General features: G+C 53.6%; 55 protein-coding genes (1 of these 55 only partly in view). 25 read left to right on the top strand and 30 right to left on the bottom strand.

The genetic code is table 11. The features are described 5' to 3' along the window. Both mgtE and AYK82_RS08290 read left to right on the top strand, forming a co-directional pair. On the top strand, positions 1–162 hold the final stretch of the coding sequence (mgtE, locus tag AYK82_RS08295) for a magnesium transporter (protein WP_068313976.1). The gene continues 1,251 nt to the left of window position 1, outside the view; 162 of the gene's 1,413 nt are visible here — the last part of the coding sequence; the start codon falls outside the window, past its left edge; it ends in the stop codon at positions 160–162. A 35-nt stretch (positions 163–197) separates the two neighbouring features. Further along, complete coding sequence (locus tag AYK82_RS08290; protein WP_244265739.1) at positions 198–620, top strand: ACT domain-containing protein; 423 nt, start codon at positions 198–200, stop codon at positions 618–620. Here the strand turns inward: AYK82_RS08290 and AYK82_RS08285 are convergent. Then, positions 610–2,730, bottom strand: coding sequence for a putative bifunctional diguanylate cyclase/phosphodiesterase (locus AYK82_RS08285; protein WP_172795219.1), 2,121 nt, complete (start codon positions 2,728–2,730; stop codon positions 610–612). The two genes, AYK82_RS08290 and AYK82_RS08285, sit on opposite strands and share 11 nt — an antisense overlap. A 341-nt stretch (positions 2,731–3,071) precedes the next feature. Between AYK82_RS08285 and AYK82_RS08280 the strand changes: the two genes are divergently transcribed. Next, positions 3,072–3,653 (top strand): ATP-dependent Clp protease proteolytic subunit, encoded by a 582-nt coding sequence (locus AYK82_RS08280; RefSeq protein ID WP_208976466.1) that lies wholly within the window; start codon positions 3,072–3,074, stop codon positions 3,651–3,653. A 64-nt stretch (positions 3,654–3,717) separates the two neighbouring features. Here AYK82_RS08280 and AYK82_RS08275 read toward each other — a convergent pair whose 3' ends face one another. Continuing rightward, positions 3,718–4,416 carry a DUF599 domain-containing protein gene (locus AYK82_RS08275; RefSeq protein WP_172795218.1) on the bottom strand — a complete coding sequence of 233 codons (699 nt, stop codon included), beginning with the start codon at positions 4,414–4,416 and terminating at the stop codon, positions 3,718–3,720. A gap of 483 nt (positions 4,417–4,899) precedes the next feature. Here AYK82_RS08275 and AYK82_RS08270 point away from each other — a divergent pair, with 483 nt between their 5' ends. The 4 genes from AYK82_RS08270 to AYK82_RS08255 all read left to right on the top strand — a co-directional run bounded on the left by AYK82_RS08270 (position 4,900) and on the right by AYK82_RS08255 (position 9,423). Next, positions 4,900–5,343, top strand: a complete 444-nt coding sequence (locus AYK82_RS08270; RefSeq protein WP_068313961.1) for a DUF1489 family protein — start codon at positions 4,900–4,902, stop codon at positions 5,341–5,343. A 123-nt stretch (positions 5,344–5,466) separates the two neighbouring features. Beyond that, entirely contained in the window at positions 5,467–7,806 is a 2,340-nt protein-coding gene (locus AYK82_RS08265) for a cytochrome c3 family protein (RefSeq protein ID WP_068313958.1), read from the top strand. 78 nt (positions 7,807–7,884) lie between these two features. Beyond that, complete coding sequence (locus tag AYK82_RS08260; RefSeq protein ID WP_244265738.1) at positions 7,885–8,631, top strand: VWA domain-containing protein; 747 nt, start codon at positions 7,885–7,887, stop codon at positions 8,629–8,631. Positions 8,632–8,679: 48 nt separating this feature from the next. After that, a complete protein-coding gene (locus AYK82_RS08255) occupies positions 8,680–9,423 on the top strand; it encodes a DnaJ domain-containing protein (RefSeq protein WP_068313955.1) in 744 nt (247 codons plus the stop codon). 19 nt (positions 9,424–9,442) lie between these two features. Here AYK82_RS08255 and AYK82_RS08250 read toward each other — a convergent pair whose 3' ends face one another. Further along, a complete protein-coding gene (locus tag AYK82_RS08250) occupies positions 9,443–10,906 on the bottom strand; it encodes a serine hydrolase (RefSeq protein ID WP_208976441.1) in 1,464 nt (487 codons plus the stop codon). A gap of 457 nt (positions 10,907–11,363) precedes the next feature. Here AYK82_RS08250 and AYK82_RS08240 point away from each other — a divergent pair, with 457 nt between their 5' ends. From AYK82_RS08240 to AYK82_RS08225, 4 genes are all read left to right on the top strand, one after another. Then, entirely contained in the window at positions 11,364–11,693 is a 330-nt protein-coding gene (locus tag AYK82_RS08240) for a phasin family protein (RefSeq protein ID WP_068313947.1), read from the top strand. Positions 11,694–12,279: 586 nt separating this feature from the next. Beyond that, positions 12,280–12,615 carry an ATP-dependent Clp protease adapter ClpS gene (gene clpS / locus AYK82_RS08235; protein WP_156453303.1) on the top strand — a complete coding sequence of 112 codons (336 nt, stop codon included), beginning with the start codon at positions 12,280–12,282 and terminating at the stop codon, positions 12,613–12,615. A 12-nt stretch (positions 12,616–12,627) separates the two neighbouring features. Continuing rightward, the gene (clpA, locus tag AYK82_RS08230) at positions 12,628–15,018 is read left to right on the top strand and encodes an ATP-dependent Clp protease ATP-binding subunit ClpA (RefSeq protein WP_068313945.1); all 2,391 of its coding nucleotides are present in this window, start codon (positions 12,628–12,630) and stop codon (positions 15,016–15,018) included. 122 nt (positions 15,019–15,140) lie between these two features. Next, positions 15,141–15,752, top strand: coding sequence for a pyridoxamine 5'-phosphate oxidase family protein (locus AYK82_RS08225; protein ID WP_068313942.1), 612 nt, complete (start codon positions 15,141–15,143; stop codon positions 15,750–15,752). 60 nt (positions 15,753–15,812) lie between these two features. Here the strand turns inward: AYK82_RS08225 and AYK82_RS08220 are convergent, their stop codons facing one another. The 8 genes from AYK82_RS08220 to AYK82_RS08185 all read right to left on the bottom strand — a co-directional run bounded on the left by AYK82_RS08220 (position 15,813) and on the right by AYK82_RS08185 (position 23,751). Further along, positions 15,813–16,814, bottom strand: coding sequence for a hypothetical protein (locus tag AYK82_RS08220; protein ID WP_068313939.1), 1,002 nt, complete (start codon positions 16,812–16,814; stop codon positions 15,813–15,815). Beyond that, positions 16,804–18,504: an Hsp70 family protein gene (locus AYK82_RS08215; protein WP_068313938.1), complete on the bottom strand. Its 1,701-nt coding sequence runs from the start codon at positions 18,502–18,504 to the stop codon at positions 16,804–16,806. Before AYK82_RS08215 ends, AYK82_RS08220 begins: the two co-directional genes overlap by 11 nt. A 140-nt stretch (positions 18,505–18,644) precedes the next feature. After that, positions 18,645–19,070, bottom strand: a complete 426-nt coding sequence (locus tag AYK82_RS08210; RefSeq protein ID WP_068313935.1) for an HIT family protein — start codon at positions 19,068–19,070, stop codon at positions 18,645–18,647. Continuing rightward, positions 19,051–20,325, bottom strand: a complete 1,275-nt coding sequence (locus AYK82_RS08205) for a GNAT family N-acetyltransferase (protein WP_082733820.1) — start codon at positions 20,323–20,325, stop codon at positions 19,051–19,053. The genes AYK82_RS08210 and AYK82_RS08205 overlap by 20 nt, the downstream gene beginning before the upstream one ends. Before the next feature lie 136 nt (positions 20,326–20,461). Further along, the gene (locus AYK82_RS08200) at positions 20,462–21,232 is read right to left on the bottom strand and encodes a glycerophosphodiester phosphodiesterase family protein (RefSeq protein WP_068313932.1); all 771 of its coding nucleotides are present in this window, start codon (positions 21,230–21,232) and stop codon (positions 20,462–20,464) included. Positions 21,233–21,248: 16 nt separating this feature from the next. After that, a complete protein-coding gene (locus AYK82_RS08195) occupies positions 21,249–21,716 on the bottom strand; it encodes a RidA family protein (RefSeq protein ID WP_068313930.1) in 468 nt (155 codons plus the stop codon). A gap of 247 nt (positions 21,717–21,963) precedes the next feature. Next, on the bottom strand, positions 21,964–23,274 hold the full coding sequence (locus AYK82_RS08190; protein ID WP_068313927.1) for a DNA polymerase IV: 1,311 nt from the start codon (positions 23,272–23,274) through the stop codon (positions 21,964–21,966). A 177-nt stretch (positions 23,275–23,451) separates the two neighbouring features. After that, positions 23,452–23,751, bottom strand: coding sequence for a DUF3572 domain-containing protein (locus AYK82_RS08185; RefSeq protein WP_068313923.1), 300 nt, complete (start codon positions 23,749–23,751; stop codon positions 23,452–23,454). A gap of 130 nt (positions 23,752–23,881) precedes the next feature. Between AYK82_RS08185 and AYK82_RS08180 the strand changes: the two genes are divergently transcribed. Further along, positions 23,882–24,247, top strand: a complete 366-nt coding sequence (locus AYK82_RS08180; protein WP_068313920.1) for a response regulator — start codon at positions 23,882–23,884, stop codon at positions 24,245–24,247. Between the two features lie 923 nt (positions 24,248–25,170). On the opposite strand, the gene rpmG is transcribed toward AYK82_RS08180, so the two are convergent. The 6 genes from rpmG to topA form a co-directional block, all read right to left on the bottom strand. Beyond that, positions 25,171–25,338, bottom strand: a complete 168-nt coding sequence (gene rpmG / locus AYK82_RS08175; protein ID WP_068315571.1) for a 50S ribosomal protein L33 — start codon at positions 25,336–25,338, stop codon at positions 25,171–25,173. Between the two features lie 161 nt (positions 25,339–25,499). After that, positions 25,500–26,666: an MFS transporter gene (locus AYK82_RS08170; RefSeq protein WP_172795217.1), complete on the bottom strand. Its 1,167-nt coding sequence runs from the start codon at positions 26,664–26,666 to the stop codon at positions 25,500–25,502. 276 nt (positions 26,667–26,942) lie between these two features. Further along, positions 26,943–27,689 (bottom strand): NUDIX hydrolase, encoded by a 747-nt coding sequence (locus AYK82_RS08160; protein WP_068313911.1) that lies wholly within the window; start codon positions 27,687–27,689, stop codon positions 26,943–26,945. Beyond that, the gene (locus AYK82_RS08155) at positions 27,686–28,156 is read right to left on the bottom strand and encodes a DUF983 domain-containing protein (protein ID WP_068313908.1); all 471 of its coding nucleotides are present in this window, start codon (positions 28,154–28,156) and stop codon (positions 27,686–27,688) included. Before AYK82_RS08155 ends, AYK82_RS08160 begins: the two co-directional genes overlap by 4 nt. 9 nt (positions 28,157–28,165) lie before the next feature. Continuing rightward, on the bottom strand, positions 28,166–30,424 hold the full coding sequence (rnr, locus tag AYK82_RS08150) for a ribonuclease R (protein ID WP_068313905.1): 2,259 nt from the start codon (positions 30,422–30,424) through the stop codon (positions 28,166–28,168). Positions 30,425–30,558: 134 nt separating this feature from the next. After that, entirely contained in the window at positions 30,559–33,357 is a 2,799-nt protein-coding gene (gene topA, locus AYK82_RS08145; RefSeq protein ID WP_068313903.1) for a type I DNA topoisomerase, read from the bottom strand. 319 nt (positions 33,358–33,676) lie between these two features. Between topA and AYK82_RS08140 the strand changes: the two genes are divergently transcribed. Next, positions 33,677–33,880, top strand: a complete 204-nt coding sequence (locus AYK82_RS08140) for a hypothetical protein (protein WP_068313900.1) — start codon at positions 33,677–33,679, stop codon at positions 33,878–33,880. 130 nt (positions 33,881–34,010) lie between these two features. Here AYK82_RS08140 and dprA read toward each other — a convergent pair whose 3' ends face one another. The 4 genes from dprA to AYK82_RS08120 are packed head-to-tail and all read right to left on the bottom strand — an operon-like array spanning position 34,011 to position 38,180. Further along, a complete protein-coding gene (gene dprA / locus AYK82_RS08135) occupies positions 34,011–35,195 on the bottom strand; it encodes a DNA-processing protein DprA (RefSeq protein ID WP_244265737.1) in 1,185 nt (394 codons plus the stop codon). A 51-nt stretch (positions 35,196–35,246) separates the two neighbouring features. After that, positions 35,247–35,888, bottom strand: a complete 642-nt coding sequence (gene plsY, locus AYK82_RS08130) for a glycerol-3-phosphate 1-O-acyltransferase PlsY (protein ID WP_425272570.1) — start codon at positions 35,886–35,888, stop codon at positions 35,247–35,249. Between the two features lie 22 nt (positions 35,889–35,910). Then, complete coding sequence (locus tag AYK82_RS08125; RefSeq protein WP_068313897.1) at positions 35,911–37,215, bottom strand: dihydroorotase; 1,305 nt, start codon at positions 37,213–37,215, stop codon at positions 35,911–35,913. Continuing rightward, positions 37,212–38,180 carry an aspartate carbamoyltransferase catalytic subunit gene (locus AYK82_RS08120; RefSeq protein ID WP_082733818.1) on the bottom strand — a complete coding sequence of 323 codons (969 nt, stop codon included), beginning with the start codon at positions 38,178–38,180 and terminating at the stop codon, positions 37,212–37,214. The genes AYK82_RS08125 and AYK82_RS08120 overlap by 4 nt, the downstream gene beginning before the upstream one ends. Before the next feature lie 284 nt (positions 38,181–38,464). On the opposite strand from AYK82_RS08120, the gene AYK82_RS08115 reads away from it, so the two are divergent. Next, the gene (locus tag AYK82_RS08115) at positions 38,465–40,126 is read left to right on the top strand and encodes an acyl-CoA dehydrogenase family protein (protein WP_068313892.1); all 1,662 of its coding nucleotides are present in this window, start codon (positions 38,465–38,467) and stop codon (positions 40,124–40,126) included. Positions 40,127–40,230: 104 nt separating this feature from the next. On the opposite strand, the gene ruvX is transcribed toward AYK82_RS08115, so the two are convergent. Next, complete coding sequence (ruvX, locus tag AYK82_RS08110; RefSeq protein WP_068315563.1) at positions 40,231–40,743, bottom strand: Holliday junction resolvase RuvX; 513 nt, start codon at positions 40,741–40,743, stop codon at positions 40,231–40,233. A gap of 160 nt (positions 40,744–40,903) precedes the next feature. Here ruvX and ung point away from each other — a divergent pair, with 160 nt between their 5' ends. Next, entirely contained in the window at positions 40,904–41,593 is a 690-nt protein-coding gene (gene ung, locus AYK82_RS08105; RefSeq protein WP_068313889.1) for a uracil-DNA glycosylase, read from the top strand. Between the two features lie 119 nt (positions 41,594–41,712). On the opposite strand, the gene AYK82_RS17720 is transcribed toward ung, so the two are convergent. Both AYK82_RS17720 and AYK82_RS08095 read right to left on the bottom strand, forming a co-directional pair. Then, entirely contained in the window at positions 41,713–42,180 is a 468-nt protein-coding gene (locus AYK82_RS17720; protein WP_082733817.1) for a tetratricopeptide repeat protein, read from the bottom strand. Between the two features lie 149 nt (positions 42,181–42,329). Beyond that, the gene (locus AYK82_RS08095; protein ID WP_068313882.1) at positions 42,330–42,824 is read right to left on the bottom strand and encodes a TetR/AcrR family transcriptional regulator; all 495 of its coding nucleotides are present in this window, start codon (positions 42,822–42,824) and stop codon (positions 42,330–42,332) included. 175 nt (positions 42,825–42,999) lie between these two features. Here AYK82_RS08095 and gatC point away from each other — a divergent pair, with 175 nt between their 5' ends. Together gatC and gatA are read left to right on the top strand one after the other, a co-directional pair. Further along, positions 43,000–43,287 carry an Asp-tRNA(Asn)/Glu-tRNA(Gln) amidotransferase subunit GatC gene (gatC, locus tag AYK82_RS08090; protein ID WP_068313879.1) on the top strand — a complete coding sequence of 96 codons (288 nt, stop codon included), beginning with the start codon at positions 43,000–43,002 and terminating at the stop codon, positions 43,285–43,287. A gap of 40 nt (positions 43,288–43,327) precedes the next feature. Then, positions 43,328–44,806, top strand: coding sequence for an Asp-tRNA(Asn)/Glu-tRNA(Gln) amidotransferase subunit GatA (gene gatA / locus AYK82_RS08085; protein ID WP_068315559.1), 1,479 nt, complete (start codon positions 43,328–43,330; stop codon positions 44,804–44,806). A 77-nt stretch (positions 44,807–44,883) separates the two neighbouring features. On the opposite strand, the gene AYK82_RS08080 is transcribed toward gatA, so the two are convergent. The 3 genes from AYK82_RS08080 to AYK82_RS08070 all read right to left on the bottom strand — a co-directional run bounded on the left by AYK82_RS08080 (position 44,884) and on the right by AYK82_RS08070 (position 47,171). Next, entirely contained in the window at positions 44,884–45,417 is a 534-nt protein-coding gene (locus AYK82_RS08080; protein WP_068313877.1) for a GNAT family N-acetyltransferase, read from the bottom strand. A gap of 104 nt (positions 45,418–45,521) precedes the next feature. After that, the gene (locus AYK82_RS08075) at positions 45,522–46,286 is read right to left on the bottom strand and encodes a hypothetical protein (protein ID WP_156453302.1); all 765 of its coding nucleotides are present in this window, start codon (positions 46,284–46,286) and stop codon (positions 45,522–45,524) included. Positions 46,287–46,484: 198 nt separating this feature from the next. Further along, entirely contained in the window at positions 46,485–47,171 is a 687-nt protein-coding gene (locus tag AYK82_RS08070; protein ID WP_068313871.1) for a helix-turn-helix transcriptional regulator, read from the bottom strand. A 103-nt stretch (positions 47,172–47,274) separates the two neighbouring features. Between AYK82_RS08070 and AYK82_RS08065 the strand changes: the two genes are divergently transcribed. Continuing rightward, positions 47,275–47,937: a hypothetical protein gene (locus tag AYK82_RS08065; RefSeq protein ID WP_068313868.1), complete on the top strand. Its 663-nt coding sequence runs from the start codon at positions 47,275–47,277 to the stop codon at positions 47,935–47,937. Positions 47,938–48,022: 85 nt separating this feature from the next. On the opposite strand, the gene AYK82_RS08060 is transcribed toward AYK82_RS08065, so the two are convergent. Continuing rightward, a complete protein-coding gene (locus AYK82_RS08060; RefSeq protein WP_068313865.1) occupies positions 48,023–48,280 on the bottom strand; it encodes a YjhX family toxin in 258 nt (85 codons plus the stop codon). A gap of 182 nt (positions 48,281–48,462) precedes the next feature. Here AYK82_RS08060 and AYK82_RS08055 point away from each other — a divergent pair, with 182 nt between their 5' ends. From AYK82_RS08055 to AYK82_RS08035, 5 genes are all read left to right on the top strand, one after another. Further along, a complete protein-coding gene (locus tag AYK82_RS08055) occupies positions 48,463–48,867 on the top strand; it encodes a hypothetical protein (RefSeq protein ID WP_208976440.1) in 405 nt (134 codons plus the stop codon). A 220-nt stretch (positions 48,868–49,087) separates the two neighbouring features. Continuing rightward, positions 49,088–50,572: an Asp-tRNA(Asn)/Glu-tRNA(Gln) amidotransferase subunit GatB gene (gatB, locus tag AYK82_RS08050; RefSeq protein ID WP_068313862.1), complete on the top strand. Its 1,485-nt coding sequence runs from the start codon at positions 49,088–49,090 to the stop codon at positions 50,570–50,572. Between the two features lie 630 nt (positions 50,573–51,202). After that, on the top strand, positions 51,203–52,798 hold the full coding sequence (locus AYK82_RS08045) for a glycosyltransferase family 39 protein (protein ID WP_068313858.1): 1,596 nt from the start codon (positions 51,203–51,205) through the stop codon (positions 52,796–52,798). Between the two features lie 17 nt (positions 52,799–52,815). Continuing rightward, positions 52,816–53,274 (top strand): GNAT family N-acetyltransferase, encoded by a 459-nt coding sequence (locus AYK82_RS08040; protein ID WP_068313855.1) that lies wholly within the window; start codon positions 52,816–52,818, stop codon positions 53,272–53,274. Between the two features lie 123 nt (positions 53,275–53,397). Continuing rightward, positions 53,398–54,102 (top strand): glutathione binding-like protein, encoded by a 705-nt coding sequence (locus tag AYK82_RS08035; protein WP_068313852.1) that lies wholly within the window; start codon positions 53,398–53,400, stop codon positions 54,100–54,102. A 45-nt stretch (positions 54,103–54,147) separates the two neighbouring features. On the opposite strand, the gene AYK82_RS08030 is transcribed toward AYK82_RS08035, so the two are convergent. Continuing rightward, entirely contained in the window at positions 54,148–54,558 is a 411-nt protein-coding gene (locus AYK82_RS08030; protein ID WP_068313849.1) for a DUF2147 domain-containing protein, read from the bottom strand. A 220-nt stretch (positions 54,559–54,778) separates the two neighbouring features. On the opposite strand from AYK82_RS08030, the gene AYK82_RS08025 reads away from it, so the two are divergent. Further along, positions 54,779–55,075, top strand: a complete 297-nt coding sequence (locus tag AYK82_RS08025) for a hypothetical protein (RefSeq protein WP_068313846.1) — start codon at positions 54,779–54,781, stop codon at positions 55,073–55,075. Positions 55,076–55,541: 466 nt separating this feature from the next. Continuing rightward, positions 55,542–55,796, top strand: coding sequence for a hypothetical protein (locus AYK82_RS08020; RefSeq protein WP_156453301.1), 255 nt, complete (start codon positions 55,542–55,544; stop codon positions 55,794–55,796). A gap of 316 nt (positions 55,797–56,112) precedes the next feature. On the opposite strand, the gene AYK82_RS18195 is transcribed toward AYK82_RS08020, so the two are convergent. Then, positions 56,113–56,358: hypothetical protein (locus AYK82_RS18195; RefSeq protein ID WP_208976439.1), on the bottom strand; the 246-nt coding region annotated here is incomplete at its 5' end.

Raw genomic sequence — 56,358 nt, 5'->3', positions numbered from 1 at the left:
CTGTGCGCCGGGCTGTTTGGTCTGCTGATCCCTTTAGGGTTACATCGCGCCGGGGCTGATCCGGCTTTAGCATCCTCGGTATTTGTTACGATGGTCACCGACGTTGTTGGCTTTTTTTCGTTTCTGTTCCTCGCGGCGTGGTGGTTCGGCTTGCCCTACTAGCTTGTTTTAAAGGGTTATTTTAGTGGAGTTGTTGAGTGTCCAAAAATAGAGTTTCTGCGCTTCGGAATATGCTGCGGGGTATGAACCCTGTGCTTAACGAGGGCGTGTTTTGCTTTGTTTCCATTCCTAAAGGAGAGCAGGTGCCCCCTTTGCTTGGGCGGGAGGCTCTTGGGCAATTCCGAGAGGCGGAAGGTGTGAGCCTTATCGTGCCGCGAGAGGCCGCGATCCACTGCGGGTTTAAGGGGGGACCGGCCTTCGCGCAGGTGACGCTTGAGGTTTACTCTGATCTACAGGCTGTGGGTCTTACTGCCGCCGTCGCGAATGCGCTTGCCGAGCGAGGGATAAGCGCAAACGTGGTTGCCGCCTATCATCATGATCACGTATTTGTTGATGTGGAAGATGGACCGCGGGCGGTGGCGGCCTTGCAGCAGCTGCAGCTCAATGCATCTAGCGACTGATTTTAATGCGCTTTTGCGGCTCACCGGGTTTAGCAGGTAAGGTGAAGTGCAGTTGGCTTTGCTGCTGGGCTTCAAGCATTTCGCATATTTTTGCAGCCGGAACTGCGGGGGAGAACAAGAAGCCTTGAAACTGATGGCAGCCCAATTGGCGCAGGTGATTAAGCTGTGCCTCTGTTTCGATGCCTTCGGCGACAAGATTTAGCCCCAGAAATTGGCCCATTTGCGTGATCATGCGGACAATTGGCCAACGCATGCTGTCTGAAATGAAGCTGCGGTCGATTTTGAGTGAAGACACCGGGTAGCGATGCAAGTAGGCAAGGTTTGAGTAGCCGGTGCCGAAGTCATCAATCTCCAATGGAAAACCAAGATCATTCAGCAAGAAGAGATCCCGCAGGCTGTCTTCGCTGTCGTTGATCAGGGTGTTTTCAGTAATCTCAATATGGATCTTTTCCGGGCGAACGCCGGTTTCGCGCAGTAGCTTGGCAAAGCGCTGTGGTAAGCCGCCACGGCGCAATTGAGCCGGGGACAGGTTGAAAGAGACGTCCAGATTAAACCCGCTGGCAGCCCACCTTGCCTGTTGTTGCATTGCGTTCAGTGCAACCCAGTTGCCAATCTCGTCAATCAATCCGTTTTCTTCGGCGATACCGATGAAACCGGCGGGGGAAATGTACCCGCGGCTGGGGTGATGCCAGCGCAGCAACGCTTCAACACCGACGATACGGTGTGTCAAGGCGCAGAGGCGAGGCTGGTAATGCAGTTGCAATTCTGACAGGTCGAGCGCGCTGCGGAGGAGAGTACTGACCGACAAGCGTTCATCCGCCGCGATCTGCATGGCAGGTTCAAATACGACTGTGCGGTTGCGACCTTGCTCTTTGGCGCGGTACATGGCCAAATCGGCTTTGCGCAGCAGTGTTGGAAAATCTCGTCCATGCTCTGGAAACAAGGTGATGCCGATTGAGGGGCTTACATGTAGGCGGTGCTCACCAATTTGGCATGGTTCGGCGATTGCGGTGCATATTTCTTCTGCCAGCAGTATGGCCGTCGCCTGATCGGTGATCGCGTGGCAAAGGATGACGAATTCATCACCGCCGTGGCGGGCTACGAGGCCATGTTCACCTGCGGCTTTTTTCAGGCGGTTGGCGACCAGCACAAGTAGATCGTCGCCGGTTTGGTGGCCAAGCGTATCATTGATTGTTTTAAAGTGATCAAGATCGATAAACAGTAAAGATCCACCAATTTGCTGGCGTGCTTCATCTTGTAGCAGTCGATCAACTTCAGTGGCGAGGACATTGCGGTTGGCAAGGCCGGTTAGTTGATCGTGATGGGCAATATAGCGAATTTCTCGCTCGGCTTCGATACGTGTCGTTACATCGTTTGCACTTAGTAGGTAGACCGGCTTGCCAGTTGCGGTGTCCAAGTCAGGTCTTACCGAGATATCAAACCATCGTGGCCCGTCTTTGGTGTGTAATTGAGCAAGAAGAGATTTTTCTTCATTTTCCGCGGCGGCCATATGCAGTGCATTACAATCTTCATGCCTGCAAAAGATTTTGCTCAGTCGATCGCCATCATAAGGGCGGCTCAGGCGGAAGGCCGGGTTTTCGTAGAGCAACTCGCCACTTTTTGAGAATAGCGCAATGTGTGTTGTGGTGTGAAACAAGGCTTGTGTGCTGCGCATTTGCAGTTCGTTCTTGTTTCCCGTCGATAAGAGCGAGGCAACAACACCCATGCGTCCATCCTCAAATGGCTGGCAGGAAAATGCGACAGAGAGATTCATCATACGCTCGCCGAGTTTGGCGCTTAACATGGTACTGGAAACATCTCGTCCGGTTTGATCTGCGCGAATGACGTGCAAGTGCCTGGTGTAACGCGGCGCATTGAAGGGTTCGGGCAAGGGGAGGGCAGCGGCAAAATCGCGGCCATTATCATCGCGCAGGCGCTTGGACGGCGGTAACTCCATCAGGTTGCAGGCGGCATGGTTTGCCCATGCGATCAGGTGGCAATCGGGATCGAGTATGGCGATGGGATGGCCTATGCGCTGGAAAGCGTGGGCGTCGGCCGCTGGCAGGCTGCCAATTCTAGTATCTGCGCTGCTTAAACGATCGAAAGTCAATGCGGAATCCAATTGTCTGAGGAACGCATGGTCTGGATACAATATGTATTGGTATACGTGCTTTTTAGGGGGGTCACAACCCAAAATGGGCATCTGATTTAAGTTTGGAATAAATTTTAACTATCTTATGGGCAGGGTAAACAAAATACGTCGTCGGCATGCTTTGGGTGTCCCCCGCTAAATTGAGGCTCGGTTATTTTGGTGTTTGCGAGGGGCGAAGCCTTCTTTTACAAAGATGGAGAAATTGTTTTGTTTGAGTTAGGGCTTGCCGACGCGTTGAGCCGATTGCCTAAGGAGCACGTTGCGAAATGACAATGACTGGTTGCACAGCACCTGTTGTGATGGATGGGGACGCTGCCAAAGAAAAAGAAACTAAGAAATCTTCGAGTGTCGAAAGCCACCTGTTCAAATCGCGGACTGTGCTTATTACAGGCACTATCAGTCAGGAGTTGGCAGAGGATGTGTGTTCACGCATGCTGGCGATGGCACAGGTTTCGGATGATCCGATTAATGTGATTGTCTCCTCCCCGGGCGGTCATGTGGAATCAGGTGATATGATTCACGATATGATCCAGTTTATTCGCCCAAAAGTGAATATTATCGGGACCGGATGGGTGGCCAGTGCTGGCGCGCTGATTTACGTGTCTGTGCCAAGAGAGCGTCGTTACTGTACTAAGAATACGCGCTTTTTGCTACATCAACCAAGTGGCGGCGCTGGCGGTATGGCAACCGACATTGAGATTCAGGCTAATGAAATCCTGAAAATGCGTGATCGTTTGAACAAGATTTTTGCAGAGGCAACGGGGCAATCGCTTGAACGTATCGAGAAAGATACGGATCGCGACTACTGGATGACCCCGCAAGAGGGGATCGACTACGGATTGGTCGGAAAGGTTGTCAATCGCGTGGACGAGGTCGGTTAAGGCGTCGGTTCGCCCTTCATGTTTTTACAAATTGCAACGGGGCCATTGGGCCCCGTTGCTGTTCCTAGTCGAGATTGGCTGGTTTTACTTTGATTTTTGCCGCGGCTCTGGCGCGAGAGGCAAATTGACGGCGCAGTAAGACGGCGGTGACGAAAAGCGTGGAAGCAATGAACGCTTCAGCGCCTGCATACCAACCGAGGTAACCGACGGCAAAAAACAAGGCTTGTTGCCCTCTGCTAAAGTGTTTGCCGGCCAAGGTGACGAGCCGAGCGGCCCGGTCAGCAGCAGCGATCGCCTCTTGGTTTTCGGTCGAGACTTCTTCAGGAATTGAGCCGATCACGATGGTTGCGTAGTTAAAAAGGCGATAGGCCCAACCAAACTTGAAAAAAGCGTAGGCAAAGATCAGGATCAAGCCGAAGGCCTTCAACTCCCAAAGAACAGGATCAGTGCTGATTGGCACCGGAAGTCGCTTGGCGAGCATGACTGCGTTTTCGGTTGCGTTGAGGAACGTGAAAGCGCCCCCAATTGCTAGCAGTGATGCAGAAGCGAAGAAGGCAGTGCCTTGCTGAAGGCCAGCTGCGATGTTGGTATCGGCAATACGAACTTGCCTAGTTAGCATTGCACGCATCCAAGCATGGCGATGACTATCCATCATGTAGGACAGCGTTTTGTGTCGCCATTTGCTGTAGGAGGTCAGCCAGCTGTAGCCGCTCCACGCGGTTAAAAAAACAAAAAGACCTAAAAAGTCGAGGGAAGAAAGCACGGTTTTAGCTCCATGGGGGATGGAAAAGTGGCTGGTTTGTGGCGCGTGCGACCACTCACTCAGTTTTCTTGTATTGCATTTGAATATACAGGCATTTTCTAACTTGGCTAAGGTAAATTGGTTTTAGGTGACCTAACGTCGCGCGGCGAGTTCCACAGGAATATTAAAAACAATTGCAAATTTTCTGCTTGTCATTTTTCTGTAACCAGCCTATTGGGTGCGTCTCCACGTGAGAGCGTGAAGTTTGTGTTAACAATGCAAGTGGTGATTTATGGATCACGAGGTCGAAAAGTCTTGTTGGGGTGTCACCGCATGGACACTTGCTGCACTGGGTAGTGCGCTTGCTCTTGTCTATGTGTTCGCTGGCGCCGCTGGCTCTTAACGATCAAGAGTGACAGGCTCTTTTGAACGAATTCTTGAAAGGTGCGGGCGGCGGAAGCTGCCGCACCTTTTCTTTTACCGTGTAACCTGCTAGGAGATTGCATGGTTTTGCATCTGGTTAAGCTATGTGTTGGGGTTGAAAGCGCTGATGACTTGCGCGCGCGCACCGAGCAAAGACAAATTTTAGCCCTTGCTGCTGGTACAAGTGATGTTCAAGTTCACACGACGCGGATGGTTCCAAAGCGTAGGGATGAAATACTTGATGGTGGCTCGCTCTATTGGGTAATCAAAGGAGCTATTCAAGTACGGCAAAGAATTCTCGACATTCGAGAGTACAAAGACGGCGGCGGTCGGAAGGCTTGTGATCTCATTCTCGCTCCTCAGATAGTAAGTGTCGAAATGCAGCCTAAGCGTCCGTTTCAGGGGTGGCGCTACCTTAAAGCGAACGAGGCTCCTGCGGATATTCCTGATGTTGGTCATGTACCTTTGGAAGGTGCTATGCCGGAAGGGATGCAGAGGGAACTCAAGGAGTTATGCCTGATCTAAGGGCTCGCATGAAAGGTAACCACCTATCAACCCTTTAAATAAAGCCCACCTAAATGGGGGGCTCGCTATTTGCCTTTGTACCTGTATTGTTCTGGGGAATGATGTCTCTATGAGGACAGAGCGTTGCCTGGTTCCAAGCCTCCCTTTTCTGACCTTTTTACTGGTAACAGCGTGTTGTTACGCTTGGCGCAGCGCTTTGGTGCTGTGTTGCTTCTCTTAGCTTTTCTAGTGATAAAATGTGCTGCTGCTAGTGCTGAGGTGGTAGACGCGCAAGGTGGTGAGACGATAGGTTTTCCAGAGCGCGGCTGTGCAAGCTGTCATGCAGAGGCGTATCGAAATTGGCAGGCGTCACATCATTTCCGGTCTATGCAGGTTGCCAATACGGCGGCCGTACTGGGAACATTTGACGGGCAGGTGCTGCTATTTGCGCGAGGTACAGAGAAAATTCGCCTCGTTCAGGAGGACGGCGAGTTTTTTGCGGAAATTTGGTCTGTACATGAGCCAAAGAACATTAGCAGATTTAAAGTATTGTACACCTTTGGATATGAGCCTCTCCAACAATACATGGTCGACATTGGGAAAGGTCGTTTGAACCTCCTTCCCGTAGCCTGGGATAGTCGGTCACTTGTAAACGGTGGCCAGCGATGGTTTGTGCTTTATCCCGATACAGCGGAGTTTGATAGGTTCTATTGGCGGAATGTCGGGCAAAACTGGAATCACATGTGCGCTGATTGCCACTCAACAAATGTACGAAAAAACTTCTCTGCTGTTAGTGGCGTGTACTTAACTGAGTTTGATCAGGTTAATGTGAGCTGTGCTGCGTGCCATGGAGAAGACCCCAATCATGGTGGCTTATCCAACACACTACCAGCTAATGCGCTTGAGACCGGATCCTTCGTAAAACCGATTGGGGAGCGGGTTGAAGAGTGGATCGGCACTCTTGGGAATAAAACTCTGCAACCCGCGGCAGTTGGAAAAACAAAACAACTTGAAGTGTGTTCCCCTTGCCATGCCCGGCGGCAGCAAGTGGGTGATGCGGATCGTTTACACCCGCCGACGATGATGCGACTATTCCTACCAAGCCTGATTGAGAATGGGCTCTATTATCCCGATGGACAGATTCTTGATGAAGTCTTTGTATATGGGTCATTTTTGCAATCAGAGATGGCAAAGAAAGGCGTGGTTTGTACAAATTGTCATGAACCACATAGCAACGAACTGGTGCTTCCGATTGAGGAGGTTTGTTTTCAATGCCATAGTAGTGAGGCTTACGGCGGTAAGTTGCATTCAGCGCATGATCCAAGTGTAGCTGGCGCACCGATCTGCGTGGATTGCCACATGCCTGCAAAGACTTACATGCAAGTTGATGATCGCAGGGAACACAGTTTTCATGTCCCAAATTGGCTTTCTGCAGAGCAGGTCAAAACGCCGCTTGCCTGCAAAAACTGTCATGGCGAGTTAAGCAGGGACATGATCGCAGCAAGATTTGGGGACCTCGAGATCTCTGCGCGTTCGTCCTCAAAGCAAAGGCTAGCACTTGCTTTTTATCTAGCTGATCGGGAGGATCCTTCCGCATTGCCTGCGCTCTTGCAGTTGGCGGATGATAGATATCTGGCGGAGATAGACAGGGCTTCGGCCTTGATGCGCTTACGAAGGTTCTCGGACGGGAATGTGGTTGCAGTGTTGGCGCGGGCGATCCGCAGTGGCACTGAAATTGAGCAGCTGGGTGCGGCACGCGGTGCCGCCGGATTGTCCGCAGGTGATCGGTGGCAGGTTCTTGAACCGTTGTTGAAGAGCGAGCTTTTGGTTTTAAGAATCGAAGCGGCCGGGCAGTTGGTGCGAAATTGGCAGGAATTGACAGGGACACAGCAAGAAAAGCTAGAGCCAGCGCTGGCTGATTATTTTAAGGCTCAGTCCTTTAATTTTGATAGAGGATTTGCTTTGACGAATGCTGCAAATGCTCTGGTATTCCAAGGTAAAAATGCTCAGGCGGAGGCATTGCTGCTCAAGGCAATTCAGAGAGAGCCATACTTTGCCGGCAGTTACATAAATCTTGCGCGTGTGTTTCGAGATGAGGAGCGCTTCGACAAAGAAATTTCTACGCTAGAACAGGGTATTGCATCTCAACCAGAAAGTTCCGCATTGCGTTACGCTTATGCATTGGCGCTTATCAGACGGCAGAGATACGAACCGGCTGTCGAGCAACTGGAAAGAGCAACCGACATTAGCCCTAGAGATGCCCAAGGTTGGTTCGTACTTGGCCTCGCTGAGCAGCGTACAGGCAGAGGGACAGGCATTCATGCCTTGCGAAAGGCCGCAGAGCTAAGTGCTGATCCTCAATACCTTTATGCATATTGTGAGAGTTTATTGAAAGCGCGGCATAGTGAAAGCAGGGACTGCGTTGATAAGCTTCGCGAAGTGGTAGGGCGAGAAGTCGTTGATGCTCTATTGCAGCGTCATTAGATAAGTAAGGTGGTGCCCCGCTGTTTGACTAGTGCGCAAAATAGTGTGGTAATACCGAGAAATGATCGAGGTAGCCTTATGAAAACGACAAGGAACTCTCCACTCAAAAATACTGGATATGGTGGTGACAATCGAAATCTTGTTAGTACGGACAAGGTTGCAACTTTTTTAAAAAGGGTCGAGCGACTTGGGGAGCCAAAGGCTAATCAGGCAAACTCTCGTTTGATTGTTGCACTTGATGCAACACTTAGCAGGCAACCGACGTGGGATGCAGCGGTTAACCTGCAGTTTGAAATGTTCAAGGCTGCTAACGAGTTTAATGGTCTTTTATTAGAGCTTGTTTTTTTTAGAGGTTATGATCAATGCAAGGCCTCTGGCTTTGTAGGGAATGGGCGCAGCCTTGGTGAAAAGATGACGCGCATCGTTTGTCAGGGAGGGCAAACACAGATAGAAAAAGTTCTCCGGCACGGATTGAGACGAAGAAAAGAAATGGGTATTGCCGGGCTGATTTACATCGGCGACACGGTTGAAGAGAATCCAGACATGCTGTGCCAATTGGCTGGTGAATTGGGTATTCTGCAGGTGCCACTTTATGTCTTTCAGGAAGGGTACTGCCAAAATGCACAGAGCTGTTTTAAAGAGATGGCGCGGATTAGTGGGGGGATTTATCAGGCGTTTGATCAAGGTGCGGCCAATAGACTAAGGGATATACTAGGTGCTATTGCTGCTTACTCAAGCGGAGGCGAAAGCGCTCTAAAAGTGCTGAGTTCGAATGGGGATCAAGGCGCCCGGATGTTGCTAACGCATTTTAAATCTGAGAAGTAACCACCAGTTGGCGAGCTTCAAGCGCGCACAAATGGTGTTGGAGTTGTTATGGCGTTTTTCGTTGCGGGCCTGTTGGGGTTGGCGTTACTCGTTTTTTTTGCGAAGCTTGCTGCTCGCGGTAGTCCGCAAAAGATGTTGTTGTATTTAAAACAGTTTGCGGGATTGGCTCTTTGCCTGCTTGCTATTGTCTTTATTGCAACAGGGCGCTGGGCTGCGGGATTGCCTTTGTTTATGTTAGCGGCGAGCCTTTTCGGCGTTGCGGTGCCGAGATTTGGCATAGCTGCAATATCTCGCCATCTATTTGGCAATTTGTTTCAAGGCCAGCGTGCGAGTTCGGGTTTAAATAGGAGCACTGTTCGCTCTAATCTATTTGAAATGCAGTTAGATCATGAGAGCGGCCAGCTGGATGGTGAAATCTTATCCGGTCCTTTTATGGGGGCAAAACTCTCGGGGTTGCCGCTCGAGGAACTTCGCAAGGTTTGGCAAAATGCAGCAGGAGATCAAGAAAGCCTGGCTTTGCTAGAGGCTTATCTCGATCGCCGATTCTCCAATTGGCGTGTAAACTTCCAAGCGCACAGCGCATCGGGGCAAAGCAACGCGTCTGGCTCGGGCGGTTTGACCGATCAAGAGGCCTACGAGATTCTTGGACTTCGGCCTGGCGCTGACGCGAGTGAAATCAGAGCTGCGCACAGACGCTTGATTAAGCGGATGCATCCCGATAGTGGTGGTTCTGCTTTCCTCGCTGCCAAGCTCAACGAGGCTAAGGATCGGCTTCTCAATAGACATGAGTAACTAGGCCCCCTCGTTTCGATTATTGATAAATCGCATAGCAGGAGTATTTCACCCGCTTCAGCTTTGCGCAGGCATCCCAAGCTGCTGTTTTTGTTTCAAACCCCGTGAATCTGGCACGGTACAGAGTTTGCTTTTTGGTTTTTACTTCTTGAGTATAGATATCATAGTCTCTCAGAGCGGTGCCTGCAGCCTTACGGGCTTTTTGCAATATAGCTACGGCTTTCTCACGACTGTCTGAAGCGGATATCTGTACTTGCCAACCATTCATTTCTTCGGTTGAAGCTGCCTTTTCAGGTGCTTTTTCGGCCGACGAGGGGTTTGCCATAGGGATCGGTGCTGCCATCGGTACAGATGTCTGGGCTGCGCTAGGTGCTTTTGCTAGGGTGGTCTCGTTGGGTGGCAGCTGCTTTGCTTTGTTGCTGGCAAGCGCCGCTTTGACAGCGTCGTCTATAGACACTTCGCTGACTTTGGGGTTGGCAATTGGTGTCAATGAAGCTTGCGATTGCAGCATTTGTGCGATCGGGTCTTGCTTCACTTTTGTTTGCGACTCCGGCGCGTAGGCCATAACTGTGGTTGTTGCGGGGCGGGCCTTCAAAGTAGGCGTTGCAGGCGCAACTTTTGGGAAGGTAAGTTTTGTTCTTGCCATCAGCAAGGGGGCGGTGCGTTTGCCACGGCTAGCTTTAGGTAAGTACCTGTTGATGAGTTTGACCATTTGCGCGTCGCGGCGTTTTCCTGAACGGCCGCCAAGCACCACGGCGACGATGTGCCGGTTGTCGCGTTCAACATTGGTTACCAGGTTGTAGCCAGAGGCGCGGGTATACCCGGTCTTGATGCCATCAACACCACGGACCCGGCCAAGCAGTTTGTTGTGGTTGCCCATCCGGCGACCAGCATATGTGTAGGAGCGAGTGTTGAAGTATTTATAGTATTTTGGGAAACGATCCTGCATGGCGCGACCAAGCAAGGCGAGGTCTGCCGCCGTGGTGACTTGGCGGGAATTGGGCAAGCCATGCGGATTACGAAATGTGGTGTTGCGCATGCCGATGGCACGAGCTGTGGATGTCATACGCTTGGCGAATGCGGCTTCCGAACCTGAGATGTGTTCGGCGATGACGGTGGACGCATCGTTTGCCGATTTGGTGATAAGAGCGTATATGGCGTCTTTGACACGTAAAGTGCTGCCGGCCTTGAGGTACAGTTTTGTCGGTGGCCGTCCAGCGGCGTATCGCGAGACTTTCATGCGCGTGTTAAGGCTGAGACGCCCGGCCTCCAACTCTTCAAAGAGTACGAAGAGGGTCATAATCTTTGTGGTGGATGCTGGATACCGGCGCGCATTGGCGTTTTCCGCGTAGAGTACTTTTCCGGTTTTAGCGTCGACAACGATGCCTGCGTATTTGGGATTGGCTGCAGCTTTGTGGAGACCAGGGCCGAAGCCGGTCAATAAACCTGTTGCAATCGTGAGGCCCAAGACGGCACGACACATTTGTTTTACTGGCCTAAAACGATACAGACCCATACCTAGCCCCATTGAATACGCAAATGGCAAATTGTTGTTGCAGGGAAGAGACCCTGCCTATGCTTCCCCAAGGTGCGATCTGGATAGATTAGCAATGAGGAGGCATTTTGACTTCTTTGAGACAAATTGCTGCAAACGCGGTTACAAATCCGTAAATGCGCGCGTGCAATTTTGAAAAAAATCACGTTTCCCTTGAGTTATTATGAGGCAATGGGAAAAGCAGTGGGTTTCTTTGCTGCAATTAACCGTTGGCTTGGGGTGTTACCCATCAATTTTCATGGAATTGTGCGATGCAATATGGTGTTGACAAAAATTGTGCGACGCAACATAATGGCCGCGTTGGTTGAAGCGTTGAGCTAAGAAATTCAGCAGATCCTTTGCTGCGCGCAGCGTTTTCCTCCCCCCGGATAGATGGAGACAAGCGATGACCGGATTTGAGCAGTTTCAAAAAGCAGGTAAAGATGGTATGGACGTAGCTATGGAGAGCTTTGGCGCGTTCTCAAAAGGCATGCAGGCAATTTCCGCTGAGGTTGCAGACTATTCAAAAAAATCTTTTGAAGAAGGCTCGGCAGCTCTTGAGAAGATTGCAGCCGCCAAGACCCTTGACAAAGCATTTGAGGCGCAAGCTGACTATGCCAAAACCTCCTATGAGGCGATGGTTGGTGAAGCGAGCAAGCTAGGTGAGATGTACACCGAATTGGCAAAAGAAGCCTACAAGCCCTATGAGGGTGCGTTTGCTAGCGCCGCGAAGTAAGAGCATAAATTGCAACATGCTGTTGCCAAGAATGTGGGGTGGTGCCGAATTGGTGCCACCCTTTTTCGTCTTTATGCCAGTGTTGTGAAGTGGAATTGAACGCCAGTGCCTTGTTTGCGCCCGCTTGTGCTCCTAATTTTTACTTTAGAAATGGCGCGGTGCTTACAGCCTTGTCGCGGTAAATTCGTCTTGCTGGTTCTGCAGTGATGTTGCGGGTTAAACCCATTTATCCAGATTGTTTGCAAGGTGTGGGCCCGTGTTAATTATTTGGTTATTACGAATAATTGAAGGACTGATAAGGTAGGGAGCGAATACGGGGCCGAGAAAACGCGGTGCGCGTACTGCCGCTTTTTACACATGGTGGTGCAGTGTATTAGCTAGGGCGCTGAAAATTTTGGCTATTTTGTTTATAATAATTGCTGACGCGAAAATGACGGGACGTATCGTAACGATGACACAGTACAGCGGCGAGGATGAAAAACAGGTTCTTGCGCGTAAGCAGACGGAATTGCTCCCCTTGATTCAAGGGAAGCGCTGTTTAAATACTATAAAGCTGGCCCACGTAAGCTCGGGGTACTTGCCACCCATGATGAGTGGAGACGATGGCAGGCATGATGAGGATGAAGACGGCGACTTGTCGGTTATCACCCGTGAGAAGCCTAAGGTTAAACGTCCGAGCCTCTATCGTGTGCTGCTGCTGAATGATGACTTTACCCCGATGGAGTTTGTCATCCAGATTCTGGAGCAGTTCTTCCATAAGAGTGTGGAGGATGCCACGGAGATTATGTTGCATGTGCACCACCACGGGGTGGGAGAATGCGGCATTTACACATACGAAGTCGCGGAGACCAAAGTTACGCAAGTTATGGATTTCGCCCGAAAACACCAACATCCATTGCAGTGTGTGATGGAGAAAAAGTAATAGGGGGCGCCTGTGCCGTCATTTTCTCGCAGTCTGGAAAAAGCACTCCACCAAGCCTTGGCATTTGCCAACGAGCGTCATCAGGAGTACGCAACGCTTGAGCATTTGCTGCTCGCGCTGATCGATGATCAGGATGCGGCCTCGGTGATGCGGGCGTGCAATGTAAATCTGGATCAGTTGCGCAAAAGTGTTGTCGAATATATCGACAGTGAACTGGAAAATCTGGTGGTTGAGAATGATGATGATTCCAAGCCAACCGCCGGATTCCAACGGGTTATTCAGCGTGCCGTTATCCATGTTCAGTCCTCTGGGCGGGAAGAGGTGAGCGGCGCTAATGTGCTGGTGGCGATTTTTGCCGAGCGCGAAAGCCACGCTGCCTATTTCTTGCAAGAGCAGGATATGACGCGTTATGACGCGGTTAACTTTATTTCACATGGAATTGCCAAGCGTCCGGGTATGAGCGAGACGCGGCCCGTGCGAGGGCTGGATGATGCAGAAGCGGCTGACTTTGAAAGCGGCTTTGGTGAGCCGCCGAAGAGTGACGGCGGCTCTGGTACCAAGCGCAAGACAGAGGCGCTGGAGGCTTACTGCGTTAATCTCAATGAGAAAGCGTATTCTGGCAAGATTGACCCCTTGATCGGGCGAGACAAAGAAATCTCCCGAACAATCCAGATTCTATGCCGGCGCTCGAAAAATAATCCACTTTATGTTGGGGATCCCGGTGTTGGTAAGACCGCCATTGCCGAAGGGTTAGCGCGGCGGATCGTGACCGGTGATGTGCCGGAAGTGTTGCGTACTGCGACAATTTTCTCGTTGGATATGGGCGCGCTTTTGGCGGGCACGCGCTATCGCGGTGATTTTGAAGAGCGCCTGAAGCAAGTGATGAAGGAAGTTGAGAACTACCCTGGTGCGGTTATGTTCATCGATGAAATTCACACGGTGATTGGGGCAGGTGCCACATCTGGCGGGGCGATGGATGCCTCTAACCTGTTAAAGCCGGCGCTTGCGTCGGGGTCTATCCGTTGTATCGGTTCGACCACTTACAAAGAGTATCGGCAATTTTTCGAGAAAGATCGGGCGCTTGTGCGGCGATTCCAGAAAGTGGATGTCAATGAGCCGTCCATTCCTGATGCGATTGAAATCTTGAAAGGGTTGAAACCCTATTTTGAGGATTTTCACTCAATCAAATACACCAATGACGCTTTGAAATCGGCCGTCGAGCTCTCTGCCAAATATCTGAGTGACCGAAAGCTGCCGGACAAAGCGATCGATGTAATTGACGAGACCGGTGCATCCCAGCAACTGCTGCCCGATGGCAAGCGACGCAAGACCATTGGTGTAAAGGAAGTAGAGGCGACCATTGCAACGATGGCACGGATACCGCCAAAGTCAGTCTCCAAGGATGATGCCAAGGTGCTGTCCAACCTTACAGACAGCTTGAAGCGTGTGGTTTATGGGCAGGATAACGCGATTGACGCGCTGTCTGCTTCGATCAAGCTGGCGCGGGCGGGCTTGCGCGAACCGGACAAACCGATCGGATGCTATCTGTTTTCCGGTCCGACCGGGGTTGGCAAGACCGAGGTCGCGCGGCAACTCGCCTCGACACTGGGCGTGGAACTGACCCGCTTTGACATGTCGGAATACATGGAACGGCACACGGTATCACGCTTGATCGGCGCACCTCCGGGATATGTTGGATTTGATCAAGGTGGCATGTTGACCGATGCGGTTGACCAGCACCCCCATTGCGTTCTGTTGTTGGACGAGATTGAAAAAGCCCATCCGGACCTGTTCAACATTTTGTTGCAGGTGATGGACCACGGCAAGTTGACGGACCACAATGGCAAGAAAATCGACTTCCGGAACGTGATCCTAATTATGACCACCAATGCGGGTGCGGCGGATATGGCCAAGGCCCCGATCGGGTTTAATCGGATTCAGCGCGAAGGCGATGATATGGAGGCGATCAACAAATTGTTCACGCCGGAATTCCGCAACCGTTTGGACGCGGTGATCCCGTTTGCCAATTTGGATACCTTGGTTATTCACCGGGTGGTCGAGAAGTTTGTTATGCAGCTTGAAGCGCAGCTGGCAGAGCGCAATGTGACCTTTGAATTGACACCGGACGCGGTGGCTTGGCTGGCAAACAAAGGCTATGACAGGCAAATGGGAGCACGGCCACTGGGGCGGGTGATTCAGGAACATATCAAGAAGCCACTCGCGGACGAGGTGTTGTTTGGCAAGCTGCAAAAAGGTGGCACGGTGAAGGTTTGTGTCAACGAAGATGGCAAGGGCCTGCTGCTGGAAAGTGTTGAGGACAGGCCAGCGGCAAAGAAGAAGTCCGCACCCAAACGCCGACGTAAAACGGGGGCATCTGTTCCCAAGATCGCTGCTGGCGATTGAGTTGGAGATTTGAAACCGGGCCTTGAAGCCCGGTTTTTTATTGGGTCGCTTTTGAGGGACTGAATTTAGCTGCGCAGAGCGGCGAGCGTTTTTTATGCCGCAGATCATTTGAAAGGCAGAGTATGCAGTATTTAGAGAGCATTGCGGAACTGGAAGAGCTTTACGGGGCGTGTAGCGAGGCTTCGCTTGCAAAGGAAGTTGATTATCTGTTGCCCTCGTACAAGCGCTTTATCGAAGCATCGCCATTCGTTGCCATGGCAACGGTTGGGCCTGAGGGGATGGATTGTAGCCCGCGAGGTGATGCCGGGCAGGTGGTGACAATCGAGAATGACCGGTGTTTGTTATTGCCAGACCGGCGCGGGAACAATCGCATTGATAGTCTGCGCAATATCCTGATGGATGATCGGATTTCGTTGATGTTTATGGTGCCGGGCAGCAATAGCGTGCTGCGGGTGAATGGGCGTGGGCGGATTTGTGCCGAGCCGCAGGTTTTGGAGCGCTTCTGCGTGCAAGGCAAACTGCCGCGCAGTGTTTTGGTTGTGGCGATTGAGGCGGTATATTTTCAGTGCGCGCGCGCGGTCATGCGGGCGCAGCTTTGGGATCCTAAAGGATTTGTCGGCAAAGGGGACTTGCCAAGCGCGGGAGATATGCTGCGCGAGGCGACACAAGGGGCCTTTGACGGTGCCAGCTATGATGCGGCATGGCCTGCAAGAGCTAAAGAGAGCATGTGGTGAGTTGATAACTGTTGTTGCCCAACAGAATGGGAGGGCGGTTTGCCGCCCTCCAGTGCGTTTTTACAGGCGCTTTTTGACCTTGCGGATGAAACGATTTAAGGCGTCGAAGACGATTAGCACGACCAGAACCAGAAGTGTTATGCCGCTTATGGGTTTGACAAAGCTGGAGAAAAAACTTGCCGCACTGTCTAGCCCATACTTACCAAAAATCTGGCCAAGTCCTTCCGAGCCCCACTTCACAACCAATAGGATTAAAAACAGCTTTCCCGGGTTTGCGTGCCGGAACAGACTTTCGTCCTGCTCGGCGCTGGTGCATGGTGAACGACTAAGCGCCTCCAACTGCTCTTGAAAGGTTTGATAGGTGTGCAGGTGCTGTGGGAAGGTTTTGTTGATACGAATGGCATCTTTTGTCCATTGGAACTCTGCCTCCAACTCATTTAAAATGTGAGGCGTAATGGGAGAAGCGAAATAGTCACTGTCGTCCTTCTCTTGTGTCAACAAATCCAAAAGCGTCAGCATACTGGCTTCTATCAATTGCCGCTCTTGCATGGGGGCATCAGCTGAATAGTGAATGAGTTGGCTAATCGTTTCTTCATCGCTGCGCTCATTATCGGCTGCGATAAACTGCGCTGCAAACTCTTGCAGTTCTTCAAGAGGTGTTTCGCTGTAGACTAGGGGGAAGAGAGGCGGGGAGCTGTCATCGGGGGTAGGTGTGTTTTGCGTTTCGCCCGCTTTTGCCTCAAGTTGCCCGCTGTCATTCAGCGGTGTGTTGGTTGCGGTTGCGCAATTATTTCCCGCAACAGTGTGTTCACGCGCTGCCGTGTCTGCCGCCCCTTGCGCCAGTTGTTCGCCATGTTCTTCAGGATAGAACTCCTTGTAGGAGAGCATATCGAGCGCGGCTTCATATGCTTCGCGCAGCTGCTGAAAAGCGTCTGGCTCATTCAGTTGGTCGATGGTTTTCAAACGGCGCGCATAGGCGCGTTTGATCGGTTTTTTGTCCTGCGGAATTTCGGTAAGGCCCAGCAGGTTGTAGGGCCAATCAAGCGCTTCTTTAGTGCACATAATTGGCCTCGAATGCGGCTAGGTTTGACGTGATGCTTTCTCGTGCTGCCTCGATATCCGAGCTGTTTTGCTTTTCCAGAAGCGCGTCAAAATCACGGAGCATTTGCATCAGTATATCGCGGTCTGCGTTTTTAGCCATGGTGTAGCACTGCTCGATATGGGCGCGCAGACGCTGGTTCTCCGCTTGATCTTTGGGGTGGACCTTATACTGAGCCAGCTCTTTCAGGCGGGTTTTGATTTCCTTTTCAGATAATTCGCCTGCCAAGTTTTTGAGCAACAGGCTTTTGCGTTTGCCCGTAGAAAGCACCTTGGTGTCTACCTCTAGCAGGCCCGAAACATCGTAGCTGAAACGGACTGCGATGTTTTCCTGTTCTTTTTTGTTGTAGGGAATGGGGACGTCGATTTCCCCCAAGAAGAGATTGGATTCAATGAGTGGGGCTTCGCCTTGGTAGACACTGATGTTCACCTCGCGTTGGCCGGGCACCATCGCTGTAAAAATGTGTTCTCTGGAGATGGGCAGGACACTGTTGCGTTCGATGATCGGCTGGAAGTAGCCCGCTTTAATGATGCCGTTGACTTCCTGCGCGATTTCGGTGCCGAGGGTGAAGGCGCTGACATCGGTCATCACGACATCATCAAGCGCGCTGTTCTTGCTGATCAGTCCGGCCTGAACGGCGGCCCCCATGACCACCACTTGGTCTGGATCAAGGGTTGCCTCTGGGAACTTACGCAGAATTTTCGAAACCCATGAGCGAACGAGCGGCATACGGGTGGCTCCACCAACGAGAACCACGCGATCAAGATCTTCGGGAGAAAGGCGAGCGTCGTACATAACCCGATCCAGCGGCGCGCGCAGGCGTCGTTTAAGGTTCTCTGTGATCTCCTCCAGCTTTTCACGGGTCAACACGAGGTCAAGTTGCAGTGGCGGCGTGTCCAGTTGCAAGTGGACTTCGTGTTTCTCGCTCAAGGCCAGCTTGGCTTGCTCGGCCAGATGTTGCAGCTGCGGGTAGCCTGCCACTTGTTCTGGCGGGAGGTTGCTTGATACAGCGGCCTGCGCGATGAGGTGGTTGGCAATGGCAGCGGTGAAATCCTCGCCGCCCAAATATGCATCTCCCGCAGTGGCCTTCACCTCCATGACGCCCTCAAATACTTCAAGGATCGAGACATCAAAGGTGCCGCCCCCTAAATCAAAGACGAGGAAAGTGCTTTCCTCTTCTTTGTCTTGCAGGCCATAGGCCAGCGCTGCTGCCGTCGGCTCGTTAATCAGGCGGGCGACCTGTAAATCTGCCATGGCCGCGGCACTTTTAACTGCTTTGCGCTGCATTTCATTGAAATAGGCAGGAACGGAAATGACCGCGTCGGTGATAGGGCCTTGCAGGTAGGTTTCTGCGTCCTGCTTTAACGTTTTGAGGAGTAAGGCCGAGAGTTCAACGGCGGTAAAGCTTTTTTTGCCAAGCGAGTATGGCTTTTCGGCCCCCATGGTGCGTTTGAACAGAGCTGCTGTATCATCAGGATGAGAGACGAGACGCGCCTTGGCGCTCGCACCCACATGCAGCGTGGTGCCAGCGAAGCTGATCACTGATGGCGTGAGGTACTCACCCAATGCGTTCGGGATGAGTTTGGGTCCGTCCTCGGTAAAGTAAGAAAGAAGCGAGTTTGTTGTTCCAAGATCGATGGCAATATGTGTCATATGGCAATGTCTATCTATTATTAATATGAGAAATTTATTCTAGTTAAGCTGGTTGAGCTTTTAAAGCTGCTAGAAGTTATGAATTGGTTATTTAAGACCAGCCAAAGGAAACAGCTTTGGCTGGTGAAGCGGGAAAAGCGCTATAGAGCCGCGCGGATTTTGTCAGCGTGGGCTTTTAGCTCTGTTGCATCAGCCATGGGGCCGCCATGCGGGCCAAGCGGCACATCATCCATGCGCGGGATCACGTGAATATGAGTGTGGAACACCACTTGCCCGCCCGCCGGTTCGGAAAATTGCTGCATGGTGACGCCATCAGCGGCAAAAGCGGCTTTTGTCGCGATGGCCAGCTTACGCGCTGTTTTGATAGCGGCACACAGGGCGTCTTCATCAATGTCTAGCAGGTTACGGGAGGGCGCTTTGGGGATCACCAGCAGGTGACCGGGTGCGCGGGGCATAATGTCCATAATGGCAATGGTATGTTCGTCTTCATAAAGCTTTTCGCAGGGCAGTTCGCCGCGCAGAATTTTGGCAAAGATGTTTTGTGGGTCATAGTTTGTCGATGTCATCATTGTCTCCTGTGAGATGAGGCGCAGAGTTGGCCTCGCTCTGCTTGTGTGGTTTGCTTGCCAGATCAGTTTGCTTGAACGGGCTGTGCTGTTCTAAAATTTGCTTATTGTGCGCCACGACTTGTCGCTCGTGCTGAAGGTAGTGCGCTACGGCATCGCGCAGGCCCTTATGGGATATATGATGGGCGGAGTAGGTGGTGACCGGCTCATATCCGCGTGCGAGTTTGTGTTCGCCCTGTGCTCCGGCTTCGACGCGCTGTAAGCCATGCTGGATCGCATAGTCGATCGCTTGATAATAACAAAGCTCGAAGTGCAAGTGCGGTACGAAAGAGTATGCCCCCCAGTAGCGACCATAGAGCGTTGTTTCGCCAATCATATTTAGCGCGGCGGCCAAAGGGGCTCCATTTTGTTCTGCATAGATGAGCAGGCAGGCATGTGGCATTTGTTCTGCCAGCGCGGCAAAAAACGCTTGATTGAGGTAAGGGCGGCCCCATTTGCGGTTGCCAGTGTGTTGGTAGAGCTCGAAGAAACACTGCCAATGCTTGTCGCTGATATCGCGGCCGCGCAGCCAAGAGATTTTTACCCCGGCCTCGATGATGGACTGGCGTTCCTTGCGAATGGCTTTGCGTTTGCGAGATGCGAGCGCGGCGAGGAAACTGTCGAAATGTGTGTAGCCGCTGTTGCACCAGTGGAATTGCTGATCGTTTCGCTGAAGCAAGCCGTGTGCCGCGAGGCTGTGTCGCTGGGGCTCCGGTAGGAATGTCAGGTGTAGGGAGGACGCGTCATTAGCGTGCGCCAGTTCTTTTAATGCTGCAAGTAATAGCGCTTCAATTTCCTGATGGTTTTCAGTATGGGCTACGAGCAGGCGCGGTGCGCTGACCGGCGTAAACGGCGTGGCGCATTGTAGCTTTGGGTAGTATTCGCCTCCAGCGCGCTCAAAGGCGTCGGCCCAAGCATGATCAAATACATACTCGCCTTGTGAGTTGGTTTTCAGATAGGCTGGGGCGGCGCCGACCAATTGCTCGCCGCGGTGCATGAGAATATGGGCTGGATACCAGCCTGCGGCAGGTGCGGCGCAACCGGTTCGCTCTAAAGCACTGAGGAACTCGTGGGAAATAAAAGGGTTTTGTGGATCGCAGCCCAGATCCTGAGGAGAGCCAAGGCGCGTGGCCGTATCTAAAACAAGTGTTTGCCATGCGGTAGCGCTCACTTCTTGCAGTGAATTGACGACAGAGAGGGAGAGCTGCGAAGTCAAAGGGGCCTCTCATGTTCATGCGTTTTGTTGCGTGTTGCGCGTTTTGTTGCGCGCATTGTTGCGGCGTTGGCATGGCAAGCAAAGCATAGGCGTTGCCCTTCTGCAAGTATGGGCAAGTGGTGCAACCTCCCTTCACCTATGGAGTGAAGCCTTCGAACACCATCTGATCGGCAAATCGCTCAGCACGTATACGATCATCTGCTGTGCGTACTGTCCATGTCATAATGGGTAAGCCAAACAGATACTTGTAGATTTGCGGCCCAAGTGCGGGGAGGTCATGGACGCGGTAGGAAACAAAGCTTGGTTTTGTGCCAACCATATGCAGCATTGTCGGTGCGAGTAGCTTTAAGGCAAGGCTAAAGTTACGCTTTTCATCTTCGCCAAGGCGGCTCATGGACAAGGCCCCCCTTGGAATATGCGGGGCGAGGCGTCGCATGGCGCGGAGCATGGCAGGGTCGAAAGATTTTACTGCCACATGGCCCTGATACGCGCTTAAAAGCTCGGCGACGTGTGCTAAGAAACGCGGTTGGCCATCGGGTTGATAGAGTGACTTTAACTCGATGATTAGTGGTGTCCGGCCTGCGGTCAGCTCCAGTAACTGCGCTAGAGACCAGATTTTATCGGTCGCTCTTGCGGTGTTCTCGCCAAAATCAAGCTGGATTTCCTGAAGCTCCGCGAGAGGCTTGGCCACGGTTGCACCAGAGGCACCGGTAAGCCGCTCCAGAGTTTCATCATGAAAGACGACAGCTTGGCCATCTGCAGTCTCTTGCAGATCAACCTCGATAGCGTATTCATCGGCGATTGCTGCTTTTACTGCGCTGCGGCTGTTTTCAATCACGCCTTTGGTTTTGTCATGTAGGCCACGATGTGCGATTGGCCGGGCAGTGAGCCATGGCAAAGCTGTCATTCTCTGTTCTTTCAGATTAGTCGGCAATTTCAAAAATTGCTTCAATTTCTACCGCGGCGGAGAATGGCAGGCTGGCGGCGCTTACGGCGGAACGGGCGTGACGACCACTTTCGCCCATTACCTCAACGAGCAGATCGGATGCGCCATTGATAACCGCCGGTTGCTGCTCGAAGCTTGCGGTTGAATTGACAAAGCCGACGATCTTGACGAGGCGGGCAACCTTTGCAAGGTCGCTTGTTGCCGCTTTGGCTTGAGCCAGCAGATTTATGGCACAAAGGCGAGCGGCTTGGCGACCTTCTTCCAACGTAACATCGGCGCCAAGCTTACCTTTAATTGCGAGTTCGCCGTCTTGCATGGGGAGCTGGCCGGAAACAAACAGCTGATTGCCGCTGCGAACAAATGGCACGTAATTGGCAGCGGGTGCTGCAGCTTCTGGAAGGGTGATATCGAGTGAGGCGAGGCGCTGCTCGATTATGCTGGTCATTGTTATACCTTTGATAAAATCGGCGCACGCAGAGTGCGGCGTCCCTTGGCGGGATACAGGGAAAACTAAGCGCCAAGGTTGTAATAGAATCAAGCGCCTGACAAGTGGTTGCCGGTTTTGGCTTGGGGAAAGCTGCTGAACTATCAAACGTATAACGGCTGGGCAAAAACTTCGTGCCTCCGAAGTTCGTTATTAAGCTGAATTTGGCGGGTAGCGCGCAATGCTGCGTAGGTAGGCTGGAAAGGCCTTATTTGGTTTTCAACCCGCGGCCCATGGTGACGCTTTTATCACCAAACCGGTTTCGTAAATCATCCATCGCGCGTTCGGCACTTGCACGCTTTGACGCTTGATTATCAAGCAAGTCTTGCGGATCGCTGCCATCTGTTGGCTCCAAGTCGGCAATGCCAACACCAATTAACCGGTAGCGGCGCCCATTCTGTGTTTCGGGTTGCAGCAGGGCATCGGCAACACGGAAGATGATGTCGGCCAGTTGAGTTGGTTCGCCGAGGTGGCGCGATCTACTAATGGTCTTAAAATTTTCGTCCTTTAGTTTTAATGCGACTGTGCGACCTGCGGTGGCCGAACCCTTGGCGCGGTCTGAGACTTTTTGAGCGAGGAGCCAGAGTGTTGCGCTCAACTCTTTATAGGATGAGATGTCGTAGTTGAATGTGACTTCGTTGCTGATGCTCTTTGCTTTTTCAGGTTGGGTGACTGATCTATCGTCCTCGCCTTGACACAACTTAGCGAGGCGAAGGCCCATGGCACCGTAGGTTCTTGCCAACATGCTTGGGTCGGCCTGCTGTAGTTGACCGACAGTTTGCAGGCCGTTTTCCGCTAGTTTGCGCTGCAGAACTTTGCCAACTCCCCAGATGATGGAGGTGGGCTTATCTGCGAGGAACTCTTTTGCCTCGGAAGATCCGATAATCGAAAAGCCGCGGGGCTTTTCCAAATCGGAGGCAATTTTTGCCAAGAACTTGTTCGGGGCCAGGCCGACGGACATGGTTATGCCTATGTTTGTTTCGACCTCGCGTACAAATCGTGCCAATGACTGCGCTGCGCTGGCTTTATGCAGCCGCTGTGTTCCTGATAGGTCCAAGAACGCCTCATCGATAGAGAGCGGCTGAACCATGGGTGTTAGTTCCATCATGGCTTGCCGAATTTGCTTGCCGACCGCGCTATACACGCTCATTCGCGGCTTTACCACTACCGCGTGCGGGCAGGCTTTGAGGGCTTTGAACATGGGCATAGCCGAGCGAACGCCATACATTCGGGCAATGTAGCAGCACGTTGAAACAACGCCTCTTTTTCCTCCACCGACAATGACGGGCTGGTCGATGAGGCCTGGGTTGTCACGCTTTTCAACTGATGCGAAAAAGGCATCACAGTCAATATGTGCAATCTCAAGGCTATCCAATTCCGGATGTGAGATTACGCGGGGACTGCCGCAGCGAGCGCACCTGTGCGAGCGGGTCACTTCGCGGTGTCCACAATCCCGGCAGAGCGGAACCCCTTGAGCGCCTTGGTGGCTGTTTGACCGGCCCTTTTTATCTGACGACATAGTAATACCCCGTCTGATTTGGAGGTCTTCTCTTAGAATCTGTCCCTAACAATTCATCCCTGCCAACCTGCCCTTTAACTCAAGGGAGTTTTAGTGTTCTTTTTTCGTTCCTACACTAAATCGGTGAGTCGGGCTATGGGGGTGTTATTCGCGCTGAGTGGCCACAGGGAAGTGTGGCTAGTTCAAAATTCCATCTGGGTTGGCTAATGCAAGATGGGCCCGAGCGATATTGGTGGGGCGGATATTTGCGTTTTGTGTGTAGGCGAGAAGAAGTTGTTCGTCTTCCATAAAAAACTCAAGCACACCGGCAAGGAATTCCGGTTCCTGAGCGGCTTCGCGAATTTCAGCAGGGCCAATTCCAGCGAGGGAGAGGAAGCGCCCGAGGTGCTCCGGGTTTCGGGCAAGGAATGCGAGGGCACCAACAGCAATTTCTTGTGCAGTTTCAACCGATAGTGATGCTTTTTTTTCAAGTGCCACTTGGTGTTTGCCTTTCTGAAACGAATCCTGATTTACTAAGGAACAGCGCCTTAGAATGGATTGCTATACTGCTATCTGCGTTGCTTGAAAAGGTAAGAGGCCTTTTCTATGCGCAAACGGGAATAATGTAATGCCGAAGACTGTGCTGATTGTTGAAGATAATGAACTCAACATGAAGCTGTTTAATGACCTATTGGAAGCGCACGGTTATGCCACCTTGCAATCGCGCAATGGCATGGCTGCGTTAGAGCTTGCAAAAACACATCTTCCAGACTTGATTCTTATGGATATCCAATTGCCAGAAGTATCAGGATTGGAAGTGACAAAGTGGTTGAAAGAAGACGAAAGCTTGAAGGGGATTCCGGTCATAGCTGTCACTGCCTTTGCTATGAAGGGGGATGAAGAGCGCATTCGCCAAGGTGGGTGCGAGGCCTATATCTCCAAGCCGATATCAGTTGCCAGTTTTATTGGTACAGTAAAGTCTTTCCTCGGCTAGCCATCGTGCTTATCTCGCGCCTTTTTGCAGCAGGAGCCTAGACCCATCGGGCTTTCCATGCGGCAACGCGCGTAGCCAAAACTATGCTGGGTGCAGTAGTAAGATTGACTTGTCGAGAGCGGAGATAGAAGTATTGCAGTTGCTGTCTGTTGACAGGTTGACTGGTTTGGCGTGGCTGCCTTTTGTACGGCGCCTGATGCAAAGGTTTTGGCTTTGCGAATGTCTATGAAATCAGGCGAGGCAGCGGAAATGATATTGAATGGTCTGCGTGGCGGTAAAGAATCTCACTGCGCCCTTTGATATCTACCCCCTTTGAATTCACCACAGCATTTAGCTAGTGAAAGAGGCCTATAGAAAACTTCTGGTATGTAAGGTGCGATTTGACGGTTGTTAACTGTTGAAATTGTCTAGTAATCTTTAACTAAAGCGGGATTTGTTGTGCATAGACACTGAATCTTTTCGGTTTTGCGCAGTTGTCAAGCTTTGTTGCTTTACTACCAGCCTAATTATTGCAATTCTTGGCTTGCAAGTTTGGTGGTTTACCGTTTCACAGTCAAATTGGTGGCGAGAATTGGTTTCCACTGTGTGCTGACATATACATTACCCTACGGAGCACTCGGGTCCGCCGCATTTCCTGAGACCGTGGGGTTGGCCGGCGAGTTATCGGGTTCTGAGTGGCCTCCTCGTGTCATCCGCTTCTCGTCGGCCACCTTTATTTGCAAATCCAAGATCCGTAGGAATTTAAATTATGCGCTGCGCAACTGGTGCGGAGCTGGCTTTGTGCCTGCCGGGCCGCTTTGCGCATTTTGCGTATGAAGCCAGTGGGGCCTCGTGGAGGGCTTGCCTAAGCGCGTAGGAGAAAAATCTCCATATAAAAAAGGCGCCACGCGGCGCCTTTTTAAAAGATCAAGCTAAGCAGATGCTTATTTGATTTTTGCTTCTTTAAATTCGACATGCTTTTTCGCTACTGGGTCGTATTTACGCTTCACCATTTTCTCGGTCATGGTGCGAGAGTTTTTCTTGGTGACGTAGAAGTAGCCGGTGTCTGCGGTAGACTTCAGCTTGATTTTAACGGTTGCCGCCTTTGCCATCGCTAAGGATCCTGTTTGTTGTCGGCCCATGCATGGCCGGATTGTTCGCTCGGGTCTTGTTGGCTTTGCGGCTGCCATCGCGGCGCGCAAAGACTCGAAGAACCCAATAGGGAATTCAGCGCGCACACTACTCAACATGCGGCCAAAGTCAAGATCAGTTCTTAATTCTGCGTGTAGTTTCTGGCACTAAAGAGCAGGACACACAGGAGAATTGCCGCAAATCCGCTAAAGCCCAAAGGCAGTGCCGGCGTTCCGGCAGTGCTCATAATGCCGCCAGCGATGACAGGTCCGGCGACCATGCCCAATGTGTTCCACAGGACAAAAGCAGCGTTGAGATCCGGCAACTCGTCCGGAGTAGCGTTTTGGGCAAGTAGGGCAAGGGCAACTGTGTAAAGACCACCCAATAGACCGCCCCAGAGCATGATTAAGGCGAGGAAAGCACTTAAACTCAAGGGGAGGGCGTACATGAGGATGGGCAAGAGCACACCACCGACCGCGCAGAATTGCAGCACGTAAATGCGGGGAATGCGATCTGCCACGTAGCCAAGCGGGATTTGCAGGAGAATGCTGCCCAGTGGAAACATGGCAAGGACAAGGGCGGCGTTTTCCGGTGAGAAACCGCGGTGCAGGCCGTAGATTGGCATGAGAGCGGTGAAGGCGAGATCAACGGCGGCGAAAACAAAGCTGCAAAGCAGGACTGCGGGCATGGTGAGAGGCGGCAACAAACGGCTTTTCGCAGGTTGTGTCAGTTTAGGCGCTGCCCTCCTGCCAAGCAGAACCGGGAGAACTGCGAGCAGCAGGCAGGCGGCTATGGCATAAAAGGGTGCGCCTCCGACGGTGCCAAAGGCTTTTAAGATTAAGGGGCCAGTTGCTAAGCCCACGGAAAGGGCAGTGCCATAGATGCCCAGAACGATGCCGCGGTGCTTGTCTTCGACCTCTAGGGTGATCCAGATTTCTGCAAGGATGAACACGCCGGTGACAAGCACGTGAAAGGTGAAGCGCAGTGGAATCCAAGCCCAGAAAGAGGGTATTAGGTGAAAGAGCGGCAGACTTAGCGCACACAGGATAAGCGCGCCGAGCAAGGTGGTGAGAAAGCCAAAACGCCGAGCAATTGGCAGGGTTAGAAAGGACGAGGCGAGGGCACCTGCGCCAGCGAGACCTGCACTGAGGCCGATGGCGTCGGTTGAATGGCCACGCGCGGCAAGAACGAGCGAGAGCAGCGGCCAGACGGCAGACATGGCAAAGCCAAAGGCGGTGATGGCAGAAATAGCGGCGGCAATGCCGAGCGTGCGCTTGGATTGGCGCATCTTTATCGAGACAGCAAACATTGAGAATACCAAGTGTGCGCGACATCTGCTTTTGGGCAAAAGCAGCGTCGGTGATGAAACAAATAAAGAGTATGGACTAGCCATGAAAACACATAGGCTGTCTGAGAGCTATCAATTTGTTTATCACAATGGCAATTTGGCGCGGCTTACATGAGAGGAGCGCCGAAGCGCTGTTCTATTGTGTTTGTGTGCCAGCTGGTTGGCACGCATGAAAAAGTGGCAGGCCTGAAGCTGTGACAGGCCGGTTCGCGTGGCAGGTGTGCGTTTGTGCCGGTGCTAGAGCAGCTTGCGTTGAAAACCGTCCTGCCAGAAATAGAAGGGAATTGGGGTTGCGGGATCCAGCTGCGGGTCTTGTTGCAGCCGCTGTTGCAGTTCCTCGATGATGACGAGGGTGATTGGCGGCAGGTCCAGCTGCTTACATTCTTCAAGTGTTGGCCACTGCAATTCTTCCAGTTCGCCGGTTGGGCCGGTGCCCTCGGCAAGACGGTCGGCGATTTGTGCCGCGTCCACAACGAAAAAGCGGGTGTCAAAGCAGCGAGGTTGCCCGGGCGGAGTAACGGCACGGGCCAGCAGGCGGTAGCAGGAGAGATCCAGAGCCAAACCGCGCTGTGTAAATGCCTGTAGTGCTGGCGGCAGCGGCTGCGCTATGTTGCCTTCTTGCTGCTTGCCAATAAACAGCCCTGCTTCTTCATAGGTTTCGCGGCAGGCGGCGACGGCCAGAGCCTCCAGCTGAGCGATAGAGCGATCAGTTGTTTGGGCCGCAAGTTTGGCGGTGATCTGCGGATGATAGGAGGCGAGCAACGGGGTTTGTGCATCGCTTTCATCGACGCGGCCACCGGGAAACACAAATTTGCCGGGCATAAAGGTGTGGCGCATGTGGCGGCGGCCCATGAGGACCACAGGTTCCCCGCTGGCATTGGTATCAAGAATGAGCAATGTGGCGGCGTCCACTGCGGGGCGCTCAGGCTGGCTTGGGTCGGCGATACGGCGGGCGAAGGCCGTGAGCTCGTCGGCGCGGCTCATGTGTTGTCCGCCGCGCTGCCAGTACCTTTGCTAAGCTGCTCGCGGTCGCGCTTGTCCAGTTCTGCACCTTCGAAACCGTGCATGCGCAGGGCCCATTGCAGGCCAACAATGGCACCTTTCAGTGGCCGTAGCAGGCCAAGCGACATTGCGATTGTCAATGGAATCCACATGGCCATATGCAGCCACATGGCCGGTCGATAGGCGATCTCCACCCACATGGCCAATGCGACCACGACATGCCCAACGATAAAGATGGTGAAGTAGGGCGGGGCATCATCGGCGCGGGCGTGCGACAGCTCTTCGCCGCAGGCTGTGCATTCATTTTGCAGCTTCAGATAGCCGTCAAATACTTTGCCTTGGCCGCAGGAGGGGCAGCGGCACAGGCTGCCCTTGAGCATGGCATCGGCGACATTGCGCTCTGGTTTGGACACTGGAGTGTCTTCCAAAGTGGCTTGTTGTGCTGTCATATTCGCCTTTTACCTCCGCTTCGGCTTTGTCCTTTTCAAGCCATGTGGCTTGGAGGGGCGACGGCGACGCTCTGGCTTGCGATTGCCGCGCAGATGGGCATGAACATCCTTGCGGATTTGCCCTTTGCTTAGCAACTCAAAACGCAGTGAACCGGCAAACGGGGCAGCTTCCACCAAGCGAACTTCGACAGAGTCGCCCAGCTGGAAGGTTTCGCCTGAATGCACGGCGGTGAGCGCATGGGCCGTCTCTACGTATTCGTAGAAATCCGTACCAATGGTTGAGGCGGGCACAAAACCATCTGCGCCGCTTTCTGACAAGCGCACAAATAGTCCAGCTTTTGTTACCCCAGCGATACGCCCTTTGAAGGTTGCGCCCAATTTATCGCAGAGCCACAAGGCTATGAGGCGATCAATGGTCTCGCGCTCGGCAAGCATGGCGCGACGTTCTGCCGCAGATATTTCACCGCCAATTACATCAAGCTTGTCTTCAAAGCCGTCCGGCAGGCCATCTTTGCCCAAGCCCAGAGAGCGAATAAGCGACCGGTGGATCAACAAATCCGCATAGCGGCGAATTGGGGAGGTGAAGTGGGCGTAGCGGCGCAGATTAAGGCCAAAGTGGCCAATATTTTGCGGCGTGTACTCTGCTTGCGCTTGGGAGCGGAGCACCACTTCATTCACCAGCTGCGCGCTTGGGGTCTCGGCCACCTTTGCCAGAATGTGGTTGAACACAGAGGGGCGCAGGCCGCCAATTGTGGGCAACTTGATTGACATGGTGGAGAGGAAATCGCGCAGGCTGGCAAGCTTCTCCGGTGTGGAGGCGTCATGAACGCGGTAGAGCACTGGCGCGCGCTTGGCCTCCAGCTGTTCGGCGGCGGCGACGTTGGCTTGAATCATAAACTCCTCGATGAGTTTATGGGCGTCAAGGCGCTCGGGCACGAACACACTGTCGACCGTGCCATCGTCTTTTAGCTTGATTTTGCGCTCTGGCAGATCAAGCTCAAGCGGTGCGCGTTTGTCGCGGCCACGTTTTAGCGCGTCATAGGCTTGCCATAGCGGTTTGAGGACCGGCTCCAGCAGCGGGCCGGTTTTGTCATCCACCACGCCGTCAATGGCCTTTTGGGCTTGCTGATAGGAGAGCTTGGCGGCGCTGCGCATAATGACACGATGGAAACTATGGGAGAGCTTTTGCCCTTCAGCGGTAAAGATCATGCGTACCGCCATGGAGGGGCGGTCTTCCAACTCGCGCAGGGAGCACAGATTGTTGGAAATGCGCTCGGGCAACATGGGGATGACGCGGTCGGGGAAGTAGACCGAATTGCCCCGCTTCAACGCTTCTTTGTCCAGCGGCGAGCCGGGGGTGACGTAGGCCGCTACATCGGCAATGGCCACGTAGATGATATGGCCGCCGGGGTTGTCCTCGGCCGTATCCGCCTCGGCGTAGACGGCGTCGTCGTGGTCTTTGGCGTCTGCCGGGTCGATGGTGAGCAGCGGCAGATGGCGCCAGTCTTCGCGCTTGCCTTGGCTGACAGGGGCGGCGGCTTCGGCCTGTGCCAAGGCGGCCTCTGGAAACTCGGTCGGGATATTTTGCGTGTAAAGGGCGATCTCGGAAACGGCTTTTTCCGACTTCATCGAACCGATGACTTTTGTCACCCGCGCTTGCGGGTAGCGCATGCGCCCGGCTTTGACCACTTCAACGGCGACCAGATCGCTGTCCTTTGCGCCTTCCAAATAGCGTGGATCCACATTCAGCTCACGCTGCTTGCGGTCTACCGGGGATAGGATAGCTTCTTTGGACAGCGGGTCTATGGAGAGCACGCCAAGGACTTCATCTTGCTGGCGTTGCAGTTTTTTAATCGGGCGGGCGCAGAACTGCGCCTCTGCGCCGGGGTCCACATCTGCAAGGCGCAGGAGAACGCGGTCACCTATGGCAAGGGCCGGAACGCCCTGCGATTTGTTGCGCTTTTCAGGTAGAATGAGCACCTTGGGCGGTGTGCCTAGCGCATCGTCCCAGTTTTGTGGCTCGGCCAGCAACTCGCCCTCGCTTGAGGCGGCGCGGATGGTGGCGACAAAAACAGGGGGTAGCTCGCCGGGGAGCAACATTTGCTTTTGCCGCTTTTCGACGAGGCCATCGGCCATCAGATCTTTCAGAATGCGCTTTAGCTCGATGCGCGCCGCGCCGGTTATTTTAAAGTGGCGGGCGACATCGCGTTTGTTGGCTTTGCTCGGATTTTTCTTGATAAAGGCGAGGATCTCCTCGCGCGAGGGCATATTGGCGGGGCCCTTTGCCCGCTTGTTAGCCTGTGTTTTTCGGCTCAATGTGTCATCCTGTGCAGCTGTGGCTGCGCGGTTTGGTGCGGCCTTGCAGCTTATTGATAGCGCAAGGCCGTTAAGGTTTCAGTTGTTTATTCGCCAGCTTTTTCTGCAATCAGTTTAAAAGCCAGCTCTTTGGTCACGTCTTTTGCCTGCAGGTCTTTGGGCAGTGAAATGAACTTGCTGCCCCATTTGATACGCAGGCCAAGGCGGCCGCTGTCGCGCAGGGAAACATCAGCGCCGTCGCTATAACTGCCAAATTCTGCAAGCGGGCCACTTGCGGCCTTTTTGGCAGGGGCTTTTTTCGCTGCCGGTTTTTTCTTTGGTGCGGCTTTCTTCTTGCCCTTGCTGCCTGCCTTGGCATTCACCAGTTCGACGGCTTGCTCCAGTGTTACATCTTCAGGGGTGACATCTTTTGGCAAGGTGGCGTTGGTTTTTTCCCATTTTACATAGGGACCATAGCGGCCGGAATAGACATTGATGGCGCCGCCGTCTGGGTGGTCACCCAATTCGCGTAGCGGTTTGGCCGCGGCACGGCGCCCGCCGCCTTTGGCGCGTTTTTCGGCCAAAAGGGTAACAGCGCGGTTGATGCCAACGGAGAAGACTTCTTCCGGGCTATCCAGATTGGCATAGGTGCCATCGTGCAGCACAAACGGGCCAAAGCGGCCAAGACCGGCGGAGATTGTCTTGCCATCTTCCGGGTGGGTGCCAACTTCGCGCGGCAGCGACAGCAGCTGCAGCGCTTTTTCCAGATCTATTTCAGAGGCCTGCCAGCCGCGGGGCAAGGAGGAGCGCTTTGGTTTGGCCTCTTCTCCTAGCTGGACGTAAGGGCCAAAGCGGCCGATGCGCAAGGAGACGTCGAGGCCGGTTTGCGGGTCTTGTCCCAGTATTTGCGGGCCATCAACAGCGGCGGCGCTGTCACCATCTGCGCCCTGCACGATCTGGCGGGTGTAATCGCAGTGTGGCGGATCCTCGTTGGGAACCTTGCCGTCTTTTTTGTCTTTGTTGTAGTTGGAGCAACCGACAAAGGCGCCAAAGCGGCTGGTTTTAAGCGAGAGGCGGCCGGTGGCGCATTTTGGGCACTGGCGCGGGTCGGTGCCATCTTCTTTATCGGGGAAGACGTGGGCACGCAGGATTTCATTGAGCGCGTCCAGAACTTCGGTGTTGGACCGCTTAATCACTTCATCGCAGATTTCGTGGAAGGGGTTCCAGAACTCTTTCAAGACGGCCTTCCATTCCAGTTCGCCTGCCGAGATTTTGTCCAGCTGTTCTTCCAGTGCGGCGGTGAAATCGTATTCCACGTAGCGCTTGAAGAAGCCCTCAAGGAAGGCGGTGACAAGGCGGCCTTTATCCTGCGGCAGCAGGCGCTTTTTATCCAGCTCGATATAGCCGCGATCGCGCAGGGTTTGCAGCGTGGCGGCATAGGTGGACGGGCGGCCGATGCCGAGTTCTTCCATCTTTTTCACGAGGGTGGCCTCGGTGAAACGTGGGGGGGGCTCGGTAAAGTGCTGGTTGGCCTCTATGCCGGTGCGGCCCAGCATTTCGCCGGTGCTTACAGCGGGGAGGCGGCGGCTTTCCTCGTCTTCCTCATCGTCCTTGCCCTCTTGGTAGAGGGTGAGGAAGCCATCAAAGCGGACAACTGAGCCGGTGGCGCGCAGCGCGGCGGTGCGGCTGCCTTCACGGGCGGTGATGTCGATTGTGGTGCGTTCCAGCACAGCGGAGGCCATTTGCGAGGCAATGGTTCGTTTCCAGATCAGCTCGTATAAGCGGGCGGCATCTGGATCAAGGAATTTGGCCACATCGCGCGGATGGCGGGAGAGGTCGGTTGGGCGGATCGCCTCGTGTGCCTCCTGCGCGTTTTTCGCTTTGGATGAGTAGTGGCGCGGTTTTTCCGGCACATAATTATCGCCATAGAGGCGGCCAATGACGGAGCGGGCACTGTGCACCGCCTCTGGTGCGATTTGCACACCGTCAGTACGCATATAGGTGATGAGGCCGGTGGTTTCGCCGCCGATGTTGATGCCCTCGTAAAGCTTCTGCGCGATTTGCATGGTGTGCGCGGCGGCAAAACCGCATTTGCGCGAGGCTTCCTGTTGCAGTGTCGAGGTGGTGAATGGCGCGTAGGGATTGCGCTTGGTCGGCTTGGATTCAACGGAGGAGACTGAGAGCTGCGCCTTTTCCAGCATGGTTTTGATGGTGGTGGCGCTGGCCTCGTCTTTAATATCCAGACGGCCCAGTTTTTTGCCCTCAAAGCCGGTGACTTTGGCTTGCAGAGCGGCGTTTTCCCCGTTGGTCAGGTTGGCGAGGATTGACCAGTATTCTTGCGAGTTAAAATCTTCGATCTCTTGTTCGCGCTCACAAACAAGGCGCAGGGCCACCGACTGTACACGGCCAGCGGAGCGGGAGCCGGGTAATTTGCGCCACAGAACCGGCGAAAGGGTGAAGCCTACGAGATAGTCCAGTGCGCGGCGGGCGAGGTAGGCATCCACGAGCGGCTCGTCCAGCTCACGCGGGTTTTTCATTGCCTCAAGAATGGCGTTTTTGGTGATGGCGTTAAAAACGACGCGCTCGATTTGCTTGCCTTTCAGCAAGCGGCGCTTTTTCAATACTTCCAGCACGTGCCAGGAAATGGCCTCGCCTTCGCGGTCGGGGTCAGTTGCGAGAATCAGTTTGTCAGCGCTTTTCACAGCGTTGGCGATATCGGAGAGGCGCTTTTGGGATTTGCTGTCTGTTGTCCAGCTCATGGCGAAGTCGTCATCTGGCAGCACAGAGCCGTCCTTGGGCGGCAGGTCGCGCACATGGCCGTAGCTTGCCAAAACCGTGTAGTCCTTGCCCAGGTACTTATTGATGGTTTTGGCCTTGGCCGGTGATTCCACAATGACAACGTTCATAAACTTAAAAACTCTCGCGATATGGCCGGAGCTGCTCTTGTCGGTTTTGGCTGCTCTGGCACGGATAACGGGCGTTGCTTCGACGATTCGAGACAATCACGAAACATTTGCTGCCTGTCAAATGGCTTTTTGAGGGGCGGGGGTCAAGAGTGCAAATGATAACAACCGTGGTTTCTCACCCTAGGGAAAGCGATATTGCCTCCGAAAAATACAACTAATAAGATAAAATTCAGTTGTGCACCCTGATTGGTTGTGATCATTATGTGTGCTAAAGGTTGAGCAAAATTAACTTGAAACCATCCAAAAGGCGCAAATCAATATGAGTAATCCTGCCCCTGTAACCCTCATGGAACACACCGACGCACCTTGCGAAATCACAGACGTGGCCAGCTACTGTGAGCAGATGTGTCTTGAGCTAAAAACACTTGCCGCGCAAAATGACCTTGTCTTCCTCTCATACCTGCTCGAAATGGCTGCGAAAGAAGCAGCGGAAGTGGCTGGCGGGCCGCAGACAAAGCAGTAAGAGCGAGTCACTTATCTCGCTAGGGTTGTATATTCATTATAGTGACACCGCAAGTTTTGCAAGACTTGTTGCATTTAAATAAAATTCTTCATTAATTGCTGGGCTGTTATGGGCCCAAACATAGGTGGGACTATGGATCCATCGATGTATATGTCTCCATATGGTGGCGCTGCAGTTTTCCAGCCAGCTGTAAATGCAACAGAGCAAGTGGAATGCGGGTAACAGCGATGCCAGTATGGGCGGCAAGGTCGTCCATGCTGGTGGGTACTGTGGTCAGCGCGGCGTGAAGCTGCGCAATATCTTCTTGCGTAACCGGTGGTGGGGCCTTGTTTTGGGCCAACTCGGTGTGCCGAGTTTCCTCGGCAATAAGTTGTTTATGCTCTGGCTCTTCGGCTAGTTGGGGTTGGCGCAGTGAGGGAGAGGCGAGCTCGTCAAGGATATCCTGCGGGCAAAGTGCCATATGCGCGCCCTGTTTGAGCAATTGGTTGGCGCCTTCAGAACGCGGATCAAGTGGAGAGCCGGGAACAGCGAAGATTTCACGGTTTTGTTCAAGTGCGAAACGGGCGGTGTGCAGCGAGCCAGATTTGGCTGCGGCCTCTATCACAATGAGTGCGCGGCTCATGCCAGATACAATGCGATTGCGACGCGGAAAATCGTGGGCGCGTGGGACATGGCCCAAAGGCATTTCAGTTAGCAAAGCGCCGTTATGGGCAAGGATTTCTTCAGCTAGCCGGGCGTTTTGTGGTGGGTAGAGCACATCCAGCCCACCGGCAAAGACTGCCGCAGTGCCAGTCTGTAGGCTTGCTTGATGGGCGGCGCTATCAATCCCGCGTGCCAGCCCCGAAACAACGACGTGGCCTTGCGCTCCCAATGATTTTGCAAAGGTTTTGGTGAGTTTTGCACCAGCGGCTGAACAATTTCGGGCACCGACAATGGCAATGTAATTCTGAGTTGAGCCGAGATCTGCCCCTAGGACGGAAAGCAATGGGGGTGGGCTATCGATATGGCGCAGCGGTGCCGGATAGCCGGGTTCGCCGAGCGCAATCAGCCGGGCGCCTTTGTTTTCTAAGGCGGTGAGCTCCTGCTCGGCTTCTTGCGAGGAACAGAGACGATAGCTGGTTTTGCCGCCCTTTGCAGAGAGCTCCGGCAGATGAGCAAGCGCTGTCTCTGCCGAGCCGTAATAATTTAACAGGTCACGAAACGTACGCGGGCCGACATTTTCCGAGCGGATCAGGCGCAACCACGCAAGGCGCTGGGGGTCGGAAAGGGCATAATCCACCTTGTTGGTGGCAAGGGCAGTTTGTAGTTCTGTCACGGGCCAATTTCCTTCTGGTTGGCCCGTGACACAGTGCTGTGGCTTGCGTAATCAGCCTTTGTTGCCGATTTTGCTTTCTGTGCCGTTCATCAGGCGGGCGATGTTTTCATGATGCTTCATCCAGAGGATGAGAGTCATTAGTGCCATCAATCCCGCAGTTTCATACTGGTTGAAAACCCACAGAATGAAGGGGGTCAGCAAACTTGTCAGTAGGGCAGAGAGCGAGGAAAAGCGGGTAATCAGCGCAGTGGAGATCCAAAGGGCGATAAATCCCAGTGCCATAGGCCAGTAGACTGCAAAGAGAACGCCAAGATAGGTGGCGACGCCCTTGCCGCCGTTGAACTTGAGCCAAATTGGGTAGAGGTGCCCCAGAAAGGCAAAACCACCGGCGATAAGCGGCAGGTAGATAGCAAGCGGGTTGCTTGCCCCCAGCGGGGCCCATTCGGCTATGATAAGCACAGACAGCGTTGCCTTCAGCGTATCGCACAACAGGGTCAGTGCTGTGAGGCTTTTTTTGCCGGTGCGCAGAACATTGGTGGTGCCGATATTACCCGAGCCAATGTTGCGAATGTCACCCTGTCCGCCTAGGCGGGTGATGATGAGGCCAAAGGGAATAGAGCCTAGCACATAACCGAGCAGCGCCGCTGCGGCCATGTAGGGGAGGGCGGTGCTCCAAAGGGTGGTATCGATCAACGGTATTCTCCAAAATTCGAGGTCAGGCGTCGCTACTGTAAAGAACCTGACCGGAGACAATGGTTGTGAGTACCTTACCTGTGAGCAGCTCGTCCTCAAAGGGGGTATTCTTCGACAGGGAGCGAATCTTAGACTTTTCGACAACCCAAGGGCGTTCTGGATCAAAGACGATGATGTCCGCCTCTGCCCCTTTGGTCAGTGTACCTTTGTTCAGGCCAAGACGCCGGGCCGGATTGCAGGTGAGGCAGGCCAGCAAGCGCGAGAGCGGGACCTCGCCTGAATGCACCAGACGCAAGCCCGCCCCAAGCAAGGTTTCAAGGCCAAGAGCGCCTGCTTCGGCTTCGGCGAAGGGGTGGCGTTTGGTCTCCACATCCTGCGGGTTGTGATCGGACATGATGATGTCGATGTCGCCGCGGGCGATGGCTTCGACCATTTGCAGGCGATCTTCTTCGGTGCGCAGTGGCGGGGTCATCTTGTGGAAGGTGCGGTAGGGGCCGATGTCGTTTTCATTCAAGGTGAGGTGATTGATCGAGATCCCGGCGGTAACGTCCTGCCCGTCTGCTTTGGCAGCCGCGATGGCGCGCACGCTTTGCGGACAGGAAATGAGGCGGGCGTGGTATTTGCCCTTTGCCATGGCCACAAGGCGCATATCCCGTTCGATGCCAATAAACTCTGCCTCGCGCGGAACACCGCCAAGGCCAAGCCAAGAGGCACGCAGGCCGCCATTCATTACGCCGCTGCCTGCCAGATCCTTATCCTGTGCCTGATGGATAACGAGTGCGTCAAAATCGCGGGCATAGGTCATCAAGCGCACGAGGACCTGTGAGTTGCTAATGGCGTGGGTGTCGTTGGAAAAGGCAATGGCGCCTGCCTCTTGCAACAGGCCGATCTCCGACATTTCGCTGCCGCCAAGGCCTTTGGTGAGCGCAGCGAGTGGGAAGACATTCACGCTGGCGGTGTCGCGGGCGCGGCGCAACAGGAAATCTACCAATGCCGGATCATCAATAACCGGATCGGTATCCGGGCTGGTGACGATGGTGGTAATACCACCGGCGACGGCGGCGCGGCTGGCGCTTTGCAAGGTTTCGCGATGCTCTGCGCCCGGTTCGCCCACCTTGACGCCGATATCGACGAGGCCGGGGGCGACAACTGCGCCTTCGCAATCCTGCACGATGGTGCCATCAGGAGAGCCGGTTGCACTGTCAGCAAGAGCAATACCTGCAACGCGGCCTGCCTCGACAAGCAGGGAGCCGCGGGCATCAATGTTGTTTGCCGGGTCAATGATGCGCGCGTTTTTTAGCAGAATCGGTTGATTGGTGCTGGTCATGGTACGTCTTTCCACTTGGGCAGCTGAGCCGCCAGTGCTTCCAGCACTGCCATGCGGATGGCGACCCCCATTTCCACTTGTTCTCGAATGACGCTCTGGGCGCCGTCGGCCACTTCAGCAGATATTTCCACGCCGCGGTTCATGGGGCCGGGGTGCATCACCAGTGCATCTGGTTTGGCGTAGGCAAGCTTTTCGCTATCTAGGCCATGATACTTGAAGTACTCGCGCACAGAAGGGACGAACGCGCCGCTCATACGCTCTCGCTGGAGGCGCAGCATCATGACGACATCTACGCCTTGCAGGCCCTTTTTCATGTCGGTGAAGACTTCAACGCCCATGTTGTGAATGCCAGAAGGCATTAAGGTGGAAGGGGCGATGACGCGGATGCGTGCACCCATGGTGGACAACAGGATGATGTTGGAACGGGCTACGCGGGAGTGGCGGATATCGCCGCATATGGCCACGGTGAGGCCACCGAGCGCGCCTTTATGTCGGCGGATGGTTAGCGCATCCAGCAGCGCCTGCGTGGGGTGTTCGTGGGTGCCGTCACCGGCGTTGACCACAGCGCAGCCAACCTTACGGGCCAGCAACTGGACAGCACCGGCGGAAGAGTGGCGCACCACCAGAAGATCCGGCCGCATAGCGTTCAAGGTGGCTGCGGTGTCGATGAGGGTTTCGCCTTTTTTCACCGAGGAGGTGGAAACGGCCATGTTCATCACATCCGCGCCCAGACGCTTGCCTGCAAGCTCAAAGGAGGATTGGGTGCGGGTGGATGCCTCGAAAAAGAGGTTGATTTGTGTCCGGCCCCGCAAAACGCCTTTTTGCTTGTCCTCGCGGCGGGAAACCTCAACGGCCTCCTCGCCCAGATCAAGCAGCATATTAATATCTGGCGGTTGCAACCCCTCAATGCCGAGGAGGTGCCGGTGGGGGAATTCTATTGGTCGATGTGTGGTTTCATTGGTCATCGAAAACCCATCTATATGCAAATGCCCCTAGAAGGTAAAGGGGGATGCCGGTTTTGTTTGGGCTGCTATGCTGGGGCGCCGGTGTTTTTGGGGTTTTGGTGGTGGTTTCAGGATCAAGGCCTGCCGGTCATGCTGGACTGGTGCTGGTGTGGGAGAGGCTAGCGGCAAGTGTTTTACGAGGCGTTGATTTAGCCAAAATCCTTAGGAATTTGCGGGTAGTTTAAGCCCCAGGACGGGCCGAGGTGCCGGTTTCACTGCTTGTTTTCAAAGGAGAGGCCCTGCGTATGGGCGAAAATCAGGTGCACAACCAATCCGGACCTTATCAGGGGATGAATCTGGCGGAAGGCGATCCATTGTTGATGGCAGAGCTGGATGGGGAAGTGCGTGATGATTCTGCACGGGATGACTTGCTGGCCGTTGGCGCAGATGCGGGCGCGCTTCCCGCGCAGGAGATGGGGCGAGTTGCGAATGAATTAGCGCCGAGCCTGCAGCAGTACGATGCCTTTGGTGAACGTGTCGATCGCATTGTTTATCACCCAGCCTACCACGCGCTGATGCGACGGGGCATGGATGCGGGGCTGCACTGCGCTGCGGTGGCGCGGCAACAAGGAGCGCGGCAAGCGAATTTGCAGCGGGCGCGGCGCTTCATGATTGCTGGGCAGGTGGATGCAGGCCACTTGTGCCCACTGACCATGACAAATGCAGCGGCGGAGGTGTTGGCGCTTGACGTGCCTCTCTACGAGGCATGGCAACCGGCGTTGGCCTCGCGCATTTATGACCAGCGCTCGTTGCCCGTACCCTACAAGCAAGGGGTGACGCTGGGCATGGGGCTGACTGAAAGGCAGGGCGGTTCTGATCTGCGCCAGATCGAAAGCAAGGCACAGCGCAGCGTTGGCGACAGTTATATTCTTAACGGGCACAAGTGGTTCCTGTCGGCTCCGGCCAGCGATGCTTTTTTGATCCTTGCCAAGGTCGGAGATCAAGTTAGCTGCTTTCTAGTGCCTCGTTTGCGCGAGGATGGCAGTAACAACGGCTTGCGGTTGGTGCGGCTCAAAAACAAACTTGGTAACCACTCCAATGCTTCAGCGGAGTTGGAGATATTGGGCGCTCATGGGCAGCTGGTGGGCGACGTTGGGCGCGGTATCAAGAGCATTATGGCGATGGTGACCCCGACACGGCTTGATTGCGTGCTTGGCGCCGCGGCGACTATGCGAGCGGCGGTGGCGCGGGCGGTGTTTCATTGCCGCGGGCGCATGAGTTTTGGCCGCAAGCTGGTGGCGCAACCGCTGATGCAGGAAGTGCTGGGCGATATGGCGCTGGATGTGGCGGCGGTGCAGGCGGCGGCGATACATCTGGCGCAGGATATGGACAGCGTTGGCGGCGCGACACTCGGTGCAGCGTCGCAAGGGCGTGCGAAGCCTGCGGCGGCGGCACGACTGCGCATTTTGATCCCGGCGATGAAATACTGGGCGTGCAAATTGCCAGTGGCGGTGGTGGGAGAGGCGCTGGAATGCCTTGGCGGCAATGGCTATGTGGAAGAGCACGGATTGGCGCGGCTTTACCGCGAGGCGCCGCTTAATGGTATCTGGGAGGGATCTGGCAATGTGATTGCGCTGGATCTGGTGCGTGCGCTAGCACAGGAGCCGGAAGCTTTTAAGAGCGTGCTGGAGGGTATTGGTGCGGGCCTTGGCAAGGCGGGGCCGGTGAGTGTGGCGGCGCTGCGGGCCTTGGCCGAGCAGGCAAGCGGAGATGAACGGGCGGCACGTTTGCTGGCAGAGCAGCTGGCGATGAGCTTTGCCGGGGCTTGCCTGCGGCGCATGACGCCGGATTTTATTGCAGATGCGTTTTGCCGCTCGCGCCTTGGCGGGCAGTGGCGGGGCAGTTATGGCATGCTGGCGGGAGGTTTTGACAGCCGGGGCATTGTGGATTGGTTATATCCACCGTGATCAGGTGTGCCGCGCGACATCGAGATGGCATGTCGCACGGGTGTTGCTGCCTGTGCGGCAGAGCGCTTTTAAGCAAATGATTGCGCTAGCGGGTTTCTGGGGGATTAGTAGGGCGCGTCGTCGTCCTGTTCCCAAACGGGTCGGCCTCCGAAGGCGAGGCGATCCAAAAGACCTTGCAGAATGTAGCTGGCTGCCATTTTGTCTACCAGCTCGGCGCGACGGGCGCGGGAGCGGTCGGCATCGATCAAGGTGCGGGTGACGGCGGCGGTGGACAGGCGTTCGTCCCAATAGGTGATTGGCAGGTCGGTGCGCTGCGACAGATTGCGCACGAAAGCGCGGGTTGATTGCACGCGCGGGCCTTCGCTGCCATCCATATTCAGTGGCAAGCCCATCACGAGGCCGCCCACATCATGCTGTGCGCAAAGCTCAAGCAAGCGGTCTGTATCCAGCGTGAATTTTTTCCGCTTGATGGTTTCAAGAGGTGTGGCGATCTGGCGGCCTATATCGGAAAGAGCTAAGCCAATGGTTTTGGTGCCCAAGTCAAGGCCGATTATGCGGTGGCTCGGCTGCAAATATGCAGCGAACTCTTCTACTGTCAGTGTGGGGTCGTTTGCCATAGCGAGGCTGGTAGCACGAAGCGGAGCATAGGCCAAGGCTGTTTGCGCGGCTTGTTTGTTGTGCATGAGGGCTGTTTGGCGATTGCCATGCGGGCTTGGGCCCCGCTAGCTGTGGCTTAGGTGAAGGTTCACGGCAGTATGCAGTATAAAGGGGCGAGCGATGGTAACGGCGCTGGATGGGGAGCTAATAGAAAAAGGGTGGCGCGCGGCTCTGGGAACTGTATTGCAAGATGCGCGGTATGGCGAAATCCTGCAATTTGTCGAGGCGGCGGAGCGGGCAGGAGATGTGGTTTATCCGCCGAAGGAACTGCGGTTTGCGGCATTTGAGGCGACGCCGTTTGCACATGTGAAGGTGGTGATCTTGGGGCAGGACCCTTATCATGGGCCGGGGCAGGCACATGGGCTAAGTTTTTCGGTGCCGCAAGAGGTGAAACTGCCGCCATCTCTGCGTAATATTTACAAGGAGTTGCAAGGGGACTTAGGCGCAGATGCTCCGGCAAGTGGAGACTTGAGCGGTTGGGCGCGGCAGGGGGTGTTGCTGCTGAACAGTTCGCTTTCGGTTGCAGCTGGCAAAGCGGGGTCACATGCAAAGTGCGGCTGGCAGTGGTTTACCGATGCGGCGATCAGCGCCTTGAACGCGCAGCGCGAGGGGCTGGTGTTTGTGCTGTGGGGGGCGCATGCGCAGAAAAAAGCAGCGCTGATTGATGAGGCGCGTCACCATATTGTGGCGGGACCGCACCCTTCGCCGCTTTCCGCGCATCGTGGTTTTTTTGGTTCAAAGCCCTTCTCGCAAGTGAATGATTATCTGCAGGGCGGGGGAAATGAACCGATAGATTGGCTGGCGTTTTAACCCACAGACTGAGCGAGGCAGCCGCCTAGTATACTTAAAGCTGTTTGTCTTTTTCGTTATGCTGTTGCCGGGATCATCCTGTCAGGTTTGTGCGAAGGGGCAGCACAGTCGCCAGTGGTTTACGATTGCAATTTTGCGAGCATATCGCAGGCATCTTGAAGTTCGAGGTCGCAAGACTTTTGGTAGTATTTTTTCGCCACTTGCTTATTCTTGGGTACACCGATGCCGCGGTAGTACATTTCTCCAAGATTATTGGCATCCCAGCGTTCGTCTTGTGCGTCCGCAAGTTCGAATAGCCTTTTAGCTTTTTTGAAGTCTTGCTTTTTGCCCAAACCGTATAAATACAAGTATCCAAGCCCTGTTTGGCCGGGTGCATAGCTTTGTGCTGCGGCTTTTTCAAACCAATAGGCGGCCATGTGTTGGTCTTGATGAGCCATTCTGCCCAAATGATAAGCCCTGCCCATTCGAAATTGCGCTACAGGGTCGCCTCTTTCTGCATCGGGGCGGATCGAGGCAAGACTGAATGCACAGGCACTTAACCCAAGCGATATGCATAAAACTGTGAGGGTGGATTTAATCTTAAACATAACAGCTCTCCGCGACCGCAAAGTCGAAAAAACTAGCGTTGTAAAATTATTTGTGACCCGAGGGTCATTCAACTGTGACGTTAAATGCCTTGGTGCCAAGGGTGCTGCAATTCAGAGTATTTGAATGGGGTTTTATTGGGGGGCAAAAGTTAGCTTTGCTGCTCGATTGCGGGTTCCAGAATACACTGGAAAAAAACGCGTGAAAGGCGTTGAGAGATCTCCGCTTCCATAATATGGCTCCGGCCCCAGTATAGGTAAATTTGGCGAAAGAAGATGCGCTGCTCTGCCAGTAGTAGTTGGCAGGTGGGGCGCAGCTCTTGCGTGCCAAGGCAGGTGAGGTAGGCAAGGCCGAGCGGGGTATGGGTGAGTGCGTGCTGCAAAGCGGCGTAGGAAGTATCCAGCTCTTCGTCAAAGCTGGCGGAACCTGCTGCTTGGTAGGGCACGCGTGAAAAGCCAAAGCGCAGTGCCTCGATTGCCAGTTGCTGTTTGCCGTGTGGCCAGCGGCGGTAGATGGCCTGTTTTGATGTTTTTGCTTCTAAGGTTATTGCGGCGAGTTTGCAGGCGGCATAACCGTGCCTTGCCAGATGGTGCAGGGCTGAGCGGTAGAGACGCTGGGAGAGGTCGGAGCTTTGCGGGCGGGGCATTGGGTTTTGGGTACTTGTTTTTAGCGGTTATGACAGGGACCGAAACTAGCTGCTTTGTCGTGAAAGGGCAAGGGTTTGCCATTGAGATTGGGCGGGGGAGGGGCTATGGATAGCGTTGAGTTTGTTTTAAATGGCTGCTGATGCGGCCTTACTATTACAAGATGTGGAGTGAAACATGTCCGTTGATTTGAGCACAGTCAAACGGGTTGCCCGTCTGGCGCGCATCAAGGTGAGCGACGCGGAAGCGGAAACCATGACCGGTGAGTTGAACGCGATTTTGGGTTTTGTTGAGCAGTTGGATGAAGTGAATATTGATGGTGTTGAGCCACTTACTTCAGTTGTTGAGCAATCAATGAAGAAGCGTGAAGATGGCGTGAGTGATGGCGGCTATGCCGACAAGGTTGTTGTGAATGCTCCTGCCAGTGAAGACAATTTCTTCATGGTGCCGAAGGTGGTTGAGTAAGCTCCCGCCCGTTATTGACTGACTACCAAGGATGATCCACGTGACCAATCTTATTGATTTGACCATCGCTGAGGCGCGCGACAAGCTGGCTGCCCGCGAGATTTCCGCAACGGAGCTGACTGGCGCCTATCTTGGGGCGATTGAAGCTGCAAATAAAGACATCAACGCCTATGTGGCTGTTACTGCCGATGTGGCGCAGGAGCAGGCCAAGGCCTCTGATGCCAAGATTGCAGCGGGGGAAGCGCGCCCTCTGGAAGGTATTCCGCTGGGGATTAAAGATCTCTATGCCACCAAAGGTGTGCATACGCAGGCGTGTTCGCACATTCTGGATGGGTTTAAGCCCGAGTATGAATCCACTGTCACCCAAAACCTGTTCAATGATGGTGCGGTGATGCTGGGCAAACTCAATATGGATGAGTTTGCGATGGGTTCTTCTAACGAGACCTCATATTACGGCCCTGTTGTGAACCCGTGGCGCCGGGCGGGCTCTGATGTGGCGCTGGTGCCTGGTGGGTCCTCTGGTGGTTCGGCGGCTGCGGTGGCGGCAAAGCTTTGTGCTGCGGCGACTGCATCTGATACGGGTGGGTCTATCCGTCAGCCTGCTGCGCTGACCGGTACGGTCGGTATCAAGCCAACCTATGGGCGCTGCTCGCGCTGGGGTATGGTGGCGTTTGCATCCTCGCTTGACCAAGCAGGCCCAATTGGCCGCACAGTGCGCGATAACGCGATCCTGCTGCAATCCATGGCGTCTGTTGATGCCAAGGACACCACTTCGGTTGAACTGCCGGTGCCGGATTACGAGAGCTTTGTTGGCAAATCTGTTAAAGGCATGAAGATTGGCATTCCAAAAGAGTACCGTCTCGACGGCATGCCGGAGGAAATCGAAAAGCTGTGGCAGCAGGGCATTGCATGGCTGAAAGACGCCGGGGCGGAGATCGTAGAGATTTCTCTGCCGCACACGAAGTATGCATTGCCTGCCTATTACATCGTTGCGCCTGCTGAAGCGTCTTCCAACCTCGCGCGCTATGACGGTGTTCGTTATGGCCTGCGTGTACCGGGCGATGATATTGTAGAAATGTATGAGAATACGCGGGCAGAAGGCTTTGGCGCTGAGGTTAAACGCCGGGTGATGATCGGGACTTATGTGCTGTCTGCCGGTTACTATGATGCGTATTATCTCAAAGCGCAGAAGGTGCGCACACTGATCAAGCAGGATTTTGATCAGGCTTGGGAGAATGGTGTTGACGCGATTTTGACGCCGACCACGCCGGACGCTGCATTTGCACCAGGTGAGATCACGGACCCGGTAACGATGTACCTCAACGACATCTTTACTGTGACCGCAAACATGGCTGGCGTGCCTGGTATGAGCATTCCCGCAGGTGTGAACAAGGAAGGCTTGCCATTGGGGCTGCAGCTGATTGGCAAGCCTTTTGACGAGGGCACGCTGTTCCAGCTGGGTGAGGTGATCGAGCAGGCCGCTGGGCGTTTTAACGCGGCGGACTGGTGGAGCAAGTAACAGGTGCTTGCGTCTGCAAAAACCACGAGAGGCCTCGGCTATTGCCGGGGCCTCTTGGTTTTTGCGCTCTCGGATTGCTACCAGTATTGCGGGTCATCCAGTGCGGAAGCGCATGATGCGGTACCTTTTAGCTCATCAAATCCGTGTTCGCTCAGTGGCCGGGCAATCCAGCCACGGGGATAGCTGAGAGGTTGCGGTGCTTTTAGCTGGTGTTCACGGATGGGAGTAAAGCCTAGTTTACTGTAAAACGCCGGGTCGCCGTAGGTTACCAAATGACTGACACCTTGCTCTTGCAAGATATCCATGGAATGTTTGACAAGCGCTTGTCCATTGCCTTGCCTTTGCCAGTTTGGTGCAACGGCGAGTGGGGAGAGCAACATGACTTGCAGCGGATGGGCGACACGAAGCTCGGTAAAGATAACTGCTGCAGTCAACTGCTGATCCTGCCAAGTGCCGAAGCAGATTGCCGGTTCGTCTGGCGTGCTCATTAGGCGATGAGCCAAATCGCCGATTTGCTTACCTTCGCTAGCCCCTTCTGATGCAGTAAATGTCGCGGTAAACAGTTGTGCGACGGCTGCTGTTTCTTGCGGCTCTGCTTGTCTTGTATTCATATTCCGGCCTTGTTTATTTTTTAGCATTTTGATGCAGCTTGGAAATTTTTTGTGATGCGTGCCGACGCGGCTGTATCAGCTGTCGTGAGCTGCAACCAACCTCTTTAGAAATTGTAGAATAAGCGAGTTAGGACGCCGTTTTGAAGAGTGTCCCATATAAAATGTTTCGCTCCTGCCTCTCCGTTTTCGTAGTTTGCATAAAGTGCCTTGTAGTCAACCTCTATGCCAATCCCGTTGTCGAATTGGTATTGTAAGCCGCCTTGTAGCCGGTAGCTGAAATCGGAGCCAACACCAAAGCCACCGACATCAGCGAGCGCACGCATGCGCCACTTGCCGTAGAGGCGGAGGTTTGCCTGCGCACCCAAGATCGGGTCGGCCCAGCTGCTATCGGTGCTGCCAGTGACCTCGACGGAGTTGACATTGTCCTGCACTGCCAGATCACTGTCCAAATACCAATATCGCACACCGGTATAGGCTTCGATCCAGTTGGTATCGTGTTGCCAAACGCGGTAGCCAAGACGCCCTTCTGCAACGATTTCCTTGAAGTTGAGGCGAAGGCGACCCTGACGAACGGGATCAAAAGTTTCTTGAAAATTGGCGAAGGTTAGGTCTGTGGCGACCGAGTATTTCTGTTTATAGGTTACTTGTGCGTCCGCGAAAGCGGCGAATGAGAGGGCATCAAATACTTGCTTGGCGGTGATGTTGACGCTTGTTTCTGCAGGACCAACGCCTACATCCCCAGAAATCCAAGGGGCAAGGCCATAAAGGGCAACTGTGAACTCCCAATCCTTGCTTTGCGGCGGTGGTGTATCTGCAAGGTCTGCTGCATGGGCGGCACCGCTGCATAGCACGATAGCAAATGTAGCCAAAAGGCATTGTTGAAACGGTGATCCTATTGCAAGCATCTGAGCGAAACTCCCCGCGGATAGGTGTGAACTCAATCCGCAGGAAACTCAGGACATGGCGGATAACACGTAGTGTTTTGCCATGGAATGCGGTGGGTCGAAACCGCGGGTATTCGCTTGGCAAAACCGCCAAGATAGTGAGGGGAGTCACTCTTTCTGCTCTCAGCTTGGGGTGACTGTTTTTAGGAAATCATGGAATTCCTTGCCTAATTCGCGTCTAAAGGCGGTCTCCGTTTGGAGAACTCCTTTGATGAGGTCGACACGGAAATTGCGAAAACTGCCGCGCAGCTCGCACCATGCAGTCAATATCCAGCTTTGAGGGAACACGGTTAGACCAAGGGGCCGGATGACGCGCTGCGTGGTTGTGCCACTGATGCTTATGTAAGTGATTTCAAGTTTTCGCCTCGCAAAGACGGCTTGACGCAGGATCGGCAACCAAGGGTGGGCCGCGGCATCGGTTGGTACGCCGCTATTGAATGCGATTATGGGCACATTGGCGTAGGCATCTTTGGCGCGCTCGGGCAGGCTTTCATTGATTTTGGCTAATGCCGTGGCCGCGGCTTCGGCAAGTGCTGGGTCCGCGCGGCCAACGAGCAAGCGGGTTCCGAGGCTGATGGCGCTGATTTCTTCTTGGCTCAGGTGCAATGGCGGGAGGAAATAGCCTTTTTCAATTTGATACCCAAGTCCGCTTTCGCCGCGGATTGGCGCGCCCATATGCTGCAAACTGGCGATATCACGATAGATGGTGCGTTCCGATACGGCAAGGCTTTGGGCGAGGGAGGCGGCGCTGCGCGGGCGATGGGCTGCGCGCAAAAGATCAAGAAGTTTAAACAGGCGTTCGCTTCGCATGACTGTACCCTGACATAAACTGTCAGGGATGTCGAGTAGAGCTGTTACCAGCGGAGGGCGCGAGGTTCTCCGGTTTTACGAGATATTTGATTTGGAGATAGTTATGCGCGTGATAGATGTAATGGAAAAAGCTCTGGCCGAAACGGCACCTAAGATCACCGCCAAGGTGGCTGGATATGTCACATTTAACGGTAAGCCGGAGACGAGCGCGGCGGATATGGTCCGGCATTTTAGCGCGTGCCGCGATGGCTATGTTCTGCGGCAACCGGGTATTTTGGCTCAGTACTTGCTCAGTGACGGTAAGGGGCGCTATCTGGATCTGGTGTTAGCGGAAGATGCAACGGCGCTGCAGAAAATTGCAGCGGGGTTTACCGGCGCAAAAGAAGTGGGTTCTTATATGGCGGCCTTGGAGGAAGAAGGGCTGGAAATGTGTAATTTTCAGTTTTCCGGTCAAGGTCTTGAGCTGAATCCGGTGTTTCAAGCAGCCGAGTTTGGCTGGTTTCAAGCGACAACACGCAGCCAGTCAGAGGTTGAGGCCGTAAGTGCGCGGGTAGCGGCGGATTATCTTGCTAATGAGGCGGCTGGGTGCGGTCATGCACTTGGCGTAACCAGTGAGCAAGGCTACTGCGATGCCACATTTAGCCGAAGCTATGCCGATACGCTGCGCATTTGCGAAGGGTACTTGCAAGACCCTGCGGGACAGGGGTTGGTCGCACTTGTTGATGAGGGCACAGCGCAAATGCATTTTTGGGTACGTTTGGCTTAGCCACGGGTGTTTTAATGTCCATTGCCAAAGGGAAAGGGGAGAGCAGATTGCTCTCCCCTGTTTGTGTGAAGATACGTGGCTGCGCCTATCTGTTGTCCAACTCGGCACGCACGCGCACGCGCCCCAAGCGGGTGGCGCGATAAGGGCCACCGCCTTTAGAGGCGATCAGCCGCCGCCGTTTGAGTTTACGAAACAGCTCAAGCGAAAAGCCGCTCATGTACCAGCCATCACGCGTGACGCAATGTAGTTTTTCGATCTTGCCGCGTGTGTCTTTTTCCAGCTTGATATGGCCGCCTTGTGCCAGCACATGCATGATGCGCTGCTCTGCCTTGGAAATGTCCATGGGTAGTAGAAGAATCCAGAATGATAAAACCCGTTACCATCCGCGCCTCTTCGCTGCTGGATGGTTTGTTGTTTGGTTTCACATGCCCTGCCTTGCCTGTTGGCAGGGCCTTAGCGGGACTCTCCGAAAAAGCGCATAAAAACTCCGTTTTGCTGGGGCCTATTTAATGGCAGTAGACGAAAATGGCTAGCGCTGGCAGCATAATTGCCATTAAAAAGCTTGGCAGTGTTGCATTTTTACTAATGAGAGTGGTTGCTGGGCCAAATTGTTTGGAGCGACCTAAAGGGGGCATGATGCTGCAAGAGTTTGCGTCGGTTTTAGGGATTGCCGGATTGGTCAATCCGTTTGCTCTGGTGATCGGGGCTTATATGGGGTGGCGCTGTGATCAGGCCGGAAAGTTCTTGGTTGTGGGGTTTGCGGCGGCAGCCCTTAGCCTGATGCTTGATGGGGGGTTACGTGCTCTGGGCCTGCCTTCCTTCTGGGAGGTGGATGCCGGCGCTGTTGCGCTGTTTCCGGCACGCTTTATCGGCGGGCTGGGCGTGGGGCTGGTGGCGCGCGGGATTTTTTCCCTCAAATGTAAGGGGTAAATGGTGTGCGTTCGGCTTGCGTCGGGCTTGCTGCATAAAACTTGTGCAAGGGCTGCGCGAAAAATCCCGCGGCAAATGCGAAAAGCGTGCAGTCTGGCCTTGCGTTTGTTGAAGTGAGAGACTACCCAACACACTAAAGTTTTTTGTGCGCGCAGCTTTTGGTTCTTTTTAGAAGGCAGGGCAGGCGGTGCACTGGTTCATTAAGACAGGAATTGATCGCATGACGATTGTCGATACGCGTAGTCCGGACCCGAAGAAGTTCATCAAAGGGGCGACCGGTGATTGGGAAATCGTGATCGGGATGGAAGTGCACGCACAGGTGACTTCCGAAGCAAAGCTGTTCTCCGGCGCTTCCACGAGCTTTGGTAATGATCCCAATGCCAATGTGAGTCTGGTGGATGCGGCGATGCCGGGCATGCTGCCCGTGATTAACGAGGCGTGTGTGCGTCAAGCGATCCGCACCGGCCTTGGTTTGAAGGCAGAGATTAACTTGAAATCTGTTTTTGACCGCAAAAACTATTTCTACCCGGATTTGCCGCAGGGCTACCAGATCTCCCAGTTCAAGCAGCCAATTGTTGGGGAAGGCACCATTCATCTGGATATGAAAGATGGCGAGCAGGTGGAAGTTGGTGTTGAGCGCCTGCACCTTGAGCAAGATGCCGGTAAATCCTTGCATGACCAGCATCCGACCATGTCCTTTGTGGATTTGAACCGTTCTGGCGTTGCCTTGATGGAGATCGTCTCCAAGCCGGATATCCGCTGTGCAGATGAAGCCAAAGCCTACCTGACCAAGCTACGCATGATCCTGCGTTATTTGGGAACCTGTGATGGTAATATGGATCAAGGTTCCATGCGTGCGGATGTGAACGTTTCTGTGCGCCGTCCGGGCGGTGAATTTGGCACGCGCTGCGAAATCAAGAACGTGAACTCCATTCGCTTTGTCGGCCAAGCGATTGAATATGAAGCGCGTCGCCAGATTGGCATTTTGGAAGATGGCGGCGAGATCGATCAGGAAACCCGCCTGTTTGACAGCGTGAAGGGCGAAACCCGCTCCATGCGCTCCAAAGAAGAGGCGCATGATTACCGCTACTTCCCGGACCCTGATTTGCTGCCGCTGGAATTCTCGCAGGAGCTGGTTGACGAGATTGCTGCTGGTCTGCCGGAAATGCCGGACGAGAAGAAGGCGCGTTATGTGGATGAGCTGGGCCTTACGCCATATGATGCGGATATTCTGGTTGCCGAGCGCGTTTCCTGCGACTTCTTTGAGGATGTTGCCAAGGGCCGTGATGCGAAACTGGCCGCGAACTGGGTGATTAACGAAACCTTCGGCCGTTTGAACAAAGAAGGTCTGGATGTTGATAGTTGCCCGATCACTGCGCAGCAGCTGGGGGCGATTATCGACCTGATCAAGGCGGGAACTATTTCGGGTAAAATCGCGAAAGATCTGTTCGAAATTGTTTGGAGTGAAGGCGGTGACCCGGCGCAGATCGTTGAAGAGCGCGGCATGAAGCAGGTTACTGATATGGGCGCGATTGAGGCGGCTGTTGACGAGGTTATTGCTGCCAATGCCGATAAGGTTGCGCAAGCCAAAGAAAAGCCAAGCATGATTGGCTGGTTTGTTGGGCAGGTGATGAAGGCATCTAGAGGCAAAGCCAACCCGCAGGCGGTGAACGAGCTGCTGAAAGCAAAAATCGGCATCGAATAAGACGCGATTTTAACGTTTTCTTATCGAGATTTAAAAGCCCGGCTCATCGAGCCGGGCTTTTGCTGTTGTATTTGACTATATGATTCTAATGTACTTAATATTATTTGGCTGTTTATTCAAATTATTATGAGAAGTGCATGTTAGATTTATTTAATCCTGTTTCTGGTCGCATTAATCGTATGCAGTTGTGGTTTACTGCTTTTTTATTTTGCCATTGCGTGACCGCAAGTAAACTGGCAGATGCTGGCTTTTCCCGTTAGTGGATGCTGTAGTGGATCATACCATTCGGGATGCTGTTGTTTTTTGCAATTTGTGGCTTTGCTCCTACAGTGCAACCTCATCAAAGCTAGTGGCGCGAAGGATTAACCCGCGCAAGGCAAGCCGGGGGCGTTGCAAGCAATCGGTCCACGGCCAGAGGGCCGCGTGCAGAGCCGCGAACAAGCCAAGTGCAGCGACCAATTCGTCCGCAAAAGCTCGTTTTTGGACGGCGGAACACTTAGCTGTTTATGCCTGTTCTTAAATCAGTAGGTGCGCAAGTGACGCGAGTCCTGTAAGAAACCCGTGCCCCTTTCGGGCCAGTGTAGTTTTGCTTTGGTCTTGCCGAGGACCAGGTGGGGTTTGGAGAGGTTGATGCGCACCGATTATCAACGTGATGGAGAAGTCGTTCCCTTTTGGGCGCGCCCGATTGGCGTTGCGACATTTGTTTTTGTCTATTTGAGTGTTCACAGCATCTTGCGTGGCAGCTTTTCGGGCATTCTGGGCACGGATGACATGTTTGAAAACGTGTTCGTGCAGGATTTTTCGCTTGGCTACCAAGTGCGCCAGCCACCACTATACGAGTGGTTGCTGTACGGGGCGCAGCAGGTGCTTGGTCCGACAATCTGGAGCTTTCAGATTGTTAAATACGCATGCATTTTCACCGCAGGTTGGGCGCTTTACCAAGTCGCCCGTCGCGCCTTGCCGGAAGCGCGCATGGCGGCGCTGGCGGTTTTCTCTTATACCCTTATGTATCAGATCGGCTTTAATCTGCATGAAGGGGTGACGCATACCTCGATCCTGATTGCGACGTCTGCGCTTAGCTTTTGGGCGTGGCTGCGTTTTTTGGAGCGTGGCGATGTGGCAACTGCTTTGGTGTTGGGCGTTGCAATTGGCTTGGGGATGCTTTCAAAACACTCCTATGCGCTGGTGCCGCTTGTGCTGCTGGTGACGAGCCTTATTTTGCCACGTTTTCGTACACTGTTACGCTGGCGGTTGCTCCCTCTGGTTTTTGTTGTGGCTCTGCTGGTTTACTCGCCGTTTTTATGGTGGGTGACCATGGAGGGAGAGCGGCTGCTGTCCAGTTCCCTAAATACGATGCAGGGTGAACAAAGCCTTGGACATCTTGCACGTGTCGGCGTTGGTGAAGCGCGACTGATCTGGGGTGTCATCGGTTTTGGCGGTATTTTGCTGGCCGTTATGCTGTTGGTGTTTCAGCGTGGGTTGTGGAGTGGTCTGCGGTCGCTTTGGCGCATGGATCGTGCCTGTGACGGGCCGTTAACTGCGCGGGATTATGGCCAGTTTGTGCTGGTTTATACTGTTGCCAGCGTCGGTATCGCCATGATTGCGGTGTTGATTAGTGGGGCAACCTATATCAAGGAACGGCACATGCATCCGCTCATGCTGGTGTTTCCGCTTGCAATGATGGCATTGGTGGCCGAGAGGGAGGCGGATCAAGCGCGGCGCCTGCGGATTTTTAGCCTGTTCATTCTGGTTTTGATTGCGGTTGTCTTTGCGGTCCGGATATCTGGCTTTATTGCGCCGGACAAAAAGTTTTGCGGTGGTTACTGTCGGCATATGAAGCCCTATGACACGTTAGCAGAGAGGTTGGCTGCTGTAGAGCCCGAGGTGGCGCAAGCGACACTGGTGGCACTTGATGACTACACTGCCGGGAACTTGCGCGCGAGCCTGCCTGATGCAAGAGTTTCCTTGTTAAATTATCGACCACGCGGGCCTGTGCGCCAGCAATGCTATTTGATCAAGGATGCTGGAGATGATGTTGCGCCGGACTTTAGCGCGGTGAGCGCGCAAATGCTCAAGGTGATCGGAGCAGATCGGGAATCGTTGGTTGGGGCGCCGCTCTTGTTTGGTGTGCCGTGGCCGCATAGTTGGAAGCCCGGATTTCGGGTTACCTATTTTGTCGTTGTACAGTTAAAGCCCGAAACACCGGTCTGTCGTCCCTTAAGCTGAAGCGCCGGAGAGTTTTGATGTCTATTGAAATACGCGTCGCTGTCTTAGAGGATTTGCCGCAGATTGTTGCACTGATGAATGCGGGTGCTGTGGGCGCACGGGCGCAACTGGAAAGCACGGATCTTGCGAGCTACCAACGGGCATTTCTGGAAATCCTTCAAGCAGACGAAGTCGATATTTATGTCTTGTGCGAGCTGGGCAACGGGCATGTGTTGGCGACTTGTCAGCTAACCCTTGAAAAAGGGCTTGCTTTTCAGGGAAGGAGCAGAGCAAGCGTTGAAAGCATGCATACACGGGCCAGCCACCGAGGGCAGGGGCTTGGCAGGGCGCTTTTGCAGTATGTCATTGAAGTGGCGCGGGCGCGCGGGGCTGTGCTGGTGCAACTGACCAGCAATGCTACGCGTGCGGATGCGCACCGGTTTTACTTGCGTGAGGGATTTGAGCAAACGCACTTGGGCTTCAAATTAATGTTATGAGGTGCTGGTTTTCTTCACTGTGTCTTGTGGTTTAGGCTCGTTCGCACCACTTGATAGCCGGACGGGGCGTTTGGTGCTTATGGAAGGCCAAGTGCCCGCCGCAACGTTTGTAGAGGAAAAACTATGCAGAACAAACCAATTGAGCTTTATTATTGGCCAACACCAAATGGCTATAAGATTTCTATTCTACTGGAAGAGCTTGGCGTTCCCTATGAGCTCAAGCTTATAAATATTGCAACAGGGGAGCAGTTCGAGCCAGATTTTCTAAAAATTGCGCCAAACAACCGAATGCCTGCGATTGTTGATCCGGAAGGCCCAGAAGGAGAGCCGATTTCGGTCTTTGAATCAGGCGCGATTATGCAATATCTGGGCCGAAAATTCGGAAAATTTTACCCAACTGACGAGCGGGCCCGGGTTGAAGTGGAAGAGTGGCTGATGTGGCAGATGGGCGGTTTTGGGCCAATGCTAGGGCAAAACCATCATTTCCGAATTTATGCGCCAGAGAAGATCGAATACGCGATGCAGCGATATTTGAACGAAACCCACCGGCTGTATGGCGTGCTGGACCGGCGTCTTGAGGGGCGCACATATGTCGCCGGTGATGCCTATAGTATTGCAGATATGGCCATTCTTGGCTGGTCGCGTGGCTGGGAAGCGCAGGGAATGCAGGCTGGCGAATTCAAGAATGTAGAGGCGTGGCGTGAACGCTTGCTGGCGCGTCCAGCCGTACAGCGTGGGCTGGAGGTTGGTGCTGAAGAACGGGAAAAAGTGACGTTGGCAACCGACAAGGACGCACAAAGCGTACTGTTTAACCAGCGCGCCCGCTGACATAGTTTCGCGCAAGAGCGTCGTTTGCGTTCTTGCGCGTTCGCTTTATTTACTGCGTGCCCATTCTTCACCCTTGCAAAACAGGCCGCCTAAGACGCAGCCTTTAAGCGAGAGTCGGTTTTGATCGATGAGCTTCATCTTGCCGGTATATGTTTTGCCATCCTCGGCATTGTAGACTTTGCCTTTCCATGCATTTTTGCCATCTTCCTTCATACCCAGAACGGTTCGAGAGCCGAGCAGTGGGCGGGTGCGTTTGGCTTTATCTGGATTATGGATGTCTTTGAGCGGGCTTTTAAGCCAAACAAGGTCGCCGCAATAGGCGGATCCGCATTTGAAGATCTTGATTTTGGACGTGCCACTGGCGCGTAGCCACACGCCTTCAGGGCCTACCGCTAAAGCGGGGGCAGTGGTTACGGTAAAAAACAATACCAATGAAAATAACGCTTTTCCTATCATAACTTATTTCTCCCAGTTCTATGCTATTGGTCCATCGTAAGGTGCCGTTTACGTCAACTCCATTGGGACTTTAGGTGTAGTGTTGTTGTAATGTTGAATATTAAATTTATACTTGGTAACTTTATCTATATTTACATTATTATTGCATTTACCGTGAAAATTATCGTGATGTTGTTACGAATCAGATCCTTTTTATTTGTGAAGAAAGGGTGTGATCATTATGTTTATGGAAGAAACGAAAGAAAACCTGCGGCGTGTTCAAGCACCTGCGATTTTGATTGACTGGTTGTTGGCGCAGGGGATGCTGGCGTCTACAGGAACGGCAGAGAGTGAACCGGATCTTATTGAAGCGCATAAGTGGTTTAACCTCGCGGTTGTTAAGGGATCTGTTCTGGCGGCGCAATATAGGCAGGAAATTTCAAAGGAAATGTGCTTGCGCGATATCGCCGAGGCGCAATGCCGCGCACGCCTGTGGCTAAGCTCTGAGGTTGAAGAGCGACAGGATTTGGTTGCCTGAGCTGAATTCCTGCCTAAAAGATCAGGCCTGCTGTTTGTGTTGGTGCCTCTTTGCTTGAACGCGACAGATGCGTGTTTTTTGAAGGTGTCGATATAAAATGCTCCGACATCAGGTTGGTTAAGGAGGTAACAGTGTTTTGTTGTGGTGCTTAGCCCCTACTGTGTTAGAAGCGTGCTTGTCATCAGATCCTAGATAAGTACGCCTGCTAATGAGCTCACTGCCCGACTACCTGCAATCCGATTGCTCTCGCTGTGCTTCCTTTTGTTGTGTCGCGCTGGTGTTTGAAAAAGGGAGCTGCTTTCCTTTTGATAAAGAGGCAGGTGAAGCCTGCAGGCATTTGTCGTCTTGTGGGTCATGCCGAGTACATATGTCCCTCAATGAACTTGGGTTTAGTGGTTGCGTTGACTATCAGTGTTTTGGTGCTGGCCCAAGAGTGTTGAATGACTTCTTTCCTGAGAGAAGCTGGTTGAACGAAGCGCAGCTCCTTCCAAAAATGATGGATGTTTTTTGGATGATGCAGCGGGTTCACAATATGCTGCACCTATTGTTTCTAGCGGGGCGCCTGCCGTTGTCCGATAATCTAGCAGAACGTAAAGCTGCACTTGAAAGTAGATTGCTACGGATTGACGACAGCGACTTTTCTTCGAAGGTGGCGTCAAATTATGCTGAAGCCTGTAGCGATGCACGAAGGTTTTTAACAAAGCTTCGCGATTATATGTGATCGTTGTCCTCTTTAGCCATATTCCATCTGGATACCTCCTTATCGCCGAGGTTCTGTGTACTGATGTGGCGGATATGGTGGATGTTGCCAATTTGTTCTGCGTGTGTCTACCTGCGGTTTTTTGTTCCTGATTAGTTTCGGGCAAAAATAAGGGGCTTTATACAGATTAACATTCTATCAATAATGTGACCTCGCAGGGCAGACTAAGTGACTTCTAATTGGCCTGTTTTTGGGGTTTTTGGGTGTTTTGTTTGGGTGTTAGTGATATACGCGGGGTTGTTTTGAATTAGGGCATTAAAGTTTTCCCGTGATGATTTCATTTTTTTGAATTTGGTGTGTTGACGGTTTTGTTTGGTGTGCCTATAACCCGCCCCACGCCAGACGGCGGCGGCCTTACGGGGTGGCGGCGGTTGGTTGGAAGTGAGAGAATTGGTTGTTTGATTTTCTCGTGCTCATTGACAATTTTATAATGTAAGAAAGAGAAACGTAGGCGGCGCTGTCTGCGGCTCAGGATTTGGATGAGAGTTCGAGTTCTGGCTATATAAAAGACAAGACGACGTAT

This window comes from Polycladidibacter hongkongensis, from assembly GCF_001561995.1.
Taxonomy (GTDB): Bacteria; Pseudomonadota; Alphaproteobacteria; order Rhizobiales; family Stappiaceae; genus Pseudovibrio; species Pseudovibrio hongkongensis.
Note: the sequence above shows the minus strand (reverse complement) of the source record. Positions and strands in the feature narration are given on the sequence as shown.

Excerpts from the sequence above, each read along its gene's own strand:
- AYK82_RS08280 (WP_208976466.1), top strand. The coding sequence starts at position 3,072 with ATGGATGGGGACGCTGCCAAAGAAAAAGAAACTAAGAAATCTTCGAGT.
- AYK82_RS08270 (WP_068313961.1), top strand. The coding sequence starts at position 4,900 with ATGGTTTTGCATCTGGTTAAGCTATGTGTTGGGGTTGAAAGCGCTGAT.
- AYK82_RS08260 (WP_244265738.1), top strand. The coding sequence starts at position 7,885 with ATGAAAACGACAAGGAACTCTCCACTCAAAAATACTGGATATGGTGGT.
- AYK82_RS08255 (WP_068313955.1), top strand. The coding sequence starts at position 8,680 with ATGGCGTTTTTCGTTGCGGGCCTGTTGGGGTTGGCGTTACTCGTTTTT.
- AYK82_RS08250 (WP_208976441.1), bottom strand. The coding sequence starts at position 10,906 with ATGTGTCGTGCCGTCTTGGGCCTCACGATTGCAACAGGTTTATTGACC.
- AYK82_RS08240 (WP_068313947.1), top strand. The coding sequence starts at position 11,364 with ATGACCGGATTTGAGCAGTTTCAAAAAGCAGGTAAAGATGGTATGGAC.
- clpS (WP_156453303.1), top strand. The coding sequence starts at position 12,280 with ATGATGAGTGGAGACGATGGCAGGCATGATGAGGATGAAGACGGCGAC.
- AYK82_RS08225 (WP_068313942.1), top strand. The coding sequence starts at position 15,141 with ATGCAGTATTTAGAGAGCATTGCGGAACTGGAAGAGCTTTACGGGGCG.
- AYK82_RS08220 (WP_068313939.1), bottom strand. The coding sequence starts at position 16,814 with ATGTGCACTAAAGAAGCGCTTGATTGGCCCTACAACCTGCTGGGCCTT.
- AYK82_RS08215 (WP_068313938.1), bottom strand. The coding sequence starts at position 18,504 with ATGACACATATTGCCATCGATCTTGGAACAACAAACTCGCTTCTTTCT.
- AYK82_RS08210 (WP_068313935.1), bottom strand. The coding sequence starts at position 19,070 with ATGACATCGACAAACTATGACCCACAAAACATCTTTGCCAAAATTCTG.
- AYK82_RS08200 (WP_068313932.1), bottom strand. The coding sequence starts at position 21,232 with ATGACAGCTTTGCCATGGCTCACTGCCCGGCCAATCGCACATCGTGGC.
- AYK82_RS08195 (WP_068313930.1), bottom strand. The coding sequence starts at position 21,716 with ATGACCAGCATAATCGAGCAGCGCCTCGCCTCACTCGATATCACCCTT.
- AYK82_RS08190 (WP_068313927.1), bottom strand. The coding sequence starts at position 23,274 with ATGTCGTCAGATAAAAAGGGCCGGTCAAACAGCCACCAAGGCGCTCAA.
- AYK82_RS08180 (WP_068313920.1), top strand. The coding sequence starts at position 23,882 with ATGCCGAAGACTGTGCTGATTGTTGAAGATAATGAACTCAACATGAAG.
- rpmG (WP_068315571.1), bottom strand. The coding sequence starts at position 25,338 with ATGGCAAAGGCGGCAACCGTTAAAATCAAGCTGAAGTCTACCGCAGAC.
- AYK82_RS08170 (WP_172795217.1), bottom strand. The coding sequence starts at position 26,666 with ATGTTTGCTGTCTCGATAAAGATGCGCCAATCCAAGCGCACGCTCGGC.
- AYK82_RS08160 (WP_068313911.1), bottom strand. The coding sequence starts at position 27,689 with ATGAGCCGCGCCGACGAGCTCACGGCCTTCGCCCGCCGTATCGCCGAC.
- AYK82_RS08155 (WP_068313908.1), bottom strand. The coding sequence starts at position 28,156 with ATGACAGCACAACAAGCCACTTTGGAAGACACTCCAGTGTCCAAACCA.
- rnr (WP_068313905.1), bottom strand. The coding sequence starts at position 30,424 with ATGCCCTCGCGCGAGGAGATCCTCGCCTTTATCAAGAAAAATCCGAGC.
- topA (WP_068313903.1), bottom strand. The coding sequence starts at position 33,357 with ATGAACGTTGTCATTGTGGAATCACCGGCCAAGGCCAAAACCATCAAT.
- AYK82_RS08140 (WP_068313900.1), top strand. The coding sequence starts at position 33,677 with ATGAGTAATCCTGCCCCTGTAACCCTCATGGAACACACCGACGCACCT.
- AYK82_RS08125 (WP_068313897.1), bottom strand. The coding sequence starts at position 37,215 with ATGACCAGCACCAATCAACCGATTCTGCTAAAAAACGCGCGCATCATT.
- AYK82_RS08120 (WP_082733818.1), bottom strand. The coding sequence starts at position 38,180 with ATGACCAATGAAACCACACATCGACCAATAGAATTCCCCCACCGGCAC.
- AYK82_RS08115 (WP_068313892.1), top strand. The coding sequence starts at position 38,465 with ATGGGCGAAAATCAGGTGCACAACCAATCCGGACCTTATCAGGGGATG.
- ruvX (WP_068315563.1), bottom strand. The coding sequence starts at position 40,743 with ATGGCAAACGACCCCACACTGACAGTAGAAGAGTTCGCTGCATATTTG.
- ung (WP_068313889.1), top strand. The coding sequence starts at position 40,904 with ATGGTAACGGCGCTGGATGGGGAGCTAATAGAAAAAGGGTGGCGCGCG.
- AYK82_RS17720 (WP_082733817.1), bottom strand. The coding sequence starts at position 42,180 with ATGTTTAAGATTAAATCCACCCTCACAGTTTTATGCATATCGCTTGGG.
- AYK82_RS08095 (WP_068313882.1), bottom strand. The coding sequence starts at position 42,824 with ATGCCCCGCCCGCAAAGCTCCGACCTCTCCCAGCGTCTCTACCGCTCA.
- gatC (WP_068313879.1), top strand. The coding sequence starts at position 43,000 with ATGTCCGTTGATTTGAGCACAGTCAAACGGGTTGCCCGTCTGGCGCGC.
- AYK82_RS08080 (WP_068313877.1), bottom strand. The coding sequence starts at position 45,417 with ATGAATACAAGACAAGCAGAGCCGCAAGAAACAGCAGCCGTCGCACAA.
- AYK82_RS08070 (WP_068313871.1), bottom strand. The coding sequence starts at position 47,171 with ATGCGAAGCGAACGCCTGTTTAAACTTCTTGATCTTTTGCGCGCAGCC.
- AYK82_RS08065 (WP_068313868.1), top strand. The coding sequence starts at position 47,275 with ATGCGCGTGATAGATGTAATGGAAAAAGCTCTGGCCGAAACGGCACCT.
- AYK82_RS08060 (WP_068313865.1), bottom strand. The coding sequence starts at position 48,280 with ATGGACATTTCCAAGGCAGAGCAGCGCATCATGCATGTGCTGGCACAA.
- AYK82_RS08055 (WP_208976440.1), top strand. The coding sequence starts at position 48,463 with ATGGCTAGCGCTGGCAGCATAATTGCCATTAAAAAGCTTGGCAGTGTT.
- gatB (WP_068313862.1), top strand. The coding sequence starts at position 49,088 with ATGACGATTGTCGATACGCGTAGTCCGGACCCGAAGAAGTTCATCAAA.
- AYK82_RS08045 (WP_068313858.1), top strand. The coding sequence starts at position 51,203 with ATGCGCACCGATTATCAACGTGATGGAGAAGTCGTTCCCTTTTGGGCG.
- AYK82_RS08040 (WP_068313855.1), top strand. The coding sequence starts at position 52,816 with ATGTCTATTGAAATACGCGTCGCTGTCTTAGAGGATTTGCCGCAGATT.
- AYK82_RS08035 (WP_068313852.1), top strand. The coding sequence starts at position 53,398 with ATGCAGAACAAACCAATTGAGCTTTATTATTGGCCAACACCAAATGGC.
- AYK82_RS08030 (WP_068313849.1), bottom strand. The coding sequence starts at position 54,558 with ATGATAGGAAAAGCGTTATTTTCATTGGTATTGTTTTTTACCGTAACC.
- AYK82_RS08025 (WP_068313846.1), top strand. The coding sequence starts at position 54,779 with ATGTTTATGGAAGAAACGAAAGAAAACCTGCGGCGTGTTCAAGCACCT.